This window comes from Streptomyces sp. HM190 (assembly GCF_009857135.1).
Classification (GTDB): domain Bacteria; phylum Actinomycetota; class Actinomycetes; order Streptomycetales; family Streptomycetaceae; genus Streptomyces; species Streptomyces heilongjiangensis.
In genome coordinates this window covers 5,389,359-5,445,826 of sequence record NZ_CP047318.1, presented here as the reverse complement: position 1 = coordinate 5,445,826, position 56,468 = coordinate 5,389,359, and the positions used below count along the sequence as shown (strand labels likewise).

The following is a 56,468-nucleotide window of genomic DNA, read 5'->3' as shown; positions in this document are numbered from 1 at the left end:
GTAGAACATGCAACTAACTCGTGATCCGGCGAGGTGTGACACAAATCGGGGGCGCGGCGCTGTAGGGAGTACGGGCCGCCGCGCGGCCCGTGCCGCGCGACGGTCGGGGCCTCTCCTGTGGGGGGTGGCGGCCCCGGCCGTTGCCATCGGCGGAGTCGGCCGGGTGCCTTGCGAGTACGGGGGTCTCGCGAGCACGCCGGCCTTACTTCGTGTCCGGGGTCCTGTCCGCCCCGTCGACCCGGCCGGACCCGTCCGCGCCCTTCGGCTGCTCCGCCCGGCCCCCCTGGTCCGCCCGGCTCCCCTGGTCCGCCTGGTCTCCCTGGTCCGTCCGGCCCTGCCGGTCGGTCTGGTCCGGGGTGCCCTGCGCGGTCGGCTCCCCCGCCCAGTCCGGCTTCCCCGTGGCGGACCCTGCCGCCGCCCCCGCGCCGTCGGGCCTCCGCCCGGCGTCGGGCCCCGTGGACCGCACGGTCCCGTCCTGCTTCCCGGCGGATTCCCCGGCCCCCTGCTCCCGGTCCCCGGCGTCGTCGGCGTCGCCGAGCCGGGCGGCGCAGTAGGCGGCGACCTTCTGCGTGCCGCCCGCCGCGTCGGCCAGTCGCCGCCAGGCGGTGGCGTCCAGCGCCCTGCCCCGCCCCTCGGCCTTCTCCTCGTACGCCCGGCAGTGGGCCTCGGTGTCCCGCGCGCTCGCGGGCCGGTCACCCGTCGTGGAACCGGCGCCCTGCGTCCCGGAGGGGCCGGGCGCAGCGGGGGCACCGCGCGAGGTCCCCGTACGGCCGTCCCGCTCGCCGCGCCCCGGCCCGGCGTCGTCGTCGCGGGTGGCCGAGCCGATCGCGGCGAAGGCGACACCGCCGAGGGTGAGGCTGGACAGCAGCACGGCCAGGGTGGTGCGGACGGAGCGCTGCACGCGGCGCCGCGGGTTGGGACGCCAGTCGTCCCGCCGCCGGGTCCGCGCGGCCCGCGGCCCCTGCTCGCGCGCCGCCCGGAACGCCGCCAGGGCCCGCGCCTCGCCCGCGCTGTCCACCTCGGCCCGGACCCGCACGGCGACGGCGAGCAGGAGGTCGACGGAGGAGGCGTCGGCCGCGGTCAGGCCGACGTCGGGGAGGCCGGGCGGGGTCCGCGTCTCGGGGGCGGGGTCCGGGGCATCGGCAGGGGCTGGGGCCGGGTCTGGGGCATCGGCAGGTGCAGGGGCTGCGGCCGGGTCTGGGGCCGGGGCGTCGTTCAGGGCGTGGCGGCCGTCCTGGCCTGCCCCGCCGTGCCGTGGTTCGCCCATCTCCGACTCCGCCCTGCCCGACGGCATCGCGCGTCCTTGACTGTCGCCGTGCCGCCCGTCGCTGCCGTGGCCGCGGCGGCTGCCGCCGCTGCCGTTCATCCCGACTCCCCCAGCGTCCGGGCGCCGTCTTCCGTCACACCCTCGGTGCGGAGCAGCTGGGCCAGCCGCTTCAGCCCCCGGTGCGTGGCGGTGCGGACCGCGCCGGGGCGTTTGCCGAGGACACGGGCCGCGGCGGGGCCGTCGAGACCGACGACCACCCGCAGCAGCACGGCCTCGGCCTGGTCCCGGGGCAGCCGGGCGACGAGCGCGAGGGCCTGCGTGGTGGAGAGCGACTCCAGCGCCTGGTCATGGGTGTCGTGGACGCCGGGCAGCTCCAGCAGGTCGTTCTCCAGGGCGGTCGCCCGGGGCCTGACCTTCTGGCGCCGCAGATGGTCGAGGGCGCGGTGCCGGGCGATGGTGGCGGTCCAGCCGCGGAACCCGGCCCCGTCGCCCTTGAACCGCCCGAGGTCGCGCGCGATCTCCAGCCAGGCGTCCGAGGCGACGTCCTCCGCGTCGTCGCCGACGATGCCGCGCAGGTACCCGAGCAGTCCGGGCTGCACCAGCCGGTAGGCCACCGCGAACGCGGCCTCGTCGCCCTCCTGTGCCCGCGCGACGGCCACGCCCAGTTCCCCGTCGAACGCCTGCACGCGGCGAGGTTCGCCTCCCTGGCCCAAGAGCTGTCCTAGTCAGTACGACATCGCGGTCCCGGGACCGGCCCCGACCCCTCGGGATCGTCACCGGGCCCCACGGTCATCTGCGCCGCGCCCCGCGGAAGTGTCACTGAGCGCCGCAGGGACCCGCCGGAGATCACCCGGAGGAGGGAGCTGTGGCCGATCGCATGACTTGGGTCACACGCGTGTCGTCCGATGGTGATGTTCGTGGCGGCTTGTGCTCTGAATAGAAGGCCACCCTCGTGCCGGGTGGTGTCTTCGCGTTGTTCGTGTAGGGGTGGGGCATTTGATTCGCCGTGGGAACCATGCGTACCGGCCGATGAGTGCGAAGCGAAGGGCATGGCTGACGCTCGGCGCCGCCGTCGCGGGTGGCGCGAGCGTGGTGTCGTACGCCGTGGCCTCCCCCCAGGACGGCGCACACGGCGCGGTCGCCTCCGTGGCGGGGGCCCCGCGCCCCGCCGAGGTGCGCGACGTGGCGCTCATGTCCGCCGACGGCGGACGCCCCGCCCTGGCCCGCACCCGCACCGCGCCGTTCTCGCTCCTCGGCGTCTCCTGGACCGACGCGTCCGCCCGGCTGGACGGCACGGCCCAGGTGCGCACCCGTGCCACCGCCACCGGCCGGTGGAGCGCCTGGCGCGCCCTGCGGCCGTCCGCCACGCCGCCCGGCGGCACGCGCGGCGCCTCCGAGCCGCTGTGGGTCGGCCCCAGCGACGGCGTCGAGGCCCGGATCGTCACGGCCGGCGGATCACCGGCGGGGCTCCCGGAGGGGCTGCGGGTCGACCTCGTCGACCCGGGGACGACGGACGGCGGCCCCACCGGACACACCGCCACGACGGCCGGTGCGCGGGGCGCGGCTGGCGGGGCGCGGGCCACGGCGGGCGTCGGCGGTATGCGCACCGCGGCGTTCGTCACCGACGATCCGCCGGTCGCCGTCCCCTCCACCGTCACCCGGCCCCCGATCGTCGGCCGGGCCCGGTGGGGCGCGAACGAGGCGACGGTGGCCGGGGCGCCGCGGTACGACGCCGAGGTCAGCGCTGTGTTCGTGCACCACACGGGCGGCAGCGACGCCTACAGCTGCGCCGAGTCCCCGGCGCTGATCCGCGCGCTCATGGCGTACGACACGGAGACGGCCGGCCTCGGCGACCTCCGGTACAACTTCGTCGTCGACAAGTGCGGCCGGATCCACGAGGGCCGCGCGGGCGGCGCCGACCTGCCGGTGCGCGGCGCGCACACCCCGGGCTTCGACGGTGCCTCGACGGGCGTGGCGGTCCTCGGCGACTACGACGGCGCCACGCCGACCCGGGCCGCCGTGGAGTCCGTGGCCCGCCTCGCGGCCTGGAAGCTCGGCCAGTACGGCGGCGACCCGACCGGCACGGTCACGCTCACCGCGTCCGAGGACAGCGGCGTGTACGGGCAGGACGAGCAGGCCGAACTGCCGGTGATCTCCGGTGGCAAGGACGCGGTGTCGACCGCCTCCCCCGGCGCGAACCTGTACGCGGAACTCCCCGAGATCCGCCGCTACGCCGCCTCCCCCGCCCGCAACTCCGCGATCCCGACGGCCGACTACACGGGGGACGGCGTCAGCGACCTGGTCGCCGCGACGCCGCGGACCGGCAGCGGCGTCATCACCCTCGTGCCGGGCGGGACCGGCGGCCCGGTCGCCGCCTCCCGGCTGCGGCTGGACCAGGCGAGCGCGGGCGTCCCCGGCGCCGCCGAGTCCGGCGACCAGTGGGGGTCGGCCACCGCGTGGGGCGACATCAACGGCGACGGGTACGCGGACCTCGCGGTCGGCGCGCCCGGCGAGGACGACACCACCGGGCACGCGGACCGCGGCGCGGTGACGATCCTCTACGGGCCCTCCTTCACCGCCGACGCCGACACGATGGCCCTCGGCGACGACTACGAGCCGAGGGGCGCGCGGTTCGGGTCGACCGTCGCGGTCGGCGACTTCAACGCCGACGGCAGGGCGGACGTGTTCACCGCCGCCACCGGCACGGGCGGCAACTGGGCGGCCCGGTTCGACGACGGTCACGAGGTCGCCGGTGATCTCACCACGGCGACGGGCCCGCTCGCGTACGCGGACGCCGCGAGCGGCGACTTCAACCGCGACGGGTACGCCGACGTGGCCCTCAACTACCGGGACGCGTCCGGGATCGGCAAGGTGACCTGGTTCAGGGGCTCCCGGTCGCTGGGGCTCACCAAGGCGGCGACGCTGACGGTGAAGGGCGGCCGTGCCGTCGCCACGGGCGACGTCGACGGCGACGGCTACGACGACATCGCGGTCGGCCAGCCGTACACGGGTGAGTCGGGCGGCAACGCGGGCGGCCAGGTCACCGTGGTCCCCGGCTCGGCCACGGGCCCCACCACGACCGGCGTGCGGACGGTCCACCAGAGCACGGCGGACGTGGAGGGCGCGTCCGAGGCGTCCGACGGGTTCGGCGCGTCGGTGTCCGTCGGGGACGTGGACGCGGACGGCTACGGGGACGTCCTCACCGGCGCGCCCGACGAGGACATCACCCGCGCCGGGACGAACCGCGCGAACGCGGGCTCGGTGTGGCTGCTGAAGGGCACGGCCTCCGGGCTGACCGGCACCGGCTCCCTCGCCCTCTCCCAGGACTCGCCCGACGTGCCCGGTGCCACGGAGAAGGACGACAAGCTGGGCTCCGCCGTCTCCCTGACGGACGTCACGGGCGACGGGTACGCCGACCTGGTCATCGGCGTGGAGGGCGAGGACGCGGGCACCGGCACGCTCCTGTACGTCCCCTCGCCCGGCGGCACGCCGACGACGACGAGGTCGACGTACTACGGCGTGACGCAGCTGGGTACGGCCGCGGGGGCGCGACTCGGTCAGAGCCTGACGCCGTGACGGGTGGCCGGGGCGCCTGATGGCTCGGGCCGGGGGTGCGGTGGCGGGTACGGGTGTGTGGGGGTTGTTCGCGCTGTTCCCCGCGCCCCTGAAGTGCGCCTGGGGCTGCCCCTTGTGCTTTTCAGGCGCTTTTCAGGCTGAAGGGCGGGCCGCCGTGGGCCCGTCCCGTCAGGGGCGCGGGGAACTGCGCGAGAAACCACGACGCGCCCGCACCCGCCACCGCGCACCCCCGAGCCATCAGGCGCCCGGCCTCACTCGCATCGCATCGCGTCACGGCACAGCAGCCGCAGCGACCCCTCCCCCGTGTAGCAGCGGCGGGCCTCCTCGAAGGGGTCCCAGAAGCGGCCGTCCCAGGTGCGGACCCAGTGGGCGCCCGCCTCCTGGACCCACTCACCGCCGGCCCACCGCACGACGACCTCGCCGCCGTAAGCGCCGAACCCCCGCAGGACGCACTGCACGGCGGCGTAGGGCGCGCCCTCCTGCCGTATCTCCTCGATCATCCGGTCGACCCGCCACAGGCTCTGCGCCGAGTAGTCGAGGCGCACCCGCGCCCCTTCCCGCATGACCGCCACCGTGTCGGCGGCCCAGCGCAGGGGCTTGGCCGCGCTTCCCGGCCGTTGCGCGGGCCCGCCGCTCACCCCGGACGAACCGACCGACCTGACCGAACCGAATGTCTGCTGTGCGCTCACACCCGTACAAGCGCTCGTCCCGCGCCTCGCGTCACACGATCCGGGCCCCTTCGACGACACCGGCGCAGGACCCCCACACCCGCACCCAGGACACCCACAGAACCCGCTCGCAAAGCCCGGTTCACGAGCGGCGCGGCAGCACTCCCGACCCCGGCCCCCGGCCCCACGCGCGGCTGCGCGCCCTCAGCCCGGTACGCCGCGCGCCCGCCGCGACACGACCGCGCGCAGGACGCGCCGTCCCTCCGTGGAGACGTCGAGCGCCTGCCGGACGGCTCCCGCGCCGTGCCCGGCGATCAGCTCCAGGACGGTGACCTGGCGCCGGAGTTCGGCGGCGACGAGATGGGACGCGCCGTCGGCGCGTCCCTCCCGGCACGCGTCGACGGCCTCCGCTCCCCCGCGGTCCAGCGGATCGAGCAGCTGATGGATGCGCAGCGCGGCGACGGAGCACACCTCCGCCCACGCGCGCAGCCCCGCGCCGGACCGTTCGCCGGGCACCGCGTCGAGCATCCGGCGGGCGAGCCCGACGACGTCCTCCGCCTCGCCGGCGCCGCCGGGGGCGGTGCCGCTCTCCAGTTCACGGCGTATCTTCGCGACCCGTTCCCCCCAGCCGTCCCCGTCGTCCACCAGTCCCGCCCACAGCGGGCGCAGGACGTCGTCGCCGCCGCCGAGAAGCGGTACGCAACGGTCCAAACAAGCCAGTCCGCTTGCCGCCAGACCGCGTTCGTCGGCCTGGGCGATCAGCTCCACCAGGCTCATCACGCCTCCCTCGATCCTGCTCGTCCTCGCTCGACAGGGCTCCGCATCCGAGAACTTCCCGGCGTTCCCCCCACGCCCGTTAACGGAACCCGCACTTCCCCTTACTGCGCGCAACGGCCCGGGAGTGTCACAGCGGGACGACTCCGAGCCGGTCGAGCAATCGGAAGAGGATATTTTCAGCCAGAGGGTCCACCGGTCCAGGCTCCGAGGCCAACACGTCGGCCAGGCCCCTCTCCGCGGCGACCCGTCCCGCCTCCGCCACCCAGGCCACGGCCCGTCCGGCGGCGTCACGCGGTTCGAGGAAGTAGTCGTCGGCGGTGAGCCCTTGGCCGCCGTCGCCGAGGCAGTCGGCCATCGCGGTCCGCGCCAGGCAGGTAGTCCACGCCCCGCTCTCCGGCGCGGCGGCCTCCACCACGACGCAGTCGCTGTCCAGGACGTAGCCGAACGGCGCGGGTGAACCCGTCTCCCGCGCCAGCGCGCTCATGTTCCCGGCGTCACCGGCACCGCCGCCCGCCGAGCCGTCGTCGGCACCGCTCGGGCAGGCCCACACCTGCCGGCCGTCGGCCGAGGCGGTGCGCAGGGTCATCCCCGCGCCCCGGCCGGCGCGTCCAGTTCGGCGAGCGGCCGCTCGCTGCGGGCCACGACGTAGTACCCCCAGTACCCCATGCCGGGAATGCACCACAGCCGCACGGGAGCCCGCCCCCGGAATCGGGCAATCCGCACGATTCCCCGCGGTCGGCGGCCCGCCCGGATCCCCTGCCGGCAGGCGGGGACCGGAACGGTCAGGCCGTCACCGGCTCCGACTCGGCCGGGCGCGGTCCGCTCCGGGCCTTGTCGTCCTGCATCCGGGTGAGAGTGAGGACGAAGAGGACGGCGAGCCCGGCGCTCAGGATCTCGAAGGCGTCGGCGAACAGCACCACCTGCGTGGCCGAGTGGATCTCGTCCGCCGTCTCGGCCCGCGCGTAGGCCCGGCTGCCGGCCTGGCTCACCCCGTTGCCGATCAGCCAGAACGTCCACCAGGCGTTGACGAGCGCATGCGACCGGGGCTTCGCCCACGGGCTGCTCGCGTCCCAGACGTCGATCGCGACCCGGCGCGGGAACCAGAGGTTCACGACGGGCACGAACCACCCGCCGATCGCCCAGCCCCGCTTCTTGCGGTGGCCGAACGGCTCGAACACCTCGGCGTTGACGCGCACCCGGTGGAACCAGACGAGGAACACGGCCACGGTGGCCAGGAAGGCTGCCGTCTGGACCGCACCGGTCAGGGCGAACAGCCGGTCGGCCCGGTCCGCGTCGGCTTCGATCGCCGAGCCGTACGTGCCGTCCGACACCCGGCCCAGGACGTCGAGCATCGTGACGTCCGCCCACACCGCGGCCAGGTCCGTGAGGGCGACCACGCCGAGCAGGACCGCCACGGCCCGCCCCAAACCCACCGGCGACCGCAGCCAGGACGCCGGGGCCCCCGGGCCGAACTGCGGCACCCCGCCGGCCCGCGGGAGCGGCGGGGCCTGCGGCAGGCTCGGGCCCACGTCCGGGTGCAGGTCCGCGGCCTCGCAGGCCCGGCAGAGTTCTCCTCCCGGTGCCGCGTCGAACTGCCGACAGCGTGTACAGGTCATGCCAAATCCCCCCGTGCGACCGCGTCCCCCGGACGCGGAAGAAAGCGAATGCGGTGAACGAGCCGAGCGCGGTCCTCCCCAGACCCTCGGCGCTCAGTGCTCAGTGCTCAGTGCTCAGTGCTCAGAACACGCGGAACATACGGTTCACCGGCCCCGCCCGTCCACCCCATTCCCACCCCGGCGCGCCCGGCTCCCACCCCGGCGCCCTCAGCTCACCTTTGCCGCCAGCGCCCGGAACTGCGTCCACGACAGCGTCGGCTTCGCCGGGTCCCACAGCTTCTGCGACAGCGCCCGCAGCGGCATGCGCACCCCGGCCGCCACCTGGGCCTCGGTCTGCCGGTTCGCGAGGTCGCACCAGACGGCGAAGACACCGCCGAGGATCTGCTTGTCGTACTGCGCGGGCACGGCGGTCGTACCGCGCAGCACCCGCGGCGTCCACGACTCGTAGATGCGCTGCCCCGTCGGGTAGAAGAACTGGTTGGGCTCACCGAGCACGTAGTAGAGGTACTCGTCGTTGTAGTTGACGACCTGCCGCCCGGCGCTCAGGTACTCGACCGGCTGCCGCGCCCCGATCTCCTTGCCCGTCCAGTAGGCGACCTGGATCCGCTTGTCCGCCTGGACGCGGCCGCCCCGGAAGAACCCGTCGTTCCACGCCCGCACCGTCCGGTCGTGGCCGCGCATCACCGCGGCCCGGTCGTTGAGCCAGCCGGTCGCCAGGTCGGCGACGGTGGCGCCGGCACCGTACTTCGCCCGCGCGGCGGCCGCCAGCTGCGGGTAGGACGCCTCCGGGTTCGACACCATCAGCGCCCGGTACTCGTCGGCGCCGACGTGCCACCGCGCGCCGGGGAACAGCCCCGCATACTCGTTCAGGAGTTCGTCGACGGTCTTCGCGGCGGCCGGCTTGGAGATGTCGACGGCCCCGCGCGCGGCGACGCCCTGCGCGTTGACCAGCTGGAGCTGCGGGTTCCCGGCGATCACGGCCCCCAGGTGGCCGGGCGAGTCGATCTCGGGGACGACCTCGATGTGGCGGCTCCGGGCGAGCGCCACGATCTTCCGCACCTGCGCCTTGGTGAGGTGCTGGTCCGACACCACCTCGGGATGGCTGGAGGACTCGATCCGGAAACCCTGGTCGTCGGAGAAGTGCAGGCCGAGCTGGTTGTACTTGAGGTCGCCCAGTTCCCGGACGCGGTCCTCGATCCAGCCGGCCGTGAAGTGCTTGCGCGCGATGTCGAGCATGAACCCGCGCTCCGGCTTGGCCGGCTCGTCGTTGATCACGCCCTCCGGCGCCGTACCGCCGCCGCGCACCGTCTGCTTCAGGGTGCGGGTGCCGTAGAAGACCCCGGCCTCGGCCGGCGCGGCTATCCGCACCCGCCGGTCCTTCACCGTGAGCGTGTACGCCTCCGAGGCGGACTTGCCCGATCCGGTGAGCGCCAGCTCGACGTCGCCCTCGCGGGGCCTGGCGTCCCCGGCGTACGCCAGGCCCAGCTCCCCGGCGGTCAGCCGTCCCTCGTCGGCGAGCACCCCGTTCCGTACGACCACCCTGGCGCCGTCGGAGGGGCGCCAGCCCGGCCCGCGGGCGGCCTGGTGCTGCCGTACCGCCGGGACGGTGCGCGGCTTCTGCGACAGGGCGTACGAGCGCGAGGGCGACGGGGACGCCGTGGGGGAGCCCTTCGCGGCGCTCACGGACGACGACTCCTGCGAGGGCCGCGAGCCGCCCGCCGTGCGGGTGTCACCGCCCGGCCACACGGTCACCGCCACGGCGACGGCACCACCCGCCAGGACGACCCCGGAACCCAGGAGCAACCCTTTCGACGTGATCGCCGTCCTCCTGCGGGGAGCCCGGCGTCGGCCACCGCTCACGACGCGCTCCCGGCCCCGGTCCGCTTACGCCACATCTCGCACACCTCTCTGCTGTCCGCTCCCCCGTGCCTCCCCCTCGAACCTACGACGTCCGACCACCCCACCAGTCCACCACAGAGTCCGAAACTTGCCCGACCGGGTGAATTTCGGGCAGCGAACGGACAGCCCATGACCCACCTCGATAACGTGGTGGCACTTCTCGCTCAGCCTGACCTGCCGGCCCCTACGCACCGCCGAGGAACCACGCTGCCTCCGCACCGCCTCCCCCACCTCCCCGGCCGGGTCATCCTTCCGGAGCAGGCGCACGCCCCGGGCCCGAAGGCCCTGCAGTGGCTCAACCACGCCCCCGAGGACACCCTGCGGCAGTCCCTCCTCGGCTGTCTGCGCAGCCTCCGCTGGGCCCACCGGCTCACCGACCACCGCCCCTACCCGGACCTGGACGCCCTGCTGGCCGCCTCCGACGAGGCCGCGTACGACCTCACGGCGACCGACCTCACCGAGGCGCTCGCCGGCGAGACCCTCCCCTCCCTGCCCTCGGACACGTACGACGTGGCCCACACCGCCCTGAGCGCCGCCCACGCCGCCTACGAGGCCCGCTTCGGTCATGTGTTCGTCATCTGCCTGGACGGCATCCCTGCGGTGGAGCACCTGGACCGCACCCTGGAGGGCATCCGGTCCCGTCTGGCCCACGACCCGGAGGAGGAACGGGTCGTCGTGGCCGAGGAACTCCGCCGCCTCGCCGCGGAACGGCTGACCGGCCTGCTCCGGGACGCGCCGCGCTGACCTCGTACGGTCCGGCCGCAAGGGCGAAACAAGCCACGGCGGACCCCCCGCCGGGCGGGCTCGGCGCCCCGCACCCCGGATGCCGCCCGATACTCACCCTTACGTGCAGCCTTCGGTGCCAGTTTGATCACACCGCCATACCCGGCTTAAGCGCCGCACGCACACGTCGCTACGATGGCCAGGGCCGGTGGACCGTACCCGGCCGGGTCAGACCGACAGACAAGCCGGCCGGCCCCAATCCCGCTCCCGGAGGGTTCTTCCGTGCCGGCTGGAACGCTGTACCGCGGCCGGGAAGGAATGTGGTCCTGGGTGGCTCATCGAGTCACCGGCGTCCTCATCTTCTTCTTCCTGTTCGTACACGTGCTGGACACCGCTCTCGTCCGTGTCTCCCCCGAGGCCTACGACAAGGTCGTGGCCACGTACAAGACGCCGATCGTCGCGCTGCTGGAGTACGGCCTCGTCGCCGCCATCCTCTTCCACGCGCTCAACGGCCTTCGGGTGATCGCCGTCGACTTCTGGTCGAACGGCCCGCGTCACCAGAAGAAGATGCTGTGGATCGTCCTCGGCGTCTGGGTCGTGCTGATGATCGGGGCCCTGTACCCCGTCCTCGGTCACGCCGTCCGTGAACTGTGGGGGAGCTGACAGCCATGTCCACCACTGAGACCACCGCCTCCGGCATCGGCCCCGTCGAGGGCTCGGGCACCCTGTCGGGCTACAGCCCGGAGAACCCGGCGCCGCTCATCGAGCCGCCCCGCAAGCGCACCAAGAAGACCCCGAAGTCGACCCGCGGCAACTTCGAGATGGCCGCCTGGCTGTTCATGCGGCTGTCCGGCATCGTCCTGGTCGTCCTGGTCATCGGCCACCTGCTGATCCAGCTCGTCCTCGACGGCGGCGTCTCCAAGATCGGCTTCGCGTTCGTCGCGGGCCGCTGGGCGTCCCCGTTCTGGCAGGTCTGGGACCTGCTCATGCTGTGGCTGGCGATGCTGCACGGCGCCAACGGCCTGCGCACGGTCATCAACGACTACGCCGAGCGGGCGAACACGCGGCTGTGGCTGAAGGGCCTGCTGTACACCGCGACGGTGTTCACCATCCTGCTGGGCACGCTGGTGATCTTCACCTTCGACCCGAACATCCGCTAGGCACGGGGCTGAGGCAACCGATCATGAAGATCCACAAGTACGACACCGTCATCGTCGGCGCCGGCGGCGCCGGTATGCGCGCCGCGATCGAGTCGACGAAGCGCAGCCGCACCGCCGTGCTGACCAAGCTGTACCCGACCCGCTCCCACACGGGCGCCGCGCAGGGCGGCATGGCCGCCGCGCTCGCCAACGTGGAGGAGGACAACTGGGAGTGGCACACCTTCGACACGGTCAAGGGCGGTGACTACCTGGTCGACCAGGACGCCGCCGAGATCCTGGCGAAGGAGGCCATCGACTCCGTCCTCGACCTGGAGAAGATGGGCCTGCCGTTCAACCGGACGCCCAACGGGACGATCGACCAGCGCCGCTTCGGCGGTCACAGCCGCAACCACGGCGAGGCCCCGGTCCGCCGGTCCTGCTACGCGGCCGACCGCACCGGCCACATGATCCTCCAGACGCTGTACCAGAACTGCGTCAAGCACGGCGTGGAGTTCTTCAACGAGTTCTACGTCCTCGACCAGCTGATCACCGAGGTCGACGGCGTCAAGAAGTCCGCCGGCGTCGTGGCGTACGAGCTGGCGACCGGCGAGATCCACGTCTTCCAGGCGAAGTCCGTGATCTACGCGTCCGGCGGCTGCGGCAAGTTCTTCAAGGTGACGTCCAACGCGCACACCCTCACCGGTGACGGCCAGGCGGCCGTGTACCGCCGGGGTCTGCCGCTGGAGGACATGGAGTTCTTCCAGTTCCACCCGACCGGCATCTGGCGCATGGGCATCCTGCTGACGGAGGGCGCCCGCGGTGAGGGCGGCATCCTCCGCAACAAGGACGGCGAGCGCTTCATGGAGAAGTACGCGCCGGTCATGAAGGACCTCGCGTCCCGTGACGTCGTCTCCCGCTCCATCTACACGGAGATCCGCGAGGGCCGCGGCTGCGGCCCCGAGGGCGACCACGTCTACCTGGACCTGACGCACCTCCCGCCGGAGCAGCTCGACGCCAAGCTCCCGGACATCACCGAGTTCGCGCGGACCTACCTCGGCATCGAGCCCTACACGGACCCGATCCCGATCCAGCCGACCGCGCACTACGCCATGGGCGGCATCCCCACCAACGTCGAGGGTGAGGTCCTGGCGGACAACACCACCGTCGTGCCGGGTCTGTACGCCGCCGGTGAGGTCGCCTGTGTCTCCGTGCACGGCGCCAACCGCCTCGGCACGAACTCGCTGCTCGACATCAACGTGTTCGGGCGCCGGGCCGGCATCGCGGCCGCCGAGTACGCGCAGAAGGCCGACTTCGTCGAGCTGCCGGAGGACCCCGAGTCCCTGGTCGTCGAGCAGATCGAGCGGCTGCGTTCCTCGACGGGCAACGAGCGCGTGGCGGAGCTGCGCCGTGAGCTGCAGGAGACCATGGACGCGAACGTCATGGTGTTCCGCACCGAGCAGACGATCAAGACGGCCGTCGAGAAGATCGCCGAGCTGCGCGAGCGCTACAAGAACGTGGCGATCCAGGACAAGGGCAAGCGGTTCAACACCGACCTGCTGGAGGCCATCGAGCTGGGCAACCTGCTCGACCTGGCCGAGGTCATGGCCGTCTCCGCGCTCGCCCGCAAGGAGTCCCGCGGCGGTCACTACCGCGAGGACTACCCGAACCGCGACGACGTCAACTTCATGCGTCACACCATGGCGTACCGCGAGGTCGGCGACGACGGCTCCGAGACCGTCCGCCTCGACTACAAGCCGGTCGTCCAGACCCGCTACCAGCCGATGGAGCGTAAGTACTGATGGCTACCCCTGTTCTGGACAAGGTCGAGGCGGAGTCCGCGGCCTCCCCGTACATCACGGTCACCTTCCGGATCCGCCGGTTCAACCCGGAGGTCGCGGCCGAGGCGGTGTGGGAAGACTTCCAGCTGGAGATCGACCCCAAGGAGCGGGTCCTCGACGGTCTGCACAAGATCAAGTGGGACCTGGACGGGACGCTGACCTTCCGCCGTTCCTGCGCGCACGGCATCTGCGGTTCGGACGCCATGCGGATCAACGGCAAGAACCGTCTGGCGTGCAAGACGCTGATCAAGGACATCAACCCCGACAAGCCGATCACGGTCGAGCCCATCAAGGGCCTCACGGTCCTCAAGGACCTGGTCGTGGACATGGAGCCGTTCTTCCAGGCTTACCGGGACGTGATGCCCTTCCTGATCACGAAGGACACCAACGAGCCCACGCGTGAGCGGCTGCAGTCGGCGGAGGACCGCGAGCGGTTCGACGACACGACGAAGTGCATCCTGTGCGCCGCCTGCACGTCCTCGTGCCCGGTGTTCTGGAACGACGGCCAGTACTTCGGTCCGGCCGCGATCGTCAACGCCCACCGCTTCATCTTCGACTCGCGTGACGAGGCCGGCGAGCAGCGGCTGGAGATCCTCAACGACAAGGACGGCGTGTGGCGTTGCCGCACGACGTTCAACTGCACGGACGCCTGCCCGCGCGGTATCGAGGTCACCAAGGCGATCCAGGAAGTGAAGCGCGCGCTGATCACGCGCCGCTACTAGGACTCCCCGGCCTCACCCGGGGCCTCTCCCGGGGGGCCTGTCCTGGCCGTACGACGCTGAGGGCCCCGCTCCGATTCCGGAGCGGGGCCCTCAGCGTTGTCGCCGTACCCCACCGGGCCCAGCCAGGGGCCGGGGGCGCGGTGTCAGCCGCGCAGGACGCGGCCCTGCGCGTCGGTGCGGTCGTTGCTCGTGAGGAACAGGATGCCGTCGATCAGGGCCCAGATGCCCAGACCACCGCAGGTGAGCAGCTGGGCGACACCCACGCCCACGGAACCGACGTAGAAGCGGCCGATGCCGAGCCCGCCGAGGAACAGCTGCAGCACGCCGGCGACGATCTTCGACTTGTCGGAGTAGGGGCGACCCTGCGGGTCGTAGCCGAAGGGAGCGTCAGGGGTGGGGACGGTCATGGAAGTAACTCCTGGATGTACTGACTGAAAGGCCGAAGCGGATTGCTCCGGGGGGAGTCCAGGAGGGAGGGCGCGGCAAAAACCGGCAGCAATCGGGCACGGCGAACGCCGGCCGACGATCGAGCACGACGTAATCCCCCGTCATCCCCCCTGTCGCCGTTGCAGCGTAGTGAGGCTCATGAGACGGATGGGAGGGGAAACCGCCGATCGTTCCGATTCCGTGATCCGGTTCCAGCCAAGTTGCGACAACTGCGCGACATAAAGCGGGCGTAAGGGATTTACGGCGGCCGGAACGGGAAGGCGCAGGGGTCACGCGGAGACGCCCCGGCCGCTCAACGGCGATGGCTGTTCAACAGAGATGGCCGTTCAGTGGAGACGGCCGTTCGGTGGAGACGGCCATCCAGTGGAGACGGCCGTTCAGTGGAGATTGCGGACGACCGTCCAGGTCACCGCGATGCCGAGGATCAAGGCCTGGGTGCGGGGCTTCAGCCGGGGGCGCCAGCGGCGTCCGCGCAGCCCCTCGACGAACCAGCGGCCGAGCAGGACGAGCGCGAAGGGCGCGGCGAGCAGCAGCACCCGGTTGTCGTGCCAGGCGGCGGCGAACTGGCCGTGCATCAGGTCGTACACCATGCGGGTGCCGCCGCAGGCGGGGCAGAGCAGCCCCGTGACGTAGCGGACCGGGCACTGGGGCAGCAGATGGCCGGGCTCGTGCGGGTTGGTGCCGTACAGGTAGGCGGCGCCCGCCAGCCCGGCGGCGGCCACCGCGAGGGGGGCCGCCGCCGGGTGTCGCAGGACGGCGGGGCCGCGCTCAGCCACGCAGGACCCGCCCGTTGGAGTCCGTGGTGTTGCTGCTCGTCAGCAGGATGATGCCGTCGACCAGCGCCCAGATGCCGAGGCCGCCGCAGGTGAACAGCTGCGCGAGGCCCAGGCCGACGTGGCCGATGTAGAAGCGGCCGACGCCGAACGAGCCGAGGAACAGCGACAGGATGCCGGCGACGATCTTCGACTTGTCGGAGTACGGGCGTCCGTACGGGTCGTACCCGTACGGGGCGTTGGGGTCACCCGTGTACATGCCGCCGACCGGGGGCGCCTGGTAGCCGTAACCCGGCTGGGCGCCCTGCTGGGGGTAGCCGTAGCCAGGAGCGGCGCCCGGCTGCTTGTACGCGTCGTGCTGGTAGCCGCCCTGCGGGGTGCCGTAGGGGTTGGCGCCCGGCGCCTGGCCAGGAGCCTGGTTCGGGTACCCGTAGCCGGGCTGGGGCGGCTGCGGGGGCTGAGCGGGCTGCTGGGGCTGCTCGGTCACGGTACTGACTCCTGCGTGTTGATTGCTTGATCGGCTGGATATGGGCTGTCCGTCATATTGCAGGAGGGAAGGGTCCGGAGAGAAGTCGGTCCTTCGGCCGGTCCCCCGCCCGGGACCCGCAGCTACGCGGAGACACGGTCCGTGACCACGGTCGGCCGAGGGTCGTCGGATCGGTGATCTCCCCGCCCCCGGCCGGCGGCACTGCCTGACCGAGGATGACAGCGAGCATACGAGCGCCCTCGCAGGGGGGACAGCCGGTCTGGGCCATTCCGTTCCTTCCGGTCCCGTCGTGGGCGAGCCGGGGAGCCGGGGCAGGTGAGCGGCGTGCGCCGGTCACCCCGCCCTCTCCGACGAGGACCTGTCCTCCGCCCATCCCCGCGGATCCTGTTCGATCGCACGACCGACACGGTGGCGGAGCCGCACCTGAAGCCGGTCTTTACGGAGCAGGGGGCGCCGCGCGCATGGTTGCCCCTGGCCGGATCGCATCCAACTCGCGTGACGGACGAGGTTGTTGATTCCAGACTGATCCCATGACCTACCTGAGGAAAGCCGTGGCCGCGTTGTCGGCCGCGGCCGCGATCCTGATCGCGACACCCCCCACTGCCTCGGCGACCCCCACCCCGCACGACGTGCACGGCGGGACCTTCGTGAAGGAGAACTTCAACCGGCTCCCCCTCGGCCCCGTCACCGGCGGCCGTGGCTGGACCACCGACACCGCGAACGGCTCACTGAGTGTCGTGCGCGCCGCCGACGGCCGCGGCCGGGAACTCCGCATCCGCACCGACGGCAACGGCCGGGCCTTCCTGGTCCTCCCCGACCTCGCCCCGCCCGGCAACAGCTTCTGGGCCCGGATACGGCTGCGGGTCGACCGCTTCCCGACGGCGCCCGACTGGGCCCACTGGACCCTCGCGGAAGCGTCCGGCTCCGACTCCCCCACCCTGGTCCGCCCGCTCGGCGGCCAGTACGCCCCCACCGACAAGGGCAACTTCTACGGCGTCGGATCCGACCTCGGCCCCACGGGCGACTGGACGAACTGGCGCACGTCCGCGCCGGCCGCCGACGGGGCCTGGACCTGCGCGGAGTTCCACCTCGACGCCGCCGACAACCGGGTCACCGTGTACCTCGACGGCGTCGCGCAGCCCGACCTGACCGTCTCCACGAAGCAGCACGGCGGCACGGCGGACGACTTCGTCTTCCCGACGTTCGACAAGCTGAAGCTGGGCTGGCAGCTGTACCAGGCGAACCCGAGCCCGGCCGCGTTCGAGATGCGGATGGACGACATCGCGCTGAGCACGCGGCGGGTGGGGGGCTGCGGGCGCTGAGCCGGTCCCTGCAGGACACCGCCGAGAGGTCCGACCGCCGCCCGGACAGGCACGATGCCCGGTGGCCCCGGACGGCCGGTCGGCGAGCCGAACCATGCCCGGCCAGGAACGGCGTCGCGGGCCGGACACCTCCTGCGACCGCCCAAGATGTTGCGGAGGGCGGGCCGCTCGTACAGTCTCGAGTCAGGTCCGCTGCCCCTCGCGTGCGCGTGCGGGAACCCGCCGCGCTGATCGCACGCGTCGCCTGGACCTCGCCCAGGACATGACCCCCTCAGAGGCTGTCCGACGACTTCCGACGGGTTGTGCCGCGGTGAATCCTCCCAGCCACAGGCAAGGCGATGGAGAGCCATGTCCGGTACCTCATGGGAGCGGTCCCCCCGGACCGCCGTACTGAAGTACGACGGCACTCTCGAAGTGAACGAAGGAAGCAAGCCGGATGCGCCTTGTGTCTTTCAACGAGAGTGGGTCAAGCAGGCGGCACTCGCGCCCGGCCTTGTCGGCGCCTTGATCACGGACGGACATGTCTGGCTCAAGGGCGGTGACCTGTCAGGCAAGACCTGGACGGACGAGTTGCACGACTTGGGTCAACACCCATGACGATGTCATTCAGCTCGTCCTCGCCGGCAACCGCATCGCGGTGCTGTTGGCCGACGGCACCGCGCGGGTCAAGGAAGGCGCCCTTTCCGCCGGCTGGAACGACTTGGGCTCCCAGATCACTCAAGTCGCCCTCGCCGGTGACCGTATCGCCGTTCTCAGCGCCGGCGGCGCCCTTCGCCTGTCGCAAGGACCCATGGAACAATCCTCCTTTGTCGACGGACCTGACCATGTGGTGCAGGTCGTCATGGACTCGGGTGTGATCTCTTAGAACTCCTAACGAAATGATCTTCGAGGTGGTTGGATCACTCCGGGACCGATGATCCGGAGGTGTGGGGTGGCGCGGCCGAAGCCGTGGGAAGTCGATGACGACCTGTGGGCGGTGATCGAGCCGCTGTTGCCCAGGGTTGAGCGTCGGGCTCGACATCCGGGGCGCAAGCGGCACCCGGACCGGCTGGTGTTTCAGGGCATCTTGTTCGTGCTGCACACCGGGATCGCATGGGAACACCTTCCGCAGGAACTCGGCTTCGGCTCCGGCATGACGTGCTGGCGCCGCCTGGCCGAATGGACCAAGGCGGGTGTCTGGCCCCGGCTGCACGAGGTACTTCTCGCCAAGCTCCGCAGCGCGAACGCCCTGGACTTCTCCCGCGCGGCGGTCGACGGCTCCCACATCCGCGCGTTAAAGGGGGCTCCAAGACGGGACGAAGCCCTGTCGACCGGGGCAGGACGGGCAGCAAACACCACCTGATCACCGACGCGACCGGCATCCCACTCGCCGCCACCCTGACCGGCGGCAATCGCAACGACGTCACCCAGCTGATCCCGCTGCTTGAGGCCGTACCACCGGTGCGGGGCAAGCGCGGCCGGCCCCGGCACCGCCCAGACGTGGTGCTCGGAGACCGCGGCTACGACCACGACAAGTACCGCCGTCTGGTCTGGGACCTCGGCGTGAAGCCGCAGATCGCCCGACGGGGCACCGAACACGGTTCCGGGCTCGGCAAACAACGATGGGTCGTGGAGCGCGCGTTCGCCCACCTGCACTGGTTCCGCCGCCTGCGGATCCGCTGGGAGATCCGCGACGACATCCACGAAGCCTTCCTCAGCCTCGCTTGCAGCATCATCTGCTGGCGACGGCTGAAGAAGCTCCGGCCTCTTTAACTATCGGTGTCCTGGGCAGCCCTGAAGCCGCGATCCTGGATCACCGGGAAGACGCGCTGTGTAGCGGCGATCCAGGCGTCGACCTCGGCATGATGACCTGATCGCGCTGATCAGCGCCTCGATCACGTCCAGCTTCGGCTTACCGACGTTCCGGCTGAGCTCGTCCATCGACACCTCTTGGTACGACATGACCAGCTGCCACCAGAACCGCATGAGGAAGCGGCACTCCTGCGGGTCACGATCGTCTGCGAGGCGGTCATGAATGACCCTCTGGACGCGCCGCCGCTGCTCGTCGTCACGGAAGCCGGTGTTGAGGTCAGTCAGGGTCACGCCCGGACACTAGCAACCGCGTTCGCCCACGCCCCCGGCGTGGACCTCAAGTCCACGTTGGGCATTCCGATAGGAGTTCTTAGGACGCTGCGGATCGCAAGCCGCCCCTGAGCGGCAGGGCTGTGCGGAATCCTGTTCGTCCTGCATACCGGCGTTCAGCGGGAACACCTGCCCCAAGCGCCGCGCCACCCCGCCCCCCTTCGCCCGTTCCGCCGACCCTGTCGCGTCGTCCGCCGTCGCTCCCGCGGTTCCGCCGACCCGCGCTCTAACCTGACGACATGTCAGATGATGAGTCGTACGAACTGCTCGGCTTCGACAACGTCCTGCTGTCCGTCGGCGACCTCGACGAGGCCGTCGCCTTCTACGGGCGGGCCGGTTTCGACGTCGCCTTCCATCTCGACGAGGTCGGGATCGCGCTGCTGAAGGTGGGCAAGGAGACCCCGGGACTGCTGCTCCGGCTGGAGGACGAGCTGCGGCACCGGCCGCCGGGGTGGGCCACCGCCCGGGTGTGGCTGGAGGTGCGCGACGCCCGGTCCGCCGCGCGCGCCCTCGCGGCGGCGGGCGTCCAGTCGGCCGACCCGCCGTTCTCCGTCGCCACCGGCTGGACCGTCGAGTTCGCCGACCCCTGGGGGAACGTCATCGGCCTCACCGACTACACCAAGCGGCCCGAACTGGCCCGCACGTCCTGACCCGTCCACGGCACCGCCCCGCGGCACCGCCCCCTCTCCCACCTCCTCCCGACCTCCGCTTGAACATGTTCAAAAACAGGTCTACTGTCTCACCGACAGCACGTTTTGAACGCGTTCAAGTAAGCCGGCAGGGGTGGGGGCATGGACCTCACGGTCGTCGCGTACGTCATCTATCTGCTGGTCAGCGTGGGGCTGACCGTCTGGGTGGCGAGGACGCTGAGCCGCAACGGGCGGATCTTCCTCGGGGATGTGCTGCGGGGGAACGAGAAGCTCGCGGACGCGGTGAACCACCTGCTGGTCGTCGGGTTCTACCTCGTGAACCTGGGCTTCGTGGCCCTCTACCTGAACACCGACGGCGCCATCGAGAGCCCCCGCGTGGTGTTCGAGGCGGTGTCGGCGAAGCTCGGCGTGGTGCTGCTGGTGCTGGGGGCGCTGCACCTGGGCAACGTGTTCGTGCTCAACAAGTTCCGGCGGCGGGGCGCCATGGAGCGGGAACAGGTGCCGCCGGTCGCGCCCCAGGGCTGGACCACGCACGGGGCGCCCTCGGTCCCGCCGGCCGGGGCGTGACCCGATGACGGCGATCGAGACCACCGCCGACCGGGGCGCCGAGCGCGTCCCGGTCCGCGGGCTCACCGTGCTCTACGACGCCCGGTGCACCCTCTGCGTCTTCGTACGGGAGTGGCTGGGCCGGCAGCGGCAGTTGGTGCCGCTCGACTTCGTGCCGGCCGGGTCCGACGAGGCCCGGCGGCGGTTCCCCGTCCTCGACCACCGGGCGACCCCCGCGGAGATCACCGTCGTCGGGGACGCCGGGCAGGTGTACCGGGGCCCCGCCGCCTGGGTCGTCTGCCTGTGGGCGCTGCGCGAGCACCGGCCGCTGGCCCACCGGCTGAGCACCCCCGCCGGGGCCCGGCTCGCCCGCGGCGCGGTCCTCGCCGCCGCGAAGTGGCGGGGCGTCGCGTACGGGAGCGGTACGCGCGCGGCGCTCGGGCAGGGCGGGGCGGGCGCCCCGCAGCAGGGGGGCGGCGGCGTCCACTCCCGCGTGGACGGCTGGACGTACGACCCCCGGCAGGGGTGGACGTACACCGCGCCCCCGCCCCGGCCCGACGCCCCGTCCGGAGCCGCGCTCGGCGGTGCCGCCGCCCCCGCCTCCGCCCCGGACGCCCCCTCCCCCGCCCTCCCCGGCGGCTGCGACGGCGGTGCCTGCGCGACTGGTTAGGCTCTGCCCGTGCCCGCAGTGAACGACGAACCCAGCGCAGAGCCCGGCCCCGAGACACCGGCGGCCGAGACCCCGGCGGCGGAGCCACCGGCCACCGACGGCGACCGCGACGACGGGGCACCCGGCGGCCCCCGGGGCGGCTCCGCCAAGTCCGAGCAGACCCGCGCGCTCATCCTGGAGACCGCGCTGCGGCTGTTCCAGGAGCGCGGGTACGACAGGACGACGATGCGGGCGATCGCCAAGGAGGCCGGCGTCTCCGTCGGGAACGCGTACTACTACTTCGCCGGCAAGGAGCACCTGATCCAGGGGTTCTACGACCGGATCGGCGCGGAGCACCGCGCGGCGGTGCGGCCGGTGCTGGAGCGGGAGACGGATCTGCAGGCGCGGATCGCCGGGGTCCTGACGGCCTGGCTGGACGTGGCGGAGCCGTACCACGAGTTCGCGGCGCAGTTCTTCAAGAACGCGGCCGACCCGGACAGCCCGCTCAGTCCGTTCTCCCCGGAGTCGGCGGGGGCGCGCGAGGAGTCCATCGCGATCCACCGGCAGGTCCTCGCCGGTGCGAAGGCGAAGGTCCCGGAGGAACTCCGGCAGGTGCTGCCCGAGTTGATGTGGCTGTCCCAGATGGGTCTCGTCCTGTACTGGGTCTTCGACCGCACGGAGGGCCGCGAACGCAGCTACCGCCTCGCGGAACGCGGGGCCCGCCTGACGACCCGAGGCGTCTCCCTGGCCCGCTTCCGGGTCCTGCGCCCCCTCGTCCACGAGGTCCACGAACTGTTCACGGACTTCCTGCCGGGCATGACGAAGGCACTGCCGGACCCGGGGGGCGACAGGAACGACGGGTGATCACTCTCGGGTGAGGGCCGCGCCCCCGCCGGGGCCTGCCGCCTCGGGGTGGCCACGGCCCACGGCGGCGAGGTCACGGCGGCGAGGTCACGGTGACGACGTCGCCGGGCCGGGGCCTGAGGGTGACGGTGACGCTGCCGCCGGCCTGAACGGTCGGCGGCGTCCGCGCGCCGTCAGATCCAGGTCAGCCGCCACAGCCGGAACACCCCGGTCGCGTCCGACAGGTACTGCGCCCCGCCGACGTCCTCCGTGCTGAGCACGTACTCCTTGCGCTGCCACAGCGGGATCAGCGGGACGTCCTGCGCGACGACGTCCTGGAGGCTCTTGAAGTCGTCCACCGCCCGGCTGCGGTCCTCGTGGCGTCGGCCGTCCCGGATGAGGCGGTCGGCCTCCCTGCTGCTGTAGCCGTTCTTCAGGGAGCCGTCGGTGCCGACGAGGGGCCCGCTGAAGGTGTCGGCGTCGGGGAAGTCGGCCACCCAGCCGACGCCGTACGCGTCCAGCCTGCCGTCGGCGTAACGCTGCTGGAAGTCGGCCCAGGGGTATGCCTTCGTCGTCACGTAGAACAGCCCGGTCGCCTCCAGTTGCCGCTTCAGCTCGGCGGCCTCGGCGACGGCCGACTCCCGGCCCTCGGCGTACCCGTACGTGAAGCGCACGGGCATGCTCACGCCGGCCGCGTCGAGGAGCCTGCGGGCGCGCAGCGGGTCGGGCTTGGGGTACGTGTCGAAGAACGAGGTGGTGTGGCCCGTGACACCGGCCGGGATCAGGGAGTACAGCGGGTCGGTGGTGCCCTGGTAGACCTGGGAGACGAGTTTCTCCCGGTTGATCACGGCGGCCAGTGCCTGCCGGACGCGGCGGTCGTGGAGGGGCGAGTTCTCCCGGACGTTGAGGACCAGGTCGCGGGTCTCGGTGCTGTCGGACTCCGTGACCCGCTGGTCGGGGTCGCCGGGCGACAGGCCCGCGAGCACGGCGGGCGGCAGGGTGCGCGCGGCGACGTCGACCCGGCGCGCCTGCCACGCCTCCGCCAGCGCGGCCGAGTCCTGGTAGTAGCGCACGAGGACCTGTCTGCCGGAGTGCTGGACGGCGCCCCGGTAGCGCTCGTTGGGGCTGAGGCGGGCCTGCCGGTCCTTCGTGTACGACGTCAGGACGTACGGCCCGGTGCCGTCGGCGCCGCCGTCGGTGCGCAGCCGGTTCGCCGGGTACGCGGTGCGGTCGACGATCGACCCGGCGCCGGTCGCGATCTTGTACGGGAAGGTGGCGTCCGGCGCGGTGAGGCGGAAGCTGACGGTCGGCCCGTCGACGCTCACCGACTGGAGGGTGTCGAGGAGCGGGGCGGGGCCGACGTCCGCGTTGATCCGCTTGATCCGGTCGAAGGAGAACTTCACGTCGGCGGCGGTCACCTCGCGTCCGCCGGGGAACCTCAGTCCCTGGCGCAGGGTGCAGCGGTAGACGGTGAGCGTGCCGCCGGCGAAGGCGCAGTCGCGCGCCGCGTCGGGGACGGGGTTCGCGCCGCCGGGCTCGAACGTCAGCAGCGACTGGAAGACGTTGTTGAACAGGGCCCAGGAGCCGGCGTCGTACGCGCCGGCGGGGTCGAGGGACGTGACCGGGTCACTCGTCCCGACCGTGATCGTCCTGTCCGTGTCGCGCTGGGCGGGCAGCAGTTGCCAGCCGCCGATCGCCGCGACCGTCAGCACCAGCAGCGACGCGAGAACCCGCACGCGAACCGACCGCATCGGCGCCCCTCCCCATGACTCCACCCGGCCCACGACGCTCCATGGCTACGCGGTGGCGCCGATCACCTAACCACACGCGTTCATACGCACGGAAGAGGGGTTTTGTTGAGTTGAGAGAGAACTCGTGAAGTCCGGGGAGCACGTGAACTACGCGCTTCCCACGAGATGCTGACGAACCGTCACGCCTGTTTCGAGGCCAGCTCCACGACGGTGACGTCCGACGGCGCCCCCACCCGCACCGGGGGCCCCCACGCGCCCGCGCCGCGGCTGACGTACAGCTGGGTGTCGCCGTAGCGCTCCAGACCCGCGAGGGTGGGGTTGGCGGCCTCGGCGACGTAGTTCATGGGCCACAGCTGGCCGCCGTGGGTGTGCCCGGAGAGCTGGAGGTCGACGCCGTGGTCGACGGCGTCATGGATCTGCACGGGCTGGTGGGCGAGGAGCACCACGGCCCGCGAGGTGTCCCGGTCGCCGAGCGCCCTGGCGAAGTCGGGGCCCTGGCCGTCGTCCTCCCCGGCGAGGTCGTTCACCCCGGCGAGGTCGAGGTGCGGCAGCTCGCGTCGGTCGTTCTCCAGCGGGGTCATGCCGAGGCGCCGCACCTCCTCCACCCACTGCTCGGCGCCGGAGAAGTACTCGTGGTTGCCGGTGACGAAGTAACTGCCGTGCCGCGCCCGAAGGCCCGCGAGCGGCGCCGCCGCCGGGCCGAGGTCCTTCACGCTGCCGTCGACGAGGTCGCCGACCACCGCGATCAGATCGGGCTGGGTCGCGTTGATGGTGTCGACGACCTTCTGCGCGAAACCCCGGCCGAGCATCGGCCCGAGGTGGATGTCGCTGACCACCGCGATCCGGAAACCGTGCGCCGCGCGCGGGAGCTTGGCCAGCGGCACGGTGACCCGCTTGACGCGGGGGCCGCGGACGACGCCGTACGTGCCGTAGCCGACCGTCCCGACGGCGGCCGCGGCGACGGCCCCGCCGACCGCACGGGAGACGAAGAGGCGCCGGGAGACGCCCGTGGGGGACGCGCCGGCGGGCCCGTCGGCGGAGCCGGCACCGGGTGCGGTGCCGTCCGCCGGGGCCGGGCCGACGGACTCGGCGGCGGTCGGACCGACCGGGTCGGCGGTCATGGCCGAGGTCGTGGTCGCGTCGATGGTCGCCGTCGGGTCGGCGGTCGCGGTGGCGTCGGCGCGGTCCGTGGGCTTCGCGCCCGCCGGTACCGGCTCCGGTGCGCGCACCGCCGGCCCGGACCGCTCGTCCGGGTCGGGGGCGCGGCGCGCGAGCAGACGGTTCAGCAGGGGGCGTACGACCTCACCCGCCAGAAGGGCCAGCAGCAGGTACAGCGAGAGGGCGAGCCACAGGAAGCCCGGCCAGCCCAGCGTCTGCTGCAGCCAGAAGGGCGCGCCGCCGCGCTCGGCGCCGAAGGCCGCGAACAGCAGCACCGGCCCGGCGATGAACACACCGGTGCCCACGCGTCTGGCGAGACCCGGCCCCCGGGTCGTGTCGCGCACCAGCCGGCGCCAGGCGTACCAGTGCAGGACGGCGAAGGCGGCCAGCACGAGCAGGGCCACGAGAACGAAGACGATCACCATCACGTCGTACTCCCCGTCACGTCGTCCCACGAAGTGCGCGCAGACCACGCAACCCGATGACGCCGATGACCGTCCCCAGGACAAAGGAGACGACGGCGAGCGTCAGATGCACCCAGAAGTACGCGGTCGGATCGCCCGCGTCGTCGAACGCGAGGCCGCTGCCGTCCTTCCAGAGATTCCGGATGAAAGTGACCCAGATGACCCAGCTCCACACCCCGAAGGCGAGCAGGAACCAGGAGAGGGGGCGGCTGAGCTTCATGAGTTCAGTATCACCGCCGTCCGCCGGTGCCCCGCGCCGGGGTGCGGGCGGGGGCACGGGTGGCGCGGTGGCCGAGAACCGCGGTGGGACTCACCGGGCGGAGCCATGTACTTTCTCGATCGTGTCCGCCTCCAAGAAGACCGCCAGGCGCTCCCTGCCGGTCACCTCCGCCCTTGCCGTGTCCCTCTCGTTGACGTCGCTGTTCTCCCCGGCGCTCGCCCCGGCCGCCCACGCCGCCGACCCGACCCCGAGCGGCAGCGCCTCCCCGTCGGCGACTCCCCCGGCGACGATGTCGACCGTCGGAGGCGAACAGCTGGGCAGGCCGGGGACGCAGGCCAACCTGGGCGGTGACGCGCCGGTGGTGCCCAAGGGCATCAGCGCACGCTCGTGGATCGTGGCGGACGCCGAGTCGGGCGAGGTGCTGGCCGCGCACAACGCGCACTGGCGGCTGGCGCCGGCGAGCACGCTGAAGATGCTGTTCGCGGACACGCTGCTGCCGAAGTTCAACAAGGACGACAAGCACAAGGTCACCCTCCCCGACCTCGCCGGTGTCGGCGCGGGCTCCAGCATGGTCGGCATAAAGGAGAACGAGACGTACACCGTCCACGACCTGTGGCTCGGCGTCTTCCTTCGCTCCGGCAACGACGCGGTGCACGTCCTGTCCGCGATGAACGGCGGCGTCAAGCAGACCGTCGCCGACATGAACGCCCACGCCGAGGAGCTGCAGGCCCTCGACACGCACGCGGTCAGCCCGGACGGGTACGACGCCAAGGGGCAGGTGTCGTCGGCCTACGACCTGACGCTGATCGCCAGGTCGGGGCTGCAGAAGCAGGACTTCCGGGAGTACTGCTCCACCGTGCGCGCCACGTTCCCCGGGGAGACGAAGAAGGGCAAGAACGGCAAGCGGAGCCGGTCGTCCTTCGAGATCCAGAACACCAACCGGCTACTGACGGGCGACAGCGGACTGGACGCCTACCAGGGCATAGCGGGTGTGAAGAACGGCAACACGACGAACGCGGGCGCGACGTTCACGGGGGTCGCCGAGCGGGACGGCAGGGTGCTCCTCGTCACCGTCATGCACCCCGAGAAGCAGGAGCACAACCAGGTCTACAAGGAGACCGCGAAGCTGTTCGACTGGGGGTTCGCCGCGGCGGGCAAGGTGCAGCCGGTGGGTGAACTGGTGGCGCCGAAGGGCGCGGAGACCTCCGGTGGCAGCGCCGAGCCCAGCACGCAGCCGGGGGGTACGGCATCGGCCACCTCTCCCGCGCCGGGCTCCGCCGGTGGGGGCGGCAAGGCGGTGGCCTCCGCGGCGTCCGGCGGGACCGGCGGGATCGGGATCGCGCTGGGGATCACGGGCGGGGTGCTCGCCCTGGTGGCCGGCGCGGTGTTCCTGGTCAACCGGAAGTGGCCCCTGCGGCGGGCGAAGTAGGGCGTCGCGGCCCCGTGCCCCTGAGAAGCGCCCGGGGCCGCGCCCGTCCTGCCGGCTGAGGGCCGGGCCGCAGGCCCGAAGCCTTCAGGGGCGCGGGCGACCCGCACGGGAACCCACACACCACCCGCACCCGCCGGAACCACCCCGACCCCCGGGCTACTGGGCGCCCTCGGCCTCCTCGGCCTCCTCGGCCGCCTCCGCTTCCCCGGCCTCGTCAGCCGCCTCCACCTCCTCGGTCCCCTCGGCCTCCTCCCGCCCCTCCGCCGTCCAAGCCGCGCAGTACAGCAGCAACTTGGCCGTGAAGTTGATCCACAGCAGCAACGCGACCGGCACCCCGAACGCCCCGTACATGCTCTTCGACGCGACCCCCTGCATGTACCCGCTGAGCAGCAGCTTCAGCAGCTCGAAGCCGAACGCCCCCATGAGCGCGGCCACCACGAGCCGCCGCCGCGGCGGGTGGACGCCCGGCAGGAGCGTCAGGACGTACAGCAGGAGCAGGAAGTCGGCCAGCACGGCCACGGCGAACGCGGCGATCTGGAGCACCACCCCGCCCCAGCCGTCGCGGTCGACACCGAGCCGGTCCGCGCTCCAGCCGACCGTCGCCGACGCCACGGTGGACGCCGCGAGGGAGACGAGCACCGCGCCGCCGAGCCCGACGAGGACGCCCGCGTCCTTCGCCTTGGCGAGGACGGGGTTCCCCTCGGGCTCCGGCTTCTCCCACACCGCCCGCAGACAGCCCCGCATCTCCCCGACCCAGCCGATGCCGGTGAACAGCAGCAGCGCGCCGGCGATGATCCCGACGGTGCCGGCGTTCTCGACGAGCCCGGCGACGTCGAGCTGGCCGGAGATGCCGGGCACCTGCTCGGCGAGCCGGTCCTCCAGCTCGCGCTGCCGGTTCTCGTCGAGCGTCGCCGCGGCGATGGCCGCGCCCAGGGTCAGCAGCGGGAACAGCGCGAGGAAGCTGATGAACGTCATGGCCGCGGCGAGCCGCGTCCACGTCACCCGCTCCAGCCGTTCGTACGAGCGCCACGCGTGCGTGGTCATCAGGCGCTCGGCCAGCGGGCCGATCCCGGGAAGCTTTTTCAGCCAGTCCATGATCCGACTCTGCCCTCGTCGTGGTCACCCGAAGCGGGAGTACCCGCGTTCGAGCACCGATCACCCGTCGTCGCACGCCGACCGTGCCGTGGATCCCCCATTTCGGTGAGGCGCCTGGGAAGGCGGGCCGATACACCGGATTCCTCGGCGCGCGCGGCGATACGTTCGCGGGCATGCCAGCCAACGCCGTCCCCTTCCCCGGCCGCACCACCCCCCTCACCGGCTGGGGCCGCACCGCCCCGACCGCCACCCGGCTGATCCGCCCCCGTACGTACGAGGAGGCCGCGACCGCCGTCCGGGCGTGCGGGGCGCGCGGCGGGATCGCCCGGGGGCTGGGACGCGCGTACGGGGACGCGGCGCAGAACGCGGGCGGCGCCGTGCTCGACATGACGGGCCTGGACCGGGTCCACGCCGTCGACGCGGACGGCGGCACGGTCCTGTGCGACGCGGGGGTGTCGCTGCACCGGCTGATGGAGGTGCTGCTGCCGCTGGGCTGGTTCGTGCCGGTGACGCCGGGGACCCGCCAGGTGACCGTGGGCGGCGCGATCGCGGCGGACATCCACGGCAAGAACCATCATGTCTCCGGGGCGTTCAGCCGTCATGTGCTGTCGCTGGAGCTGCTCACCGCGGACGGCGAGATCCGCACGGTGGTGCCCGGCACCCCGCTGTTCGACGCCACGGCCGGCGGCCTGGGGCTGACGGGGGTGATCCTCACCGCGACCGTGCGGCTGCTGCCCGTCGAGACGTCCTGGATGTCGGTCGACACCGAACGGGCCCGCGACCTGGACGACCTGCTGGCCAGGCTCACGGCCACCGACCGGTACTACCGCTACTCCGCCGCCTGGATCGACCTCCTCGCCCGGGGCTCGGCGACGGGCCGCGCGGTCCTGACCCGCGGCGAGCACGCGTCCCTCGAGACGCTGGAGTCGTCGGCACGCGCGCGTGGGGCACGTCTCACCCGGCGGGGTCCGCTCGGCCGTCCGCTGGACTTCCGGCCCTCCCGGTTCCCGGTCGCCCCCGCGCTCGTCCCCGGGGGTCTGCTCGGCCGGACGACCGTGGGTCTGTTCAACGAGCTGTGGTACCGCAAGGCCCCCCGGGCCCGCGCCGACCAGCTCCAGCGGATCGCCACGTTCTTCCACCCGCTGGACGGCGTCCCGCACTGGAACCGGCTCCGCGGGCGGTCCGGGTTCGTGCAGTACCGGTTCGTCGTCGGCCACGGTCACGAGGAGGCGCTGCGGCGGATCGTGACCCGGATCTCCGCCCGCCGCTGCCCCTGCTTCCTCGCCGTGCTGAAGCGGTTCGGGGAGGGCGAGCCCGGCTGGCTGTCCTTCCCGACGCCCGGCTGGTCGCTCGCCCTCGACATCCCGGCGGGCCTGCCCGGCCTCGGCGCCTTCCTCGACCGGCTGGACGAGGAGGTCGCGGCGGCCGACGGACGCGTGCACCTGGCCGAGGACGCCCGGCTGCGCCCCGAACTGCTGGGCGCGATGTATCCCCGGCTGCCCGAGTTCCGCGCGCTGCGCCGCGAGTTGGACCCCGACGGCGTGTTCGTGTCGGACCTGGCCCGCCGCCTGGGCCTGTAACGCCCGTACCGCGACCTGCCACCCCCGTTCCCCAGTCGCTCAGGAGCTGTCATGAAGGACGCGTTCGGCACCCCCCAGTCGCTGCTGATCCTCGGCGGTACGTCCGAGATCGCGCTCGCCACCGCCCGCCGGCTGATCGCCCGCCGCACCCGTACCGTCTGGCTCGCCGGACGCCCCTCGCCCGATCTGGAGAGGGCAGCCGCCCATCTGCGGGGTCTCGGCGCCGAGACGCACACCGTCTCCTTCGACGCCCTGGCCCCCGACTCGCACGAGACGATCCTCGGCAAGGTCTTCGCGGAGGGCGACATCGACATGGTGCTCCTCGCCTTCGGCCTGCTCGGCGACCAGGCGCACGACGAACGCGACCCGGTGGCCGCGGTACGTGTCGCCCAGACCAACTACACGGGGGCCGTGTCGGCCGGTCTGGTCTGCGCGCGGGCCCTCCAGGCGCAGGGCCACGGATCACTCGTCGTCCTGTCGTCGGTGGCCGCCGAGCGTGCCCGCCGCTCGGACTTCATCTACGGCTCCGCCAAAGCTGGCCTCGACACCTTCACCCAGGGCCTCGGCGACGCGCTGCACGGCACCGGCGTTCATGTGATGGTCGTACGGCCCGGTTTCGTGCGCACGAGCACGACCGCGGGCCGCCCGGAGACGCCGCCGGCCACCACTCCGGAGGCGGTGGCGACGGCGATCGAGCTGGGGCTGCGGCGCCGCTCGGAGACGGTGTGGGTGCCGGGGGCGCTGCGGCTGGTGATGGCGGCGCTGCGCCATGTGCCGAGGCCGCTGTTCCGCCGGCTGCCGCTGTAGGGCGCCGGGGAACCCGGGGACGCTCGGCTTCAGAGCCCCCTCCGCGGACCCTCAGGGGCTTCTCAGTGGGTGGGGAGCGTGGTGTCGCCGACGGGAGCGCCCGCCTGCGGGGGGACGACCGTACCGCCGAAGGCGAACTCGCGGAGCTTGCGCCAGACCCCGTCGGCGCCCTGCTCGTACAGCGCGAACCCGGTGCAGGGCCACGCGGCCTCGTATCCGGCCAGTTCCTCGAACGCCCGGTCCATCGCCTCCTCGGCGATGCCGTGCGCCACGGTGACGTGCGGGTGGTACGGGAAGTTCAGCTCGCGCGCCACCGGCCCCGAGGCGTCCCTGACCTGCTTCTGCAGCCAGGTGCACGCCTCGGCGCCCTCGACGACCTGGACGAACACCACGGGCGACAGTGGCCGGAAGGTGCCCGTGCCGGCCAGCCGCATCGGGAAGGCCCGGCCGGTGGCCGCGACCTCGACGAGGTGTGCCTCGATCGCCGGCAGCTGGGTCTCGTCGACCTCCGTCGGCGGCAGCAGCGTGACATGCGTGGGGATGCCGTGAGCCGCGGCGTCGCCGAAGCCCGCGCGCCGCTCCTGGAGCTGGCTGCCGTGGGGCTCCGGGACCGCGATCGACACACCGATCGTTACGGTCCCCACGTCGTCTCCTGTCGTCGTGTCATGCGTCTGTGTCTTCGTCTGTCGTGACGCGCCACCGGCTATCGACTGTACGGCCACGGCGGTGTTCCGGGCAGGCGCGGGCGGAGTGATGTACAGCGCTGCCGGTGGCGCGATCGGCGCTCGGCCGACCGGGGTGGTGCGGCTCAGTGCTTGGCGGGCAGGAATCCCACCCGGTCGTACGCCTGGGCGAGCGTCTCCGCGGCGACGGCCCGCGCCTTCTCCGCGCCCTTGGCCAGGATCGAGTCGAGCGTCTCCGGGTCGTCCAGGTACTGCTGGGTGCGCTCCCGGAAGGGCGTCACGAAGTCGACCATGACCTCGGCGAGGTCCGTCTTGAGCGCACCGTAGCCCTTGCCGACGTACTTCTGCTCCAGTTCCGCGATACCCGTCCCGGTGAGGGTCGAGTAGATGGTCAGCAGATTGCTGACCCCGGGCTTCTCGGCGGCGTCGTAGCGGATCACGGTGTCGGTGTCGGTGACCGCGCTCTTGACCTTCTTGGCGGTGGCCTTCGGGTCGTCGAGCAGGTTGATCAGCCCCTTGGGGGTCGACGCCGACTTGCTCATCTTGATCGCCGGGTCCTGGAGGTCGTAGATCTTCGCCGTCTCCTTGAGGATGTACGGCTTCGGGATCGCGAAGGTCTGGCCGAAGCGGCCGTTGAAGCGCTCGGCGAGGTCACGGGTGAGCTCGATGTGCTGGCGCTGGTCCTCGCCGACCGGGACCTCGTTCGCCTGGTAGAGCAGGATGTCGGCGACCTGGAGGATCGGGTACGTGAAGAGGCCCACGCTGGCGCGCTCGGCGCCCTGCTTGGCGGACTTGTCCTTGAACTGGGTCATGCGGGAGGCCTCGCCGAAGCCGGTGAGGCAGTTCATGACCCAGCCGAGCTGGGCGTGCTCGGGGACGTGGCTCTGGACGAAGAGGGTGCACCGCTCGGGGTCGAGTCCGGCGGCGAGCAGCTGCGCGGCGGCGAGCCGGGTGTTCGCCCGCAGGTCCGCGGGTTCCTGGGGAACGGTGATCGCGTGCAGGTCGACGACCATGTAGAACGCGTCGTGGGACTCCTGCAGGGCCACCCATTGGCGTACGGCGCCGAGGTAGTTGCCGAGGTGGAACGAGCCTGCGGTGGGCTGGATTCCGGAGAGCACACGAGAACCGGGCAGCGGCGCGGAGCGCCCCGTTTGAGGGCGGTGGTGGGCGACGGGTGGGCGGTCAGAGGCCATGCTCACCATTCTCTCAGGTATCGGGACCCGTTCCGGAACCTACCGGAAACAGATGGCACACGGGTGGGAAGCGATCGGACCCGGGCGGTGTGCCCCTGCGCTGAGAACGCGGGAGGGGCCGCGTCGTCGGTGAGGCGGCGGTGAAGCGGCGGTGATCGCCCGCGTGCGCGCCGGGGAGCCGGAGGCGTACGCGGAACGGGGCGGTGCCGCGTCCCGGCCGTGGCCACTGTCGGCCGTGGCCGATGCGTCGATGCGTCGATGCGTCGATGCGTCGATGCGTCGATGCGTCGATGAGATGCGGGACACAGGGCGGCCGGCCGGACGCCGGCGGCCCGTGGCCGACCCGGAGGCGCCCTCGTCGGGCCGAGCCGGGCTTCACCGTGACGGTGCCGCCGCGCCGCGCGCGTCGGACGGGCGGGACGCCGGGCCGCGAGGGGCCCGGCGTCCGGCGTCCGGTGTCCGGCGGGTCAGCCGAGGTCGATCTCCGGGTACAGCGGGAAGCCGGCCACGAGGTCGGTGGCGCGGCGGGAGACCTCGTCCGAGATCTTCGCGTCGAGGACGTGCTGGGCCTTGGACGGGGCGCCCGACTTGGTGGTGCCGGGGGTCGCGGTGGTGAGGACGCGGTCGATGAGGCCGGCGACCTCGTCCATCTCGGCGGTGCCCAGACCGCGGGTGGTCAGGGCGGGCGTGCCGATGCGGATGCCGGAGGTGTACCAGGCGCCGTTCGGGTCGGCCGGGATGGCGTTGCGGTTGGTGACGATGCCGGAGTCGAGCAGCGCGGCCTCGGCCTGCCGGCCGGTGAGACCGTAGGAGGTGGCGACGTCGATCAGGTTGAGGTGGTTGTCGGTGCCGCCGGTGACCAGGGTGGCGCCGCGGCGCATCAGGCCCTCGGCGAGGGCGCGGGAGTTGTCGACGATGCGCTGGGCGTAGTCCTGGAAGGCGGGCTGCCGGGCCTCGGCGAGGGCGACGGCCTTGGCGGCCATGACGTGCGGGAGCGGGCCGCCGAGGACCATCGGGCAGCCGCGGTCGACCTGGTCCTTGAGGGAGTCGTCGCACAGGACCATGCCGCCGCGCGGGCCGCGCAGCGACTTGTGCGTGGTCGTGGTGACGATCTGGGCGTGCGGCACGGGGTCGAAGTCGCCGGTGAGGACCTTGCCGGCGACGAGGCCCGCGAAGTGCGCCATGTCCACCATGAGCGTGGCGCCGACCTCGTCGGCGATCTCGCGCATGATCCGGAAGTTCACGAGGCGGGGGTAGGCGGAGTAGCCGGCGACGATGATCATCGGCTTGAACTCGCGGGCCGAGGCGCGCAGGGCCTCGTAGTCGATGAGGCCGGTGGCCGGGTCGGTGCCGTAGGACCGCTGGTCGAACATCTTGCCGGAGATGTTCGGGCGGAAGCCGTGGGTGAGGTGGCCGCCGGCGTCCAGGGACATGCCGAGCATGCGCTGGTTGCCGAAGGCCTGGCGCAGCTCGGCCCAGTCGGCCTCGGAGAGGTCGTTGACCTGGCGGGCGCCCGCCTTCTCCAGGAAGGGGGCCTCGACGCGGTCGGCGAGGACGGCCCAGAAGGCGACGAGGTTGGCGTCGATGCCGGAGTGCGGCTGGACGTAGGCGTGGCGGGCCCCGAACAGCTCCCGGGCGTGCTCGGCGGCGAGGGACTCGACGGTGTCGACGTTGCGGCAGCCGGCGTAGAAGCGGCGGCCGACGGTGCCCTCGGCGTACTTGTCGCTGAACCAGTTGCCCATGGCCAGGAGGGTGGCCGGGGAGGCGTAGTTCTCGGAGGCGATCAGCTTGAGCATCTCGCGCTGGTCGGCGACCTCCTGGCCGATGGCGTCGGCCACGCGCGGCTCGACGGCGCGGATCACGTCGAGGGCGGAGCGGAAGGCGGTGGACTCGGGGGAGAGGGGCTCGGCTGACATGGGGACCTCCGGACGTTGCGTTCAGCGTTCACGGTACGGCCCAGGCGCACGGCACTCATCCTCCCGGGCCGCTCCCCGATGGTCCGTCCCATCCCAGCGCGCCAGTCACGGCCCGCCGGTCACCATATCGGGCGGCGTCGAGCGGCAGACCCGGACGTCCACCATTCGAACGACGCGGGGACCGGCGGGCGAACGACGCGGGGACGGCGGACCGGGCACAGCGGGGACGACGGACCGAGCACGGCAGGAACGACGGACCGAGCACAGCGGGGACGGCGGACCGGGCACGGCAAGGACGGCGGACCGGGCACGGCAGGGACGGCGGGCCGGGCACGGCAGGGACGGCGGGCCGGGCGGCGGTCGTCAGAGGATGACGTGCGGCAGGAACCGGGCGTACTCGTCGGTCACCAGGCCGGAGGACTCACGGATACCGAGGCCGGCGGACTCGTTCTCGACGACCCACGCGCCGAGGACGACATGGTTGCCGTCGAAGGCCGGCAGCGGTGCCAGTCCCTGGTAGCAGCAGGGTTCCTGGCTCAGGACCGGGGCGCCGCCGGGCTCGTGGACGGTGACTCCGGCGCCCTCGCGGCCGAGGAGGGGCTTGGAGACGTAGCCCTGGGTGCCGGCCAGCTCGCGGGGCCCGTCGAGGTAGGCGGGCAGGAGGTGGGGGTGGCCGGGGTAGAGCTCCCAGAGGACGGCGAGCAGCGCCTTGTTGCTGAGGAGCATCTTCCAGGCGGGCTCGATCCAGAGGGTGGTGCCGGTGCCGCCGCCGTTGTCGAGGGTGGCGAGGACGTGCGGGGCGAAGCGGTCCGTGGTGAGCCACTCCCAGGGGTACAGCTTGAAGATGCTGCGGATGAAGCGGAGCTTCTTGTCGACGAAGCGCTCGGAGAGGCGGTCCCAGCCGATGTCCTCCATGGAGATCCAGTCGGTGTCGAGCCCGGCCTGCTCGGCGGTCTCCTTCAGATAGGCGACGGTCATGAGGTCCTCGCCGAGTTCGTCGCCCGCGGAGTGCGCGAAGTACAGGGGGCTGCCCGGCGGGAGGAGGGGGGCCTGCTTCCGCCAGGCGTCGACGAGGCGTTCGTGGAGGGAGTTCCACTGGTCGGCACCCGGGAAGCGCTCCTCCATCCAGAACCACTGGGGGCTGGCCGCCTCGACGAGCGAGGTCGGGGTGTCGGCGTTGTACTCCAGCAGCTTGGCGGGGCCGGTGCCGTCGTAGCGCAGGTCGAAGCGGCCGTAGACGGACGGCAGTTCGGCGCGCCGGCGCCACGCCTCGGCGACGAGCCGGGCGAGGCGCGGGTCGGTGATGCCGAGGTCGGCGAAGCGGTCGTGCTCGACGATGTGCGCGGCGGCGGCCAGGCACATGGCGTGCAGTTCCTCGACGGTCTCCTCCAGCGCCTCCACCTCGGGGAGCGAGAACACGTAGTACGCGCTCTCGTCCCAGTAGGGGCGCAGGGAGCCGTCCGGATGGCGGGTCAGGGGGTAGATGAGCCCCTGCTCCTCCACCGTCTGCTGCCATCCGGGCCGGGGTTCGATGGTGCGGCGTTCCATGGCGCTGTCTCCCGGGCCGGGTCAGCCGCCGCCGGAGCCGGAGCCGGAGCAGCCGAAGCCGTCCCGGTCGACGGCCTCGCTGCGGCTGAAGGTTCCGTAGTCGGCCCGCTTGCCGGTGACGTCGGCGTCGTAGTACCAGGCGGCGTCGACCGTGCCGGGCTGGCTGCGATTGCCGCTGCTGTTGCTCTTGCGGTTCTTGCCGTACGACGACGAGGAGGAGCCGGAGTCGGAGTCGGAGTTGCAGTTCTTGTCGGCGATGATCTTGTAGCCGTTGGCGAAGTCGTAGCTGTCGCGGTCCACGCACCGGCGGTCCGGGTCGGATCCGCAGGAGGTGAGGGCAGCGGCGACGACACCCATCCCGCCGAGTACGACCGTGCTGGACCGCAGTCGCCTGCGCTGTTCTCCCATGTGCTCCCCCGTCGGGCTGGTGGCTCGGCCGAGCGGGGCCGGTGCGCGGGGTCCGCCCCCCGAAGCGCCCGGCGCTCGGCGCCCGGGTTGTCCGGGCTCAATCAACACGCAGACTAGTGCCCCGTCAGGCAACGTTTGCCCCGTCGCGACGCCCGGCACGCACTCTCGCCGCACCGGGCACAAGCCCGAGTACATCCCGTACGAGGGCGTGCGCCCGGCAGCCGAGAGCACGCACCGGACGCCGCTCCTCGACGGGCATACGTTGCCTGCCGCGGCACCAGTGATCGATTCAAGCCATGGCCAAACGGCTCGCGACGGACATGGGGGAGGGCTTCGTTCCCCCCAACTCCCCGCTCAACCGCCTGTTTTCCCCTCACCCTTGGCTCCCCCCTCGGTGGTCGGAGCTGCCGGCGCGGTCGTGGTCGCGGTCAGACAGCGGGTTGCCTGGGTGCGGAGCGCCTCGGTCAGTTCCGGGGGCGCGTCCGGGGGAGGCTGAAGTCGGCGTCCACCGAGGTGATCATCCAGGCGAGGTCCCGCGCGGTCCCGGCGCCCAGGTACAGGAGGCAGCCTTGGTCGTCGAGGGCTTCGAGCACCCCCATGCCGGGCCACACCCTGTCCGTGGCCGTGGACACGGGTTCGTGGAGGGTGACGGTGACGCGGACGGGCCAGGTCCGCGAGGTCAGGCGGTGCGCCAGATAGGTCGCCGCGTCCCCGTCGGGGATCGGCCGGGGCGCGACCCGGGGTCCGGTCGGGGTGCGCGGGACGAGCCGGTCGACCCGGAAGGTCCGCCAGTCGGCCTGGTCGAGGCCCCAGGCGACCAGATACCGGTGCCGGTCGAAACTGACCAGGTTGTACGGCTCGACGCGACGGACGGGGTGGGCGTCGACGAGGGACCCGCTCCCGGCACCCTCGACGCCCCCTTCGGCGGAGGCGTCATCGGCCCCGCCGCCTTTGCTGCCGCCCCCGCCCTCCCGCGAGGCCGTCGGTGGTGCCGGCGGCTCGGTGGCGTGAGGGCTGGCCATGTGGGGCGTCGCGTAGGTGAAGCGGAGGTGTTCGCGGCGGCGGCAGGCTTCGGCGATGGTCATGAGAATGTCCGGCGAGACCTTGGGGGCCGGCGCGGCCATCGCCCGCACCGTCGCGGTGTGGACCCGCGCGGATGGCCGGTGTCCTCGCCGGGCTGATGTCCCGTCTGGGCTACGGCCGTTACGGCGTGCAGGGCTACGACACCGGGTCCTGGGTGGCCCCCGAGACCGGCAAGCAGGCCCTGAGCGGCCCGGTGCGGTCTCAGCCTCGTACGCAGGTCGTGCCCGTCGGACACAGGGACGTCACCGCGTTGGTGACCGGCTCGCGGAGGTCGGTGAGGGAGGTCGACTCGGGGGCGCTGAAGCGGACGCCGTAGGGCTTGCCGTCGGCGGCCAGGAAGCGGTGGTCGATGACCCGGCGGGGGCCGACGGCACTCTCGCCGTCGAAGCGGTAGACGACCTCCGAGTAGGCGGCCTCCTCGGAGCGGTCGAGGACGCGGTAGCCGGGGAGGCGGGCGAAGCCGTAGTTCGCGTTCTCCGCGTCGTCCATGGAGGCGGCGGGGCTCTCCTCGCTGACCTCGAAGAGCTGGAGGGCCCGGGTGCCGTCCGGGGACTCGTACGTCACGACCGCCGGCTTGCCGTCGGGCTGCTTCGCCGTGCGGGTCCAGCCGGAGGGGACGTCGACGGTGAAGCCTGCGGGGTCCTCGGAACGCACGTAGCCGGGTGCGCCGTCGGCCGGGGTCCCGCCGGACAGCCCGGACGCGCCCCCGCCACCGTCCCCGCCACCGTCCTCGTCACCGCCGCCACTCCCGTCACCGCTGCCGCCCGCACCCCCGCTCGCGAGTCCGTCCACGCCGCCGTCCCCGCCTCCGTCGGTGCTGCCGGACGAGTCCTGGCCGGTGTCGCCGCCCTTCGCGCCCGTCTCCGGGGCCGAGGACAACGGGTCCGGCGAGGACGAGTGCGCGGCGTTCGTACGGTTCCTCGTGTCGCCGTCCGATCCCGCGAGCGTCCAGACACCGAGGCCAGCGCCGCCGCCGAGCAGGGCCGCGAGGGTGACCACCAAGGCCATGCGCCACATGTTGACGGGTGCGGGCGGATCGTCCACCCAGCGTCCGGTTGCCGGATCCCAGCGCGCCATCAAGTCCCCCTTGCCGTCGCGGGCGTTCGCGACCGCGTCGACGTCGACGCGTGCACGTGAACGCGTTTGACGACGATAGCGGCGTAAACACCGACAGGCCCCGTCCCGGGCGAAACCGGGACAGAGCCTGTGCGAGCCCGCTATGGGACCGTGACACCCCGCGTCAACGACGACGGGGCAACGGTGGCGGGGAGCCGATCAGATGAGGCCGAGCGCGCGGACCGCCTCGCGCTCCTCCTCCAGCTCCTTGACGGAGGCGTCGATGCGGGCGCGGGAGAACTCGTTGATCTCCAGGCCCTGGACGATCTCGTACGCGCCGTCCTTCACGGTGACCGGGAAGGAGGAGATGAGGCCCTCGGGCACACCGTACGAGCCGTCGGACGGAATGCCCATGGAGGCCCAGTCGCCCTCGGCGGTGCCGTTGACCCAGGTGTAGATGTGGTCGATGGCGGCGTTGGCGGCGGAGGCGGCCGAGGAGGCGCCGCGGGCCTCGATGATGGCGGCGCCGCGCTTGGCGACGGTCGGGATGAAGTCCTCGGCGAGCCACTTCTCGTCGCTCACGACCTCGGCGGCGTTCTTGCCGGCGACCGTGGCGTGGAAGATGTCCGGGTACTGGGTGGCGGAGTGGTTGCCCCAGATCGTGAGCCGCTTGATCTCGGAGACCGGGACGCCCGTCTTCTTCGACAGCTGGGTCAGCGCGCGGTTGTGGTCCAGGCGCGTCATCGCGGTGAAGCGCTCGGCCGGTACGTCCGGCGCGGCGGCCTGGGCGATGAGAGCGTTGGTGTTGGCCGGGTTGCCGACGACGAGGACGCGGATGTCGTCCGCGGCGTGGTCGTTGATGGCCTTGCCCTGCGGCTTGAAGATGCCGCCGTTGGCCTCCAGCAGGTCGCCGCGCTCCATACCCTTGGTGCGGGGGCGGGCGCCGACGAGAAGACCCACGTTGGCACCGTCGAAGGCGACGTTCGGGTCGTCCGTGATGTCGATGCCGGCGAGCAGCGGGAAGGCGCAGTCGTCGAGCTCCATGGCGGTGCCCTCGGCGGCCTTCAGGGCCGGGGTGATCTCCAGGAGGCGGAGCCTGACCGGCACGTCCGCGCCGAGCAGCTGGCCGGAGGCGATGCGGAAGAGCAGGGCGTAACCGATCTGGCCGGCCGCGCCGGTGACGGTGACGTTCACGGGAGTGCGGGTCATGGCGTTCTCCGTATGACAGCTGGCGGTGGGGCGTCCCTGCCCCGGACGTTTGATCGATCTCTTGGCATCAAGAGAGATCGGTGGTCAGGCTATCGCGCATCCAGGATCCCCGACGGCCGGGTTCGTGTGGCCCACCACACACGGCCCGCCCCCGGCCCGCCATGACCCGCCATGACCCGCCGGGTCACGAGAAAAGGCGGCCGCCGGTCCGAGGGGGGGTGAACCTGGGCGGCCGCCGGTGGGGGTGCCGGGCCGGGAGCGACCAATCTCCCGGGCGGGCCGGACTCCCGTGGGGGTACCTTCCGCCTGCCCCGGCAACCGGAAGGCATGCCCACCAGTTTTCGACTACTTTGCGCAGGGTCGAGATCACTCCGGGTTATGGACGTGGAGGGCGTGCCCGTTCCGGGGCGACCAGTACGGCCGGCCCACGGGGCCGGTGCGGCACCAGCCCACGGGGCCGGTGCGGCCGGGCAGCCCCTGCCCCGCCCGGCTCATCCTGCCCGCCCTGCACCTCCTGCCCGCCCTGCACCTCCTTCACGTCCGGCCCGACGGCAGGTCCGGCCCGCCCACCGACCCTGCTACCGGCCGGCCCGTGAGCCGGCCCGCCCACCGGCGCCTCCCGTCACCCCTCAGCGCGTGCAGCCCTCCTCGCCCGACGCCAGCGTCACGCACGCCTCGGCGTCGCCCGCGTCCTTGACCGCGACCATCGACGTGTACGCGATGTTGTCGCCGGCCTCCTCGATCGCCGCCATCTGCTTGACCTTGCCGGCCGTCACGCGCACCTTGTCGCCCCGGGTCGCCAGGGTGATGCGGGCCCAGGCCGCGCGGCAGGTCTCGCTGTAGCGGACCTCGACCCGGGCCGTGCCGACGGTGGCCTCGTCCGCGGTCTTCACGACACCCGCCGTGCACCCCATGGCCTCGGGGTCCTTGCCGGTGCAGCCGGCCCCCGCGCACTTGACGCCGGCCGGCAGGTCGGGTTCCGTGCCGACTCCGGTCGAGGCGTTGGCCGGTGACGTGCCCTCGGCCTCACCACCGCCGTCCCCCTGCGTGAGGAAGAACGCCGCCGCGATCACGACGAGCGCCCCCACGGCTCCCGCGAGGAACATCGACACCCGCCGCCCCGCCCCCGACGCTCCGTCGTCGGGACGTCCGGCGTCGCCCGGCGGCGGGCCGAGGACACCCGACGGAGTCTCCGCGCCGCCACCCGCACGGGCCGAGGACACCGAGGACACCGAGGACGCAGACGACCCCGAGGACACCGACGAGGGCGAGGCGGCCCCCCAGTTGACGCGCGGAGGACTCGCGGCCGTCCCCGCTCCGCCACCGCCGTACCGCGACGACGAGGAAGATGCCGATGACGAGGCCGCTGACGAGGTCGATGACGACGGGGCCGAACTCCCGTACGCCGGACGGGTGGTGCGCTCCTCCGCCGGCCCCCGCGGCTGCGGCGGAACCGTCGGCGAGACGCCTGCCGGACCCGCGACGCCCGGTGTCACCGTCGCGCTCCGGCCCGCCGCCCTGGCGTTCTGGCCGCCCTTGACGATCGCCTGGCCCCCGGTCTCCCCCAGTGCGGCGCGCGCCTGGGAGATACGGATGGCCTCCATGGTCATGTCGTGGCGCATCTCCGAGCGGCTCCAGGCGCGCTCGGCAAGCTCCCACATGGTCGTCAGATGCACGGGGTTGGTGCCGGTCACCTCGGCCAACGCGACGATCGCGCCCTTCGGCGCGAGAAGCCTTCCGTTGAGATACCTCTCCCATGACGTCTTGCTGTAGCCCGTGCGGTCGGCCACCGCGGCGACACTCAGTCCACCGCGGTCGACGAGCCTGCGCAGCTGGCTCGTGAACTCCTTCACCTGTGGATCGAGTTCATCCGGCAAGGCCCTCCAACGAGGCATTGATTCCCCCCTCTTCCCCCCGAGCGTCTCTGTCCGTGCCCCCCGCGCCGACTGTCCCTGTGCCGCGCATGATGCCCTCGCTGAATCCTGGTCCGTGACCGAGCCCGAGGCTCGCTTGCGAACCCCGTTCCGGCCTACCCATGGGGATGCGCCCGGCCTGGATGCCAGTTCCCTTAAAAGGGGCGTGCGGGAGCGTTTCGGGCGGGACGCGCCCCCTTGCGCGCCCCCTGCCGCTCGGTGGTCCAGCGTCCCACCGACATCCCGGCTTTCCGGGAGGAATGACAGATCACCGCGCGGGCCGTGCCGGACCGTCCCAAAAGCTCACGTTAGCCCTGACGCCGAGCCGATCGTCGGAAAATCCTCGAACTCGTCGGCACATCGGCACGACCACCGCCCGGTACGGCCACCCACGTCGAACAGGGTTACGGAAGAGGCGCCTGTGTCCACGTGGGACGCGTGGCGGGTAAGGAGGGCGGCACGCACGCGGAGTCGACCTGGGGGTGCCGTAGTCGTGGCCGGGTGGGGACACCTCGGCGGAATCGTCACTTCCGTGCCACAGCGGATCGGCAACCGTTGAACAGCACGTTCGCCGTGCACGAGGGTGGATCGCGACGGCGGTCCGTCCTGACTCGGGGGAGGGGACGGGCCGCCGTCTCGCGTCCGTCAGCCGGTCTCGTCGCCGACGGTGAAGTGCAGGGTGTCCTTGAGGAAGGGGATCTCCAGCAGCGGCTTCGGCTGCGCCATCAGCGCGAGGAGCACGATGGCGGAGCCCAGCGCGATGTACGTGACCATGTCGGTGAAGCGGGAGCGGACGGCGAGCATGCCGACGTCCGGGACCAGCCAGCGCAGCAGGGCCCCGACGAGCAGCGCGGAGCCGATCAGGATGGTGCCGAGCCGGAACGCGTCGAACGCGGTGACCAGCAGTCCGAGACCCACGGTGCAGAGCACGGCGAGGATCGGCCACTGCCGGGCGGGCGCGGGCGCGCTCCGGGGGGCGGCCCGGCCGCCGCCCTCGGGCCGGGCGGTGTCCCGGGTGAACATCGGGAAGCGCCGGGTGGCGCGGACGGGCTTGCCGTCGGAGTCGGGCGCGCTGATGGGATCGCGCACCTCGATCTCGTCCGGTGCGCCACCCGTCACCGCCGCGCCACGCTTCTCCGTCTCGCCCACGCGCCCCGACATCTCCACCCTCTCCGACCCACCCGACGCCACGGTCTCGTCCGACGCCACCGACGGGCCCGCGGTCTCGCGCCCGCCCGACGTCTCGCGCCCGCCCGCCTCGGCCGACGCACCTGGCTGGGCAGACGTACTCGACTCAGTCGCCGCACTAGACCCGGCCGACGTACTCGGCCGCGCCGACGCCTTGTCGTCAGCCGGCACTGCGCTCCGCCGCCTCGACCACGTTGACGAGCAGCTGGGCCCGGGTCATGGGGCCGACGCCGCCGGGGTTGGGGGAGATCCAGCCGGCGACCTCCGCGACACCGGGGTGCACGTCGCCGACGATCTTGCCCTCGGCGGAGCGGGAGACGCCGACGTCGAGCACGGCGGCGCCCGGCTTCACGTCCTCGGGGCGTACCAGGTGCGCGGAGCCCGCGGCGGCGACGATGATGTCGGCGCGCTTGAGGTGGGCGGCCAGATCACGTGTACCGGTGTGGCACTGCGTGACCGTCGCGTTCTCGCTGCGCCGGGTCAGCAGCAGCGGCATCGGGCGACCGATGGTCACACCGCGGCCGACGACCACGACCTCGGCGCCCTTGATCTCCACGCCGTAGTGGCGGAGGAGGGTGAGGATGCCGTTCGGGGTGCAGGGCAGCGGGGCGGGCTCGTTCAGGACGAGGCGCCCGAGGTTCATCGGGTGGAGGCCGTCGGCGTCCTTGTCGGGGTCCATCAGTTCGAGGATGCGGTTCTCGTCGATGCCCCGGGGAAGAGGCAGCTGGACGATGTAGCCGGTGCAGGCGGGGTCCTCGTTGAGTTCCCGTACCACCGCCTCGATCTCCTCCTGGGTGGCGGTGGCGGGCAGTTCACGCTGGATCGAGGCGATGCCGACCTGCGCGCAGTCGCGGTGCTTGCCGGCGACGTACTTCTGGCTGCCGGGGTCCTCCCCGACGAGGATCGTGCCGAGGCCGGGCGTGACGCCCTTCTCCTTCAGGGCCGCCACGCGGGCGGTCAGGTCGGACTTGATCGCGGCTGCGGTGGCCTTGCCATCGAGAATCTGGGCGGTCATGGGCCCAATCTTCGCGGATGACGGGCTCCCGGTTCCAATCCGGCCACCCCTCGGACGCCCGCGGACGGTTCGACTCCAGGTCAGCCGCCCGGCCGGCCTCCCGGCGAGCACCCCGGCCCTCCGCCCGGTCGGCGGTCCCGTCGCGCCCGGTCCCCGGCTCCGTCGCCGCCCCGTCGGCGGACGAAGCCGGCGTTCGCAGATGCCGCGTGAGCGCGCCGGAGGTGCGCCTCCGCGAGGGCCTCGCGGTGTCCCCGGGCGCCCGCCCGGCAGCGGCCGACAAGATCGGATGTGTTGCACTTGCACAACGTCCCCGGAATCCGGCTGGACATCCGAGCAGGCATATAAAACGATTGGGACACAGTGCCGCGGGCACTGCCGGGGGGCGTGACCACAACAGAGCAGGGCATTCCTCCGACCCGTGCCGCGCGTCCCCGCACAAGGCAACGGAGGAGACCCGCCATGAGCTTCGGTGACCCGAACAACCCCTACGGCCAGCCCCAGCAGCAGCCGTCCCAGGGCTACGGCTACCCGCAGCAGAACCAGCCCCAGCAGCCCGGTTACGGCTACCCGACCGCCCCGCCGGTCTCGCAGGGCTACGGCGGCGGGTTCCCGGGAGGCGCGCCCACGACCATGCCCAGCACGGTCGGCGCGGCCCGCGTGATGCTCTGGGTCATCGCCGGTCTCCAGGTCATCGGCGTCCTGCTGTACGCGATCGGCGCGGCGGCCGTCAGCGCGGCCAGCGACAGCGCCGAGGACCCGGCACTGCAGGACGCGCTCGGTGACGTCCCGGTCGGCATGATGTGGGCGATCGCCGTGTTCGCCGTCGGCTGGCTCGTCTACGCGATCATGCTCGCGGTGAAGTTCAAGAGCGGCGGCAACGGTGTGCGCGTCGCCGCGATGGTCTTCGGCATCATCACCGCCGTCCTGAGCATCTACCCGTTCTTCCTCATCGGCCTGGTCCACCTGGTGCTGGGCATCCTGATAGCCGTCTTCGCCGGCAACGCCAACGGCAAGGCGTGGTTCAACCGCCCGCGCTACTGAGCCGCCGGGCCCACGAAGGGCCGGACCCCGGACGGGGTACGGCCCTTCGGCGCGTTCCGGCCGAGCGGGCCCACCGGACCCGGGGCCCCGCGTCGCTGCGCCGGCTGCGCTTCCCGATGCTCATCCGCACGTACGGGACGCCGACCGTGGACGACCCGTCGCGGCCGCTGCTCGACGGCGCCACCGTCCTCGTGCTGGAACGCGCCGAGGGCTCCCTCGACCAGCCGATCGACCGGGCCGGGAAGTGCCGTCCGGTGCGGCCGGACCGGACGGTGGCCGTCCCCGGCCGGCAGGACCGCACGCCGGTGCGCTTCGCCGGCAAGCTGTACACGAGGGCCGGCAAGCAGGGGAAGGGCGTCGTCAGCAAGAACCGCTGGCCTCCGGTCCCGCTGCCGGAACGACAAGGGGGCGCGCCCCATCGTGCGGCGCGCCCCTTCTGCCGTACCTCTGCCCTGCCTGGGGCCTGCCTCAGCCCTGCCCGGGTCCTGCTTGCGCTCTGCCGTCCGGCGGTCAGTGGAAGAAGTGCCGTGTCCCCGTGAAGTACATGGTGACGCCCGCCTTCCGGGCGGCCTCGACGACCAGTTCGTCGCGGACCGAGCCGCCGGGCTGGACGACGGCCTTGACGCCGGCCTCGGTGAGGATCTCCAACCCGTCCGGGAACGGGAAGAAGGCGTCGGAGGCGGCGTACGAGCCCCGCGCCCGCTCGGCGCCGGCCCGCTCGACGGCGAGCTTCGCGGAGTCCACGCGGTTGACCTGGCCCATGCCGACGCCGACGGAGGCGCCGTCCTTGGCGAGGAGGATCGCGTTGGACTTCACCGCGCGGCAGGCCCGCCACGCGAAGGCCAGTTCCGCCAGCTCCTCGGCGGAGAGAACATCGCCGGTCGCGAGCGTCCAGTTCGCCGGGTCGTCGCCGTCGGCCTGGAGACGGTCCGTCACCTGGAGGAGGGCACCGCCGTCGATCGGCTTGACCTCGGCGGGGTGGGAGGGCGCGGCCGGGGCCTTCAGCACGCGGATGTTCTTCTTCTTGGCGAGGGCGTCGAGGGCGCCCTCCTCGTAGTCGGGCGCGACGATGACCTCGGTGAAGATCTCGGCGACCTGCTCGGCCATCTCCTTGCTCACCGGCCGGTTGACGGCGATGACGCCGCCGAACGCGGACAGCGGGTCGCAGGCGTGCGCCTTGCGGTGCGCCTCGGCGACGTCCGCGCCGATCGCGATGCCACAGGGGTTGGCGTGCTTGATGATCGCGACGCAGGGCTCGTCGTGGTCGTACGCGGCACGGCGGGCGGCGTCCGTGTCCGTGTAGTTGTTGTACGACATCTCCTTGCCGTGCAGCTGCTCGGCCTCGGCGAGACCGCTGCCGGTGCCGTCGACGTAGAGAGCCGCGGGCTGGTGCGGGTTCTCGCCGTAGCGCAGGGTGCTCTTGCGCTCCAGCGCGGAGGCGACGAAGTCGGGGAACGGCGAGTCGTCGGCGGGCGCGTAGGCCGAGGCGAACCAGGAGGAGACGGCGATGTCGTACTCGGCGGTGTGCCGGAACGCCTCGGCGGCCAGCCGCTTGCGGGCGGCGAGGTCGAAGCCGCCGTCCTGGACGGCCGTCAGGACGTCCGCGTACCGGTCGGGGCTGGTGACCACGGCGACCGACGGGTGGTTCTTGGCGGCCGCGCGCACCATCGACGGGCCGCCGATGTCGATCTGCTCCACGCACTCGTCCGGGGTGGCGCCGGAGGCGACGGTCTCACGGAACGGGTAGAGGTTCACGACGACCAGGTCGAACGGCTCAACGCCCAGCTCGGTGAGCTGGCGCCGGTGGTCCTCCAGCCGGAGGTCGGCGAGGATGCCCGCGTGCACCTTGGGGTGCAGCGTCTTGACCCGGCCGTCCAGGCACTCGGGGAAGCCGGTCAGCTCCTCGACCTTGGTGACGGGGACACCGGCGGCGGCGATGCGCCCGGCGGTCGACCCGGTGGAGACGAGCTCCACGCCCGCCTCGTGCAGGCCACGGGCGAGCTCGTCGAGCCCGGTCTTGTCGTAGACGCTGACGAGCGCGCGACGGATGGCCCGCTTGCCGCTCTCGGCCGTGACAGTGCTGTCGGCGGTCACTGGATAACTACCTTTCGTCCCTCAATGCGATAGCCGTTGCGGGCGAGCCGCCCCACGACATCGACGAGCAGCCTTCGCTCGACTTCCTTGATGCGCTCGTGCAGAGCGCTCTCGTCGTCCTCGTCCCGGACCTCCACCACGCCCTGCGCGATGATCGGCCCCGTGTCGACGCCGTCGTCGACGAAGTGGACGGTGCAGCCGGTGACCCTGGCGCCGTACGCGAGCGCGTCACGCACACCGTGGGCTCCGGGAAAACTGGGCAGGAGGGCGGGGTGCGTGTTGACGAACCGCCCGCCGAACCGGGCGAGGAACTCCTTGCCCACGATCTTCATGAACCCGGCGGACACGACCAGATCCGGCTCGTACGCGGCGACGGCCTCGGCGAGCGCCGCGTCCCACTCCTCGCGGGTGCCGTGGTCCTTGACGCGGCAGACGAACGTCGGCAGCCCGGCGCGCTCGGCGCGGGCGAGCCCTTCGATGCCTCCGCGGTCGGCCCCGACGGCCACGATCTCGGCGCCGTAGGCCTCGACGCCGGTCGCCGCGATGGTGTCGAGCAGCGCCTGGAGGTTGGTGCCGGATCCGGATACCAGCACGACGAGGCGCTTGGCCACGGGCTTGGCGGCCACGGTGGGACCCTTTCTGCGGTTCTGGTCCCGTGCGGGTGTGCACGGGTTCCTGGAGGTCGCCCCACGGTCGTGCGGAGCGATCCGGCCCGCCGGACCCGTACTTGTGCATTCATACGAATGCTTTACGTCCCCCGATACGGGGAAGTCTACGAACCGGCCGACCGTCAGCAACGATACCGGCACACCCGGCGGCCCCCGTGGGACGGGGGCGTGGCCGGAAGGTAGCGTCTGCGAGGAGCGGGCCCGGTGAGGCGGTCGGGAACGCGGCCGGTGTGCGGGGCGTTCACGAAGTGACAGCTCATGCCGTACCAGCCGAATCCACCGCCGCACCAGGCACGCTCAGCAGCGTGTTCAGCCGACGCCGTCGACACCGTCGACGGTGACCTGTTCACCGCTGTGCCCACCGCCGTAGCACCGCCGTACCGACAACCGGCCGACTCGGCCGCCGAACCGACTGCCGCTCGACAGCGGGTCCGGCAGCCGCACCGACCGCCATACCGAGCAGCCGCACGGACCGCCCCACCGAACCGCCGAACCGAACAGCCGCACCGCCCGCCGTACCGACACCGCCGTAACACCAAGGGGAAGACGCCTCCTGATGCCGGACCGCAGCCTCCGCCTCCCTTCGCTCCTGCTGCGCGAGCGGAGCTCCTCTCCCACGCCCCCGCGCGAGAGCGAGGACGCCTCCGGGCGGCCCGGGCAGCCGGGGTCGTCCGGGGCCGGTGGTTCCTCCGGTTCCGCGGACTCCTCCGGTTCGCCCGGCCCATCCGGTGCGACGGGTTCATCGGGTCCGTCCGAGGACAATCCGTTCGCGCCGCCGCCGGAGGGCGCGCCCGATCGGCCGTGGCAGCCTCGGCGGCCCGCGGGCGGCCAGGGTTCCGACGGCGGCCACGGCGGGGGTGGTCACTCGCCGTGGGGCAGTCAGTGGAGCGACCGGCAGCCCGGCCGCTCCACCGGAGGGCATTTCGGTGACCGTCCCGGCGCCCAGGGACCGGGGGGTTCCGGTCAGGGCACGGACGGCGGTCCGGGGGCCGGAATGCGCTGGGACCCGACCGACCCCGCCCAGCGTCGCGCGCGGTACGCGCTGCTCTCCGGAATGTGGGCCTTCTTCTTCGCCCTCTTCGCCTGGCCGTACGTGGCCCTGCTGCTCGGCTCGCTGGCCCTGTACTGGGGGATCAGCGCCCTGCGCGCCAAGCCGCGCACGCCGGACCCCGACGCGCCGACCCGCCCCGAGGTGAGCGGCCGACCCCAGCGGACGGCGGCCGTCAGCGGCCTCGTGACGGCCTCCCTCGCCCTGACCGTCGTGATCGCCACGTTCACGACCCAGTTCGTGTACCGCGACTACTACACCTGCGTGAACGACGCCCTCACCACGGCCTCCGAGAAGTCCTGCAAGGAACTCCTCCCCGAGGGCCCGGTACGGGACATGCTGGGCAGCGCCCAGTAGGCCGTGGACGGTGGCGGCGAACGACCGTCGCCGAGGGTCGACAGACCAGGTCGAGACGCGTCATGAGGCCTGCTCGGGTGCCCGCACAGACGTCGGCTCGGCTGGGCCGAGGGAGATGGGTGCCGGCTCCGCGACCGGACCCCGCGTCGGCCGCGTCGCCCCGGGGAACCACGTGGGCAGCGACAGAGCCCCGGCCCGGAGCCGCCGTCGGCCCGGACGCGGGGAGCGGATCGGCTCCGGACGCGGGGAGCGGATCGGCTCCGGTCGCGATGGGGTGGGCGCGGCGGCGTCCGTGAGAGACCGGTCCGGGTGGCCTGCGGCCCCGGTACCGTCCCCGGCACCCCCGTCGGGGAAGGGCCCGTCCGAAGGGTGGTCCGCGTGCCCGTCGGCCGCGGAGATCAGCGCGGCCAACGGCAGGCCCGCGAAACGCTCACGCGGTGCCGCCGCGTCCAACGCCGCCTCCCACTCGCGCGGGAACGCGGGCACCGCAGCACCCGGCCCACCGGCCGCCCCTCGCTCCCGGTCCGCCCCGCCCTGCTTTCCCCTCGACCGCGCCCCGTCAGCCCTTGCCCCCTTGCGGTGGAACAGTCCGCCTCGCAAGCCGGTGCGCTTCCTCGCGTTCTCACCTGTGGTCCCTCCCGCGGACTCTCCCGTGGAGGCCCGTTGTCCGACCGGCGTGGCCGTGCGCCGGTCCGCGTCCCGGGCGGTCCCGCGGGCGCGGGAGCGCCACCAGCGTGACGCGAGGGCGACGGGCGGGGCGACGGTGGCCACCCAGAGTCCGGCCGCTCCGCCGGTCTGCCACCAGAGGGGCCCGACGTGGCTGAGCGCGGCCACTCCGAGGGGTCCGCTCGCGAGAAGGGTGAGCAGGGCTACGGCGACGGCGCACAGAGCGGCGGCGACGAGCGCGGAGGCCGCGGTACGGCGCACGGACCACGGAGCACCGCGCTCGGCCGCGGCCCGCGCCCCCGTGAACCACCCCACGGTGACCCCGGCGGCCAGCGGCACCACCCCCACCGCCCAGGTCAGCGGCGTACCGTCCCCCGCCGGGACCGCCGCGAGCAGCGGGAACGGCGGCAGCGGCGTGGCCGGTGCCGCCGACGCCAGAGGCGCCACGACGTGCCCGGCGCCCAGGACGAAGCCGGGACCCAGCGCATAGGCAGCCGCCCACACCGCCGCGTTCGGTACCAGGGCCACACAGAGCAGCAGGACGGCGAAACGACCGGACCATCCCTCGGTGAGCTGCGGGAACGACGCGCGGACCGCGTCACCGTGCCCCAGCAGGGACACCGCGACCAGCAGCGCCCCGCCCCCGACCAGCGCCAGCGCGCCCGCCCCGGCGGCCCGCCACGCGGCGGTCACCACCTGCCGGTGGCCTTCCGTCTCCAGTACGCCGGCGAGGGGCGTGGGCAGGGGCAGCCGGGGGCGCCCGCGCCCCGCCCACACCCCTGTGCCCGCCGCGAGCGCTGCCAGCGCTGGCACGCACACCACCGCCCACCACGAGGGGCGCAGCACACCACCCGACGCGTACAGCGTGACCGCCCCGCCGACAGCGGTGTAACCGACGACGAGCCCGGCCCAGGTCGCCCGCGCGCCGGTGCCGGGGCTTTCCCCTGCGTGGTCGCGGGCGGATCGGTGCAGCAGGACCAGCGGCGGGGCGAGCAGCAGCAGGGGGACGATGCCGACGGGTGCGGGGGCGCCCGAGAGGGTGTCCGTCCGGACCAGTTCCACGCCGTGGGACAGCAGCCACAGGGCCGCCGCCACGTGCAGGGCCCCGCCCGGCCCGCTGTCCGGGTACGGCGAGCTGATCCACAGCACCATCACCAGCGCCGTGAACGCCGCGAGACCGAGCCCTGCCGCCAGGACTCCGCCCAGCAGCCCGGTGACCAGTCGGGACGACCGGCGGCGCGTCCGGAGGGACAATGGGGACAGCTCGGACAGCGACGGCAGGCCGGCCGGGAAGGGCTGGGGCGGCGCCGAGCGGCCGTGCGGGGAGGAGCGCTCCGATGCGGTGGAAGGGTCGTTCGGGTCGGTCACGTGCGTCACGTCCGCCATGCTCCCAACGACACGCGCTTTACTCGGGTAACAGGGGATTCGCGCACGTGTCGCCCACTATGTGCTTATGTGCTTTCTCGTACGCGGAGCGGTTCCCTCCAGTCGACGGAGGGCACCGGGGGCGGCCCGGCAGGGTTCTCAGCAGGGTTCCGCACCGGGCGAGGGCCACCGATGACCGGGGCCCAGGCTCCCGCCGACACGGGGACCGGGCCCGTCCCCGTTGCCTCCGTCCCCGTTGCCTCCGTCCCCGATGACTCCGCCTCCGGTACCGGGGCCGAGGACGGGTGCGAGGCCGGTCCCCCCAGTGAGGTCGAGGGTGACGCCGTCGCCGCCGGTGAGGTCGAGTGGTACGAGCAGCCCCTCTCCACGGACGCCGAGGCCGCCGCCGACCCAGGGCTCGCGCCTCCGCCGCCGACGGCCGCGCAGGCCTTCGACGCCCTTTACGCGTACTGCGCCCCCGCCCTCGTCCAGCAGACGTATCTGCTCACCGGCAGCCTTCGGCAGGCCCGCGACGCGGTCGAGCGGGCCTTCCAGCAGGCTTGGCAGCGCTGGCCGGAGGTGGCCGTGGACCGGGACCCGGCCGGGTGGGTGCGGGCGGTGGCCCACGACTGCGCCCTCTCGCCGTGGCACCAGCTGCGTCATCGCCTCCCCGTCCCCTTCCGCAGCCCGGAGCCGGGGCCGGAGCCGACGCCGAAGGATCCGGCCGTGCGCGCCCTGTTCGCCGAGCTCCAGAGACTGCGGCCCCCGTACCGCCGCGCCCTCGTCCTCTACGACGGCGTGGGCCTGGACCTGCCGGAGACGGCAGCCGAGACGGAGGCGAGCACCCCGGCGACGGCGGGGCGGGTGGAGTACGCGCGGGCGGTCGTCACCGCGTGCCTCCCGGAACCGGCGGCGCCCGAGGAACTGCGCCGGCTGCTGACCGAGCTGGCGGCCGACGTCCGGCCCCGGCCGACGCGGCCGATCGCCCTGCGCACCAGGGCCGAGCTGCGGGCCCGGCGGTGGATCTACGCCGCGGTCGTCTTCGCCGGCGTGCTCCTCACCACCACCGCGCTGACCCTGCGCACCGCACCCGACCACTACGAACCACCGGTCCCCCCGGGCGCCCCGGTGAGCGGTGTCCCCCCGCGGGTGGCCCCCGGCCCCCTCTCCGCCAAGCAGCTCAAGCTGCGGTCCAAGCTCAGAGCGGCGACGGCAGCAGGGCCCGAACGCCTCCACCCGGAGGCCAGGTGAATCCGGAGGCCAGGTGAATCCGGAGGCCAGGTGAGACCAGGGTCGGGTGTATCCGGGGGTCCGGTGAACCCGAGGGCCGGGTGGCTCCGAGGGCAACGCGACGGGCCCGCACCCACACAGGGGTACGGGCCCGCTCGACGTTCGGCTGGAGCGAGTGCTCAGCGCCGAGTGCTCAGCACCAGGTGCCCAGCGTTCAGCCGCCGAGGATCTCGCGCGCCAGCTTCGCCGTCTCGGTCGGGGTCTTGCCGACCTTGACACCGGCGGCCTCCAGGGCCTCCTTCTTCGCGGCGGCCGTGCCGGAGGAACCGGAGACGATGGCGCCGGCGTGGCCCATGGTCTTGCCCTCGGGCGCGGTGAAGCCCGCGACGTAACCGACGACCGGCTTCGTCACGTTCGCCTTGATGAAGTCGGCGGCACGCTCCTCGGCGTCGCCACCGATCTCACCGATCATCACGATGAGGTCGGTGTCGGGGTCGGCCTCGAACGCGGCGAGCGCGTCGATGTGCGTGGTGCCGATGACCGGGTCGCCACCGATGCCGACGGCCGACGAGAAGCCGATGTCACGCAGCTCGTACATCATCTGGTACGTCAGCGTGCCGGACTTCGAGACGAGACCGATGCGGCCCGGCTTGGTGATGTCACCGGGGATGATGCCGGCGTTCGACTGACCCGGAGTGATCAGACCGGGGCAGTTGGGACCGATGATGCGGGTCTTGTTGCCCTTCTCGACCGCGTACGCGTAGAACGCGGCGGAGTCGTGCACGGCGATGCCCTCGGTGATGACGACCGCGAGGGGGATCTCCGCGTCGATGGCCTCGACGACGGCGGCCTTGGCGAAGGCCGGCGGCACGAAGAGGACGGACACGTTCGCGCCCGTCTTCTCGATCGCCTCGGCCACGGTGCCGAAGACCGGGATCTCGGTGCCGTCGACGTCGACGCTCGTGCCCGCCTTGCGGGGGTTCACGCCACCGACGATGTTCGTGCCGTCGGCCAGCATGAGCTTGGTGTGCTTCATGCCCGTGGCACCGGTCATGCCCTGGACGATGACCTTGCTGTCCTTGTTGAGGAAGATAGCCATGGCTGTGTGTCCTCGTCCCTTACTTCGCAGCCGCGAGCTCGGCGGCCTTGTCGGCCGCGCCGTCCATGGTGTCCACGCGCTGGACCAGCGGGTGGTTGGCGTCGGAGAGGATCTTGCGACCCAGCTCGGCGTTGTTGCCGTCGAGACGGACGACGAGCGGCTTGGTGACTTCCTCGCCCCGGTCCTTGAGCAGCTGCAGCGCCTGCACGATGCCGTTGGCGACCTCGTCGCACGCGGTGATGCCGCCGAAGACGTTGACGAAGACGGACTTGACGTCCGGGTCGCCGAGGATGATCTCCAGACCGTTCGCCATGACGGCGGCGGAGGCGCCACCACCGATGTCGAGGAAGTTGGCGGGCTTGACGCCACCGTGCGCCTCACCGGCGTAGGCGACGACGTCCAGGGTGCTCATGACGAGACCCGCGCCGTTGCCGATGATGCCGACCTCGCCGTCGAGCTTGACGTAGTTGAGGCCCTTCTCCTTGGCGGCGGCCTCCAGCGGGTTGGCCGACGCCTTGTCCTGGAGCTCCTCGTGCGAGGGCTGACGGAACTCGGCGTTCTCGTCGAGGGAGACCTTGCCGTCGAGGGCGATGACGTCGCCGGAGGCGACCTTCGCCAGCGGGTTGACCTCGACGAGGAGAGCGTCCTCGGCGACGAAGGTCTTCCACAGGGTGACGAGGATGTCGGCGACCTTGTCGGCGACCTCGGCCGGGAACTTCGCGGCCTCGACGATCCGGCGGGCGACCTCGGGGGTCACACCCTCGTTGGCGTCGATGGGGGTCTTGGCGACGGCCTCGGGGCGGGTGGCCGCCACCTCCTCGATCTCCATGCCGCCCTCGACGGAGGCGATGGAGAGGAAGGTGCGGTTGGTGCGGTCGAGGAGGAAGGAGACGTAGTACTCCTCGACGATCTCCGGCGCGGTCTCGGCGATCATGACCTTGTGGACCGTGTGGCCCTTGATGTCCATGCCGAGGATGTCCGTCGAACGGGCGACGGCCTCGTCCGGGGTGGCGGCGAGCTTCACACCGCCGGCCTTGCCTCGACCACCGACCTTCACCTGAGCCTTGACGACCGACTTGCCGCCCAGCCGCTCGGTGATCTCGCGCGCCGCCTCAGGCGTGTCGATGACTTCACCGGCCAGCACCGGTACACCGTGCTTGGCGAAGAGGTCCCTCGCCTGGTACTCGAACAGGTCCACGCGCTTCCGTCCCTATCAGTGATCGCGGTTCGTTGGATGCGTGGGCGTGCCGCGAAGGGCAACGTGACGTCCGCCGAGAGTCACAAGGGAGGCGCACACGGTGTCCGAGCGCGCGGCATGTCCGTCTCGCAGGTTATCTCTGCTTCCGGGAGCCCTCTAAATCGCGCGTCACACCTGAGCGGTGATACCTGTCACATGATGCCGCGCTCACTGGCACGGCGTGCCGGATGTGAGCCGCGTGGGCATCGGATCGCGGGGCCTCACCGGGCTGGGGTGCGCCCGGTGAGGCCCCTTTCCGGGCCCTTCCTCGACTCGGGGAAGGGCCGCGGCGGGTGATCGTCTCCCCAGTGAGGACCACCCGCCCCTCCCCGCCGGTATCCACCCGGACCCGGCCGACGGCTTTCGGCTGTCCGGGGCTCCGCCGGAGGGGAGCAGTACTACGAGCCGGCCCCCTTCACCCGCCCGTCCCGTACGGCCGCCGGGTGGGACGGGGCACGGCCCGCCGGCACAGGCCGCGCGGGAGGCGCTCCGGCGCGATCGAGTCGGCGGGGTCCACGCTCACGTCGGACGCGGTGACCGTCGGCGTGTGCGGTTCGTCCGCGTCGGCGGTGGCGGCGCCGAGCGCCCCCGCGCCGGTGGCATCGGCGGCCAGGACGAGGGAGCGGCGGATGTTCTCGTTCACGCGTACGTCAGTTCCTTCGGGGTGCCGAGTCGTGGAACCGGGTGGGAACCCGCGACCGGTGCGGCCGCTGTCGTCGCGTCCTGCGCGCCGGGCCGGCGGCTGAGCACCCGGAGTGGTCGCCTCCGTCGTCATGACGGGGCCGCGGTACCGGTTCCGAGGGGGTGCGTCCGGGCCTCCGCGACAGGGGAGGGAATGTTCCGGACGGAGGGCGAGCGGGCGGATCTGGCCGTTCTCCCCCGCTCGACGAGGCGGTGACGGGGGCGGCTTGCCCTACCCGGGGAACTCGGGGATGTCCCGGCGCCGGTCCTGGGTCCCGCCAGCGGCGTCGGCCACGGTGGCGCCGGGCGCGAGACTCGACGGCGCCCGCTGAAGAGAAGTGACGGCGTGGGGCTCGGCGTGACGCGGCCCGCCGTTGTCGGCGACGGAGTGAACGCCGAGGGCGTCCGCAGGCACTCCGTCGGGGGCCTGGGGCTCGGGCGTCCGCCCGGCACGCGCGTCACCGGCACGCGCGTCACCGGCACCGGCGTCGTGGTGGTGGGCCGCCACGGCGGCCACGTCACCGTCCCCGGCGAACGGTCCGTGCGCGGCGCGAGCCGGACCGACGCGGCGTCGCTCACGACCGCCGTCCACACCCTGGCCGGCCTTGCCGGGCCGCACCACGCCCGGCTCACGAGGCGTCACGCCGACGGGCGTCGTCTCCCCCGGCACCGTGGGCCACGCAGGCACGCCGGGCAACTCGGGCAACTCGGGCAACTCAGGCACGCCCGGCAGCTCAGGCACGCCGGGTATCTCAGGCACGCCGGGTATCTCGGGCACACCGGGTATCTCGGGCACGCCGGGTATCTCGGGCATCTCCGGCCCGCCCGGCAGCTCAGGAAGCCGCGGCCAATCGGAGCCGCCGGGCCACGACGGCACCTGCGCTCCCGGCGGGAAGGACGACGTGTCGCCCATTCCCCCGGTCACGGCCTCCACGACATCCCCGACCGGCCGCGACACGTCCTCGGTGAACGGCCGCAGGACTTCGTCAGCGACCGGCTGCACGACGTCCCGGGCCACCGGCGGCACCACGTCATCGACCACGCCGGTCGTCTCGGCAGACCCCGTACCCCCAGGTCCCGGATCAACGGCGCTCGTGACGACCGGGAGCGAAGTCACGGTCCCCTCGGCCGCGTTCGCCCGCCCCGCGCAGAGAACCCCGAGGACGAACAGCCCGCCCGCCAGCAGGAGAAGCCACACAACAC

Annotated in this window: 52 protein-coding genes, 1 pseudogene and 1 riboswitch; of the genes and pseudogenes, 20 read left to right on the top strand and 33 right to left on the bottom strand. The window is 72.6% G+C overall.

Annotated elements, in window-relative coordinates; all coding sequences use genetic code 11:
• Window positions 1-202 precede the first annotated feature (202 nt).
• On the bottom strand, window positions 203-1,366 hold the full coding sequence (locus tag GSY65_RS23345) for a hypothetical protein (protein WP_159772040.1): 1,164 nt from the start codon (window positions 1,364-1,366) through the stop codon (window positions 203-205).
• Window positions 1,363-1,980 (bottom strand): RNA polymerase sigma factor, encoded by a 618-nt coding sequence (locus GSY65_RS23340; RefSeq protein ID WP_159772037.1) that lies wholly within the window; start codon window positions 1,978-1,980, stop codon window positions 1,363-1,365. The genes GSY65_RS23345 and GSY65_RS23340 overlap by 4 nt, the downstream gene beginning before the upstream one ends.
• Window positions 1,981-2,296: 316 nt before the next feature.
• Between GSY65_RS23340 and GSY65_RS23335 the strand changes: the two genes are divergently transcribed.
• Complete coding sequence (locus tag GSY65_RS23335; RefSeq protein ID WP_236580004.1) at window positions 2,297-4,843, top strand: FG-GAP-like repeat-containing protein; 2,547 nt, start codon at window positions 2,297-2,299, stop codon at window positions 4,841-4,843.
• Between the two features lie 251 nt (window positions 4,844-5,094).
• On the opposite strand, the gene GSY65_RS23330 is transcribed toward GSY65_RS23335, so the two are convergent.
• From GSY65_RS23330 to GSY65_RS23310, 5 genes and pseudogenes are all read right to left on the bottom strand, one after another.
• Window positions 5,095-5,481: a hypothetical protein gene (locus GSY65_RS23330; RefSeq protein WP_159776301.1), complete on the bottom strand. Its 387-nt coding sequence runs from the start codon at window positions 5,479-5,481 to the stop codon at window positions 5,095-5,097.
• A 234-nt stretch (window positions 5,482-5,715) separates the two neighbouring features.
• Window positions 5,716-6,288, bottom strand: coding sequence for a hypothetical protein (locus tag GSY65_RS23325; protein ID WP_159772031.1), 573 nt, complete (start codon window positions 6,286-6,288; stop codon window positions 5,716-5,718).
• Between the two features lie 127 nt (window positions 6,289-6,415).
• Window positions 6,416-6,954, bottom strand: a pseudogene (locus GSY65_RS23320) (hypothetical protein).
• Window positions 6,955-7,070: 116 nt separating this feature from the next.
• Window positions 7,071-7,904 carry a DUF4328 domain-containing protein gene (locus tag GSY65_RS23315; protein WP_159772028.1) on the bottom strand — a complete coding sequence of 278 codons (834 nt, stop codon included), beginning with the start codon at window positions 7,902-7,904 and terminating at the stop codon, window positions 7,071-7,073.
• A gap of 207 nt (window positions 7,905-8,111) precedes the next feature.
• Window positions 8,112-9,707: a beta-N-acetylhexosaminidase gene (locus GSY65_RS23310; protein ID WP_159776299.1), complete on the bottom strand. Its 1,596-nt coding sequence runs from the start codon at window positions 9,705-9,707 to the stop codon at window positions 8,112-8,114.
• 225 nt (window positions 9,708-9,932) lie between these two features.
• Between GSY65_RS23310 and GSY65_RS23305 the strand changes: the two genes are divergently transcribed.
• The 5 genes from GSY65_RS23305 to GSY65_RS23285 all read left to right on the top strand — a co-directional run bounded on the left by GSY65_RS23305 (window position 9,933) and on the right by GSY65_RS23285 (window position 14,225).
• A complete protein-coding gene (locus tag GSY65_RS23305) occupies window positions 9,933-10,547 on the top strand; it encodes a 2-oxo-4-hydroxy-4-carboxy-5-ureidoimidazoline decarboxylase (protein ID WP_159772025.1) in 615 nt (204 codons plus the stop codon).
• A 261-nt stretch (window positions 10,548-10,808) separates the two neighbouring features.
• Window positions 10,809-11,189, top strand: a complete 381-nt coding sequence (gene sdhC, locus GSY65_RS23300) for a succinate dehydrogenase, cytochrome b556 subunit (RefSeq protein ID WP_099969586.1) — start codon at window positions 10,809-10,811, stop codon at window positions 11,187-11,189.
• A gap of 5 nt (window positions 11,190-11,194) precedes the next feature.
• Entirely contained in the window at window positions 11,195-11,686 is a 492-nt protein-coding gene (locus GSY65_RS23295; RefSeq protein WP_055538321.1) for a succinate dehydrogenase hydrophobic membrane anchor subunit, read from the top strand.
• A 23-nt stretch (window positions 11,687-11,709) separates the two neighbouring features.
• Entirely contained in the window at window positions 11,710-13,464 is a 1,755-nt protein-coding gene (gene sdhA / locus GSY65_RS23290; protein WP_159772023.1) for a succinate dehydrogenase flavoprotein subunit, read from the top strand.
• The gene (locus GSY65_RS23285; RefSeq protein ID WP_159772021.1) at window positions 13,464-14,225 is read left to right on the top strand and encodes a succinate dehydrogenase iron-sulfur subunit; all 762 of its coding nucleotides are present in this window, start codon (window positions 13,464-13,466) and stop codon (window positions 14,223-14,225) included. The genes sdhA and GSY65_RS23285 overlap by 1 nt, the downstream gene beginning before the upstream one ends.
• Before the next feature lie 143 nt (window positions 14,226-14,368).
• Here GSY65_RS23285 and GSY65_RS23280 read toward each other — a convergent pair whose 3' ends face one another.
• The 3 genes from GSY65_RS23280 to GSY65_RS23270 all read right to left on the bottom strand — a co-directional run bounded on the left by GSY65_RS23280 (window position 14,369) and on the right by GSY65_RS23270 (window position 15,932).
• On the bottom strand, window positions 14,369-14,632 hold the full coding sequence (locus tag GSY65_RS23280; RefSeq protein WP_159772019.1) for a TM2 domain-containing protein: 264 nt from the start codon (window positions 14,630-14,632) through the stop codon (window positions 14,369-14,371).
• A gap of 417 nt (window positions 14,633-15,049) precedes the next feature.
• Window positions 15,050-15,448, bottom strand: a complete 399-nt coding sequence (locus GSY65_RS23275) for a DUF2752 domain-containing protein (protein ID WP_159772017.1) — start codon at window positions 15,446-15,448, stop codon at window positions 15,050-15,052.
• Window positions 15,441-15,932 carry a TM2 domain-containing protein gene (locus GSY65_RS23270; protein WP_159772015.1) on the bottom strand — a complete coding sequence of 164 codons (492 nt, stop codon included), beginning with the start codon at window positions 15,930-15,932 and terminating at the stop codon, window positions 15,441-15,443. The genes GSY65_RS23275 and GSY65_RS23270 overlap by 8 nt, the downstream gene beginning before the upstream one ends.
• Before the next feature lie 530 nt (window positions 15,933-16,462).
• Between GSY65_RS23270 and GSY65_RS23265 the strand changes: the two genes are divergently transcribed.
• The 3 genes from GSY65_RS23265 to GSY65_RS23255 all read left to right on the top strand — a co-directional run bounded on the left by GSY65_RS23265 (window position 16,463) and on the right by GSY65_RS23255 (window position 19,006).
• Entirely contained in the window at window positions 16,463-17,254 is a 792-nt protein-coding gene (locus GSY65_RS23265; RefSeq protein ID WP_159772013.1) for a hypothetical protein, read from the top strand.
• Window positions 17,255-17,792: 538 nt separating this feature from the next.
• Window positions 17,793-18,119, top strand: coding sequence for a hypothetical protein (locus tag GSY65_RS23260; protein WP_159772011.1), 327 nt, complete (start codon window positions 17,793-17,795; stop codon window positions 18,117-18,119).
• Window positions 18,120-18,167: 48 nt separating this feature from the next.
• Window positions 18,168-19,006, top strand: a protein-coding gene (locus tag GSY65_RS23255; protein WP_236579749.1) for an IS5 family transposase whose coding sequence is annotated in 2 segments (ribosomal slippage) — window positions 18,168-18,531 and window positions 18,531-19,006 — 840 coding nt in all. Because the reading frame shifts where the segments join, the coding sequence is not laid out codon by codon here.
• Here the strand turns inward: GSY65_RS23255 and GSY65_RS23250 are convergent.
• On the bottom strand, window positions 19,007-19,336 hold the full coding sequence (locus GSY65_RS23250; RefSeq protein WP_159767260.1) for a hypothetical protein: 330 nt from the start codon (window positions 19,334-19,336) through the stop codon (window positions 19,007-19,009).
• Window positions 19,337-19,614: 278 nt separating this feature from the next.
• On the opposite strand from GSY65_RS23250, the gene GSY65_RS23245 reads away from it, so the two are divergent.
• The 4 genes from GSY65_RS23245 to GSY65_RS23230 all read left to right on the top strand — a co-directional run bounded on the left by GSY65_RS23245 (window position 19,615) and on the right by GSY65_RS23230 (window position 22,084).
• Window positions 19,615-20,025: a VOC family protein gene (locus tag GSY65_RS23245; protein WP_159772009.1), complete on the top strand. Its 411-nt coding sequence runs from the start codon at window positions 19,615-19,617 to the stop codon at window positions 20,023-20,025.
• 141 nt (window positions 20,026-20,166) lie between these two features.
• On the top strand, window positions 20,167-20,592 hold the full coding sequence (locus GSY65_RS23240) for a hypothetical protein (protein WP_159772007.1): 426 nt from the start codon (window positions 20,167-20,169) through the stop codon (window positions 20,590-20,592).
• A 4-nt stretch (window positions 20,593-20,596) separates the two neighbouring features.
• Complete coding sequence (locus GSY65_RS23235; RefSeq protein ID WP_159772004.1) at window positions 20,597-21,241, top strand: thiol-disulfide oxidoreductase DCC family protein; 645 nt, start codon at window positions 20,597-20,599, stop codon at window positions 21,239-21,241.
• 18 nt (window positions 21,242-21,259) lie between these two features.
• On the top strand, window positions 21,260-22,084 hold the full coding sequence (locus tag GSY65_RS23230; protein ID WP_159776297.1) for a TetR family transcriptional regulator: 825 nt from the start codon (window positions 21,260-21,262) through the stop codon (window positions 22,082-22,084).
• A gap of 173 nt (window positions 22,085-22,257) precedes the next feature.
• On the opposite strand, the gene GSY65_RS23225 is transcribed toward GSY65_RS23230, so the two are convergent.
• From GSY65_RS23225 to GSY65_RS33990, 3 genes are all read right to left on the bottom strand, one after another.
• A complete protein-coding gene (locus GSY65_RS23225) occupies window positions 22,258-23,814 on the bottom strand; it encodes an ABC transporter substrate-binding protein (RefSeq protein WP_159772001.1) in 1,557 nt (518 codons plus the stop codon).
• Window positions 23,815-23,993: 179 nt separating this feature from the next.
• Entirely contained in the window at window positions 23,994-25,397 is a 1,404-nt protein-coding gene (locus tag GSY65_RS23220; RefSeq protein ID WP_159776296.1) for a metallophosphoesterase, read from the bottom strand.
• A gap of 16 nt (window positions 25,398-25,413) precedes the next feature.
• Window positions 25,414-25,656: an SCO4848 family membrane protein gene (locus GSY65_RS33990; protein WP_159771998.1), complete on the bottom strand. Its 243-nt coding sequence runs from the start codon at window positions 25,654-25,656 to the stop codon at window positions 25,414-25,416.
• 121 nt (window positions 25,657-25,777) lie between these two features.
• On the opposite strand from GSY65_RS33990, the gene GSY65_RS23210 reads away from it, so the two are divergent.
• Window positions 25,778-27,085, top strand: a complete 1,308-nt coding sequence (locus tag GSY65_RS23210; RefSeq protein ID WP_236580003.1) for a D-alanyl-D-alanine carboxypeptidase family protein — start codon at window positions 25,778-25,780, stop codon at window positions 27,083-27,085.
• A gap of 156 nt (window positions 27,086-27,241) precedes the next feature.
• On the opposite strand, the gene GSY65_RS23205 is transcribed toward GSY65_RS23210, so the two are convergent.
• Entirely contained in the window at window positions 27,242-28,180 is a 939-nt protein-coding gene (locus GSY65_RS23205) for a YihY/virulence factor BrkB family protein (protein ID WP_159771992.1), read from the bottom strand.
• A gap of 173 nt (window positions 28,181-28,353) precedes the next feature.
• Between GSY65_RS23205 and GSY65_RS23200 the strand changes: the two genes are divergently transcribed.
• Complete coding sequence (locus GSY65_RS23200; RefSeq protein WP_159771989.1) at window positions 28,354-29,760, top strand: FAD-binding oxidoreductase; 1,407 nt, start codon at window positions 28,354-28,356, stop codon at window positions 29,758-29,760.
• A gap of 51 nt (window positions 29,761-29,811) precedes the next feature.
• The gene (locus GSY65_RS23195) at window positions 29,812-30,567 is read left to right on the top strand and encodes a decaprenylphospho-beta-D-erythro-pentofuranosid-2-ulose 2-reductase (protein WP_159771986.1); all 756 of its coding nucleotides are present in this window, start codon (window positions 29,812-29,814) and stop codon (window positions 30,565-30,567) included.
• Between the two features lie 62 nt (window positions 30,568-30,629).
• On the opposite strand, the gene GSY65_RS23190 is transcribed toward GSY65_RS23195, so the two are convergent.
• The 11 genes from GSY65_RS23190 to GSY65_RS23135 form a co-directional block, all read right to left on the bottom strand.
• Complete coding sequence (locus tag GSY65_RS23190) at window positions 30,630-31,211, bottom strand: 2'-5' RNA ligase family protein (protein WP_159771983.1); 582 nt, start codon at window positions 31,209-31,211, stop codon at window positions 30,630-30,632.
• Between the two features lie 164 nt (window positions 31,212-31,375).
• Window positions 31,376-32,368 carry a tryptophan--tRNA ligase gene (gene trpS, locus GSY65_RS23185; RefSeq protein ID WP_159776294.1) on the bottom strand — a complete coding sequence of 331 codons (993 nt, stop codon included), beginning with the start codon at window positions 32,366-32,368 and terminating at the stop codon, window positions 31,376-31,378.
• 542 nt (window positions 32,369-32,910) lie between these two features.
• A complete protein-coding gene (locus GSY65_RS23180; RefSeq protein WP_159771980.1) occupies window positions 32,911-34,359 on the bottom strand; it encodes a glycine hydroxymethyltransferase in 1,449 nt (482 codons plus the stop codon).
• 31 nt (window positions 34,360-34,390) lie between these two features.
• A riboswitch (ZMP/ZTP riboswitch) is annotated at window positions 34,391-34,478 on the bottom strand.
• Window positions 34,479-34,722: 244 nt separating this feature from the next.
• Entirely contained in the window at window positions 34,723-35,907 is a 1,185-nt protein-coding gene (locus GSY65_RS23175; protein WP_159771977.1) for a glutathionylspermidine synthase family protein, read from the bottom strand.
• A gap of 21 nt (window positions 35,908-35,928) precedes the next feature.
• On the bottom strand, window positions 35,929-36,315 hold the full coding sequence (locus GSY65_RS23170; protein WP_159771974.1) for a hypothetical protein: 387 nt from the start codon (window positions 36,313-36,315) through the stop codon (window positions 35,929-35,931).
• A 464-nt stretch (window positions 36,316-36,779) separates the two neighbouring features.
• Window positions 36,780-37,439, bottom strand: a complete 660-nt coding sequence (locus GSY65_RS23165; RefSeq protein ID WP_159771971.1) for a WYL domain-containing protein — start codon at window positions 37,437-37,439, stop codon at window positions 36,780-36,782.
• 160 nt (window positions 37,440-37,599) lie between these two features.
• A complete protein-coding gene (locus GSY65_RS33985) occupies window positions 37,600-38,406 on the bottom strand; it encodes a hypothetical protein (RefSeq protein ID WP_236580001.1) in 807 nt (268 codons plus the stop codon).
• A gap of 267 nt (window positions 38,407-38,673) precedes the next feature.
• A complete protein-coding gene (locus GSY65_RS23150; RefSeq protein WP_159771968.1) occupies window positions 38,674-39,663 on the bottom strand; it encodes a malate dehydrogenase in 990 nt (329 codons plus the stop codon).
• A 629-nt stretch (window positions 39,664-40,292) separates the two neighbouring features.
• Window positions 40,293-41,558 (bottom strand): helix-turn-helix domain-containing protein, encoded by a 1,266-nt coding sequence (locus tag GSY65_RS23145; protein WP_201452635.1) that lies wholly within the window; start codon window positions 41,556-41,558, stop codon window positions 40,293-40,295.
• Between the two features lie 663 nt (window positions 41,559-42,221).
• Complete coding sequence (locus tag GSY65_RS23140) at window positions 42,222-42,737, bottom strand: DUF3017 domain-containing protein (RefSeq protein ID WP_159771962.1); 516 nt, start codon at window positions 42,735-42,737, stop codon at window positions 42,222-42,224.
• Between the two features lie 187 nt (window positions 42,738-42,924).
• Window positions 42,925-43,779 carry a bifunctional methylenetetrahydrofolate dehydrogenase/methenyltetrahydrofolate cyclohydrolase gene (locus GSY65_RS23135; RefSeq protein WP_055521975.1) on the bottom strand — a complete coding sequence of 285 codons (855 nt, stop codon included), beginning with the start codon at window positions 43,777-43,779 and terminating at the stop codon, window positions 42,925-42,927.
• Window positions 43,780-44,238: 459 nt separating this feature from the next.
• On the opposite strand from GSY65_RS23135, the gene GSY65_RS23130 reads away from it, so the two are divergent.
• Both GSY65_RS23130 and GSY65_RS23125 read left to right on the top strand, forming a co-directional pair.
• Window positions 44,239-44,820, top strand: coding sequence for a hypothetical protein (locus tag GSY65_RS23130; protein WP_159771959.1), 582 nt, complete (start codon window positions 44,239-44,241; stop codon window positions 44,818-44,820).
• A 116-nt stretch (window positions 44,821-44,936) separates the two neighbouring features.
• Window positions 44,937-45,359 carry a hypothetical protein gene (locus tag GSY65_RS23125; RefSeq protein ID WP_201452873.1) on the top strand — a complete coding sequence of 141 codons (423 nt, stop codon included), beginning with the start codon at window positions 44,937-44,939 and terminating at the stop codon, window positions 45,357-45,359.
• Here GSY65_RS23125 and purH read toward each other — a convergent pair.
• Both purH and purN read right to left on the bottom strand, forming a co-directional pair.
• Window positions 45,331-46,914 (bottom strand): bifunctional phosphoribosylaminoimidazolecarboxamide formyltransferase/IMP cyclohydrolase, encoded by a 1,584-nt coding sequence (gene purH, locus GSY65_RS23120; RefSeq protein WP_159771954.1) that lies wholly within the window; start codon window positions 46,912-46,914, stop codon window positions 45,331-45,333. The genes GSY65_RS23125 and purH overlap by 29 nt on opposite strands.
• Complete coding sequence (purN, locus tag GSY65_RS23115; protein ID WP_159771951.1) at window positions 46,911-47,540, bottom strand: phosphoribosylglycinamide formyltransferase; 630 nt, start codon at window positions 47,538-47,540, stop codon at window positions 46,911-46,913. Before purN ends, purH begins: the two co-directional genes overlap by 4 nt.
• Window positions 47,541-48,138: 598 nt before the next feature.
• Here purN and GSY65_RS23110 point away from each other — a divergent pair.
• Entirely contained in the window at window positions 48,139-48,987 is an 849-nt protein-coding gene (locus GSY65_RS23110; protein ID WP_159771948.1) for a hypothetical protein, read from the top strand.
• Window positions 48,988-49,047: 60 nt separating this feature from the next.
• On the opposite strand, the gene GSY65_RS23105 is transcribed toward GSY65_RS23110, so the two are convergent.
• Window positions 49,048-51,039: a cell division protein PerM gene (locus GSY65_RS23105; protein ID WP_236579999.1), complete on the bottom strand. Its 1,992-nt coding sequence runs from the start codon at window positions 51,037-51,039 to the stop codon at window positions 49,048-49,050.
• Between the two features lie 171 nt (window positions 51,040-51,210).
• Here GSY65_RS23105 and GSY65_RS23100 point away from each other — a divergent pair, with 171 nt between their 5' ends.
• Window positions 51,211-52,269: an RNA polymerase sigma factor gene (locus GSY65_RS23100; protein ID WP_236579997.1), complete on the top strand. Its 1,059-nt coding sequence runs from the start codon at window positions 51,211-51,213 to the stop codon at window positions 52,267-52,269.
• 193 nt (window positions 52,270-52,462) lie between these two features.
• Here GSY65_RS23100 and sucD read toward each other — a convergent pair whose 3' ends face one another.
• The 4 genes from sucD to GSY65_RS33980 all read right to left on the bottom strand — a co-directional run bounded on the left by sucD (window position 52,463) and on the right by GSY65_RS33980 (window position 56,307).
• Entirely contained in the window at window positions 52,463-53,347 is an 885-nt protein-coding gene (sucD, locus tag GSY65_RS23095) for a succinate--CoA ligase subunit alpha (protein ID WP_159771942.1), read from the bottom strand.
• Between the two features lie 19 nt (window positions 53,348-53,366).
• Complete coding sequence (gene sucC / locus GSY65_RS23090; RefSeq protein ID WP_159771939.1) at window positions 53,367-54,545, bottom strand: ADP-forming succinate--CoA ligase subunit beta; 1,179 nt, start codon at window positions 54,543-54,545, stop codon at window positions 53,367-53,369.
• A gap of 454 nt (window positions 54,546-54,999) precedes the next feature.
• Entirely contained in the window at window positions 55,000-55,227 is a 228-nt protein-coding gene (locus tag GSY65_RS23085) for a hypothetical protein (RefSeq protein WP_159771936.1), read from the bottom strand.
• 270 nt (window positions 55,228-55,497) lie between these two features.
• Window positions 55,498-56,307: a hypothetical protein gene (locus GSY65_RS33980; RefSeq protein WP_236579996.1), complete on the bottom strand. Its 810-nt coding sequence runs from the start codon at window positions 56,305-56,307 to the stop codon at window positions 55,498-55,500.
• Window positions 56,308-56,468: the final 161 nt, after the last annotated feature.

Coding starts and splice junctions, on each gene's coding strand:
- GSY65_RS23135 (WP_055521975.1), bottom strand. CDS start 43,779: ATGACCGCCCAGATTCTCGATGGCAAGGCCACCGCAGCCGCGATCAAG.
- GSY65_RS23150 (WP_159771968.1), bottom strand. CDS start 39,663: ATGACCCGCACTCCCGTGAACGTCACCGTCACCGGCGCGGCCGGCCAG.
- GSY65_RS33985 (WP_236580001.1), bottom strand. CDS start 38,406: ATGGCCTTGGTGGTCACCCTCGCGGCCCTGCTCGGCGGCGGCGCTGGC.
- GSY65_RS23265 (WP_159772013.1), top strand. CDS start 16,463: ATGACCTACCTGAGGAAAGCCGTGGCCGCGTTGTCGGCCGCGGCCGCG.
- GSY65_RS23235 (WP_159772004.1), top strand. CDS start 20,597: ATGACGGCGATCGAGACCACCGCCGACCGGGGCGCCGAGCGCGTCCCG.
- GSY65_RS23140 (WP_159771962.1), bottom strand. CDS start 42,737: ATGTCGGGGCGCGTGGGCGAGACGGAGAAGCGTGGCGCGGCGGTGACG.
- GSY65_RS23220 (WP_159776296.1), bottom strand. CDS start 25,397: ATGGTGATCGTCTTCGTTCTCGTGGCCCTGCTCGTGCTGGCCGCCTTC.
- GSY65_RS23240 (WP_159772007.1), top strand. CDS start 20,167: ATGGACCTCACGGTCGTCGCGTACGTCATCTATCTGCTGGTCAGCGTG.
- GSY65_RS23200 (WP_159771989.1), top strand. CDS start 28,354: ATGCCAGCCAACGCCGTCCCCTTCCCCGGCCGCACCACCCCCCTCACC.
- GSY65_RS23195 (WP_159771986.1), top strand. CDS start 29,812: ATGAAGGACGCGTTCGGCACCCCCCAGTCGCTGCTGATCCTCGGCGGT.
- GSY65_RS23180 (WP_159771980.1), bottom strand. CDS start 34,359: ATGTCAGCCGAGCCCCTCTCCCCCGAGTCCACCGCCTTCCGCTCCGCC.
- GSY65_RS23130 (WP_159771959.1), top strand. CDS start 44,239: ATGAGCTTCGGTGACCCGAACAACCCCTACGGCCAGCCCCAGCAGCAG.
- GSY65_RS23225 (WP_159772001.1), bottom strand. CDS start 23,814: ATGCGGTCGGTTCGCGTGCGGGTTCTCGCGTCGCTGCTGGTGCTGACG.
- GSY65_RS23165 (WP_159771971.1), bottom strand. CDS start 37,439: ATGGCCGCGCCGGCCCCCAAGGTCTCGCCGGACATTCTCATGACCATC.
- GSY65_RS23305 (WP_159772025.1), top strand. CDS start 9,933: ATGACCCACCTCGATAACGTGGTGGCACTTCTCGCTCAGCCTGACCTG.
- GSY65_RS23125 (WP_201452873.1), top strand. CDS start 44,937: ATGCTCATCCGCACGTACGGGACGCCGACCGTGGACGACCCGTCGCGG.
- GSY65_RS23105 (WP_236579999.1), bottom strand. CDS start 51,039: ATGGCGGACGTGACGCACGTGACCGACCCGAACGACCCTTCCACCGCA.
- GSY65_RS23145 (WP_201452635.1), bottom strand. CDS start 41,558: ATGCCTCGTTGGAGGGCCTTGCCGGATGAACTCGATCCACAGGTGAAG.
- GSY65_RS33990 (WP_159771998.1), bottom strand. CDS start 25,656: ATGAAGCTCAGCCGCCCCCTCTCCTGGTTCCTGCTCGCCTTCGGGGTG.
- sucD (WP_159771942.1), bottom strand. CDS start 53,347: ATGGCTATCTTCCTCAACAAGGACAGCAAGGTCATCGTCCAGGGCATG.
- GSY65_RS23315 (WP_159772028.1), bottom strand. CDS start 7,904: ATGACCTGTACACGCTGTCGGCAGTTCGACGCGGCACCGGGAGGAGAA.
- GSY65_RS23175 (WP_159771977.1), bottom strand. CDS start 35,907: ATGGAACGCCGCACCATCGAACCCCGGCCCGGATGGCAGCAGACGGTG.
- GSY65_RS23205 (WP_159771992.1), bottom strand. CDS start 28,180: ATGGACTGGCTGAAAAAGCTTCCCGGGATCGGCCCGCTGGCCGAGCGC.
- GSY65_RS23100 (WP_236579997.1), top strand. CDS start 51,211: ATGACCGGGGCCCAGGCTCCCGCCGACACGGGGACCGGGCCCGTCCCC.
- GSY65_RS23325 (WP_159772031.1), bottom strand. CDS start 6,288: ATGAGCCTGGTGGAGCTGATCGCCCAGGCCGACGAACGCGGTCTGGCG.
- GSY65_RS23335 (WP_236580004.1), top strand. CDS start 2,297: ATGAGTGCGAAGCGAAGGGCATGGCTGACGCTCGGCGCCGCCGTCGCG.
- GSY65_RS23110 (WP_159771948.1), top strand. CDS start 48,139: ATGCCGGACCGCAGCCTCCGCCTCCCTTCGCTCCTGCTGCGCGAGCGG.
- GSY65_RS23170 (WP_159771974.1), bottom strand. CDS start 36,315: ATGGGAGAACAGCGCAGGCGACTGCGGTCCAGCACGGTCGTACTCGGC.
- GSY65_RS23245 (WP_159772009.1), top strand. CDS start 19,615: ATGTCAGATGATGAGTCGTACGAACTGCTCGGCTTCGACAACGTCCTG.
- GSY65_RS23295 (WP_055538321.1), top strand. CDS start 11,195: ATGTCCACCACTGAGACCACCGCCTCCGGCATCGGCCCCGTCGAGGGC.
- GSY65_RS23345 (WP_159772040.1), bottom strand. CDS start 1,366: ATGAACGGCAGCGGCGGCAGCCGCCGCGGCCACGGCAGCGACGGGCGG.
- sdhA (WP_159772023.1), top strand. CDS start 11,710: ATGAAGATCCACAAGTACGACACCGTCATCGTCGGCGCCGGCGGCGCC.
- GSY65_RS23285 (WP_159772021.1), top strand. CDS start 13,464: ATGGCTACCCCTGTTCTGGACAAGGTCGAGGCGGAGTCCGCGGCCTCC.
- GSY65_RS23280 (WP_159772019.1), bottom strand. CDS start 14,632: ATGACCGTCCCCACCCCTGACGCTCCCTTCGGCTACGACCCGCAGGGT.